Here is a 48,127-nt window from a genome sequence, read left to right on the forward strand (position 1 = left end):
TGATGCCTGGTTTGTCGAGCATCGCTGCCAATACTAACGCCATCGAACCTAAGCGAGCAGCCATCGCCGACTTCCTCGGCCGCCTGAAAAAGGCCAGGGCCTGGGTACAGGCGAACAAGGAAACCTACGCAGATCTTTGGGCCAAAAAAGCCAATCTGGACCAAACCGTGTCACGCCACTGGATCGGCCAAGCCGACATGAGCGTAGGCCCGGTGGATTCAGAAGCAGCGGCGGACTACCAGGACACAGCTGATTTCCTCGTACAAACCGGGGCTCTGCCCAAGCCGTTCGACACCAAAACCGTCATCGATACCTCGTTCAAGGACGCGTTCAACTGAAGGTTGGCAGGTCGATTGTTTTAACTCATGCCGCTCATAGCAAAAACTGGTCATTAAACGATCACCATCTGAAGACCCGCTTGGTGAATGGCCCTCAGCCAGTTATCCACAGACATATTCACGTTTTCCGTGGACAACTTTTGTAACGGCAAGCGTTGACATTTATTGCAAGGGGCAAAACAAGAAATGACGCACAACAAACAGAAATGGTTACTGACGGCGGCCTTACTCGGCCTCGTCAGCCTCAACAATGCCTTCGCCCAAAACGATCCTGCGTACCCGGAGCAACTGCGCATCGGCTACCAAAAAGGCAACAGCCTGGTGGTGTTGAAAAACCGCGGAACGCTGGAAAAGACCCTATCCCCTCGTGGGGTAAAAGTCATTTGGCGTGAGTTCGCGTTCGGACCGCCGCTGGTCGAGGGCATCAACAGCGGTGACATCGACATTGGGTTCGTTGGTGCAACACCGCCGGTCATCGCACAAGCCGGCGCAGCGCCAGATGTCACCTATGTCGGTTACAGCGAACCCTATCAGGACAACTACGCGATCCTCGTGCCGAAAACCTCAACCGCCAAGAGCGTGGTCGATTTGAAAGGGCAACGCATCGCCGTGGCCAAAGGATCAGCTGGACAGTACCTGCTCATCGCAGCGCTAGAACAGGCCAACCTCAAGCTGACGGATGTCGATGAAGCCTATCTGGGCTACAGCGAAGGCCGCGCCGCCTTTGAACGTGGCGATGTCCAAGCCTGGGTGGTGCCCGATCCGCGGCTGGCTGACACCGAACTGTCCAGCGGCGCACGCCCTTTGGTCACCGCGCGCACGCTCCCAGCGCAGTACAGCTTCTACATCGCGCCGCGTCCATTTGCCAAACGCTACCCCGAGACACTCGCTGTGGTGCTTCGAGAGCTGGTTGCCACCGAGACTTACGCGAAGGGCCACATCGATGAAATCGCCCAGTTGCTCAGTGACGACACCAAAGTCCCGATAACTGTCTGGCAACGCGCCCTCGCCCGCCAACCCTGGGGCGTACATTTTCCGTTAAGCGAAAAAGTCATTGCCGGCCAGCAACAGGTTGCCGATGCATTTTTCCGCAATCAGCTGATTCCCAAACCCGTGCATGTAGCCGACGCTGTGGTCAATCTGGAGAACGCTCAATGAGCCGACAATTGCATTTGGGCGCTTTCCTCATGGGCGTCGGCCATCACGCCTCCGCCTGGCGCCTGCCTGAGGCGGACCCCTCGCAACTGACGCGTCCGGGCTGGTACAAAGCATTGGCGCAAACGGCTGAGCGAGGCAAATTCGACTACGTGTTTTTCGCTGACCGCCTGGCCTTGTCCGATCGTTACGGCAACGACCTGCAAACCAGCGTGCGCTATCTCGCCAGCCCGCGCCTGGACCCGGTGGCGTTGCTCGGTCTGCTGGCCGGGGCTACCTCGCACATCGGCCTGGCGGCTACGGCCTCTACCACCTTCAATGACCCTTACGCACTGGCTCGTACTTTCGCAACGCTGGACCACCTCAGCGAAGGCCGGATCGGCTGGAACATCGTCACGTCCACCAACGACGGCGAAGCCCTGAACTTCAGTCGCGAACCGATCCTTGATCACGAAGTGCGCTATCGCCGTGCCCGAGAATTCGTCGAACTGGCCGTTGGCCTGTGGGACAGCTGGGAAGATGGTGCGTTGATCCACGACAAAGCCAACGGCGAGTTCGCCAACCCGGACCGCGTTCACTACCTCAATCACAGTGGCGAGTTCTTCGACGTACGTGGGCCACTCAACGTGCCACGCTCGCCCCAGGGTCGCCCGGTACTGATTCAGGCGGGCTCCTCCGATACCGGACAGGACTTCGCCGCCAGCGTCGCCGATGTCATTTTCACCGCTCAACCAAATCTTGAAAAAGCCCAGGACTTTTACCGCACAGTTAATCAACGCCTGTTGGCGCAGGGTCGCGCTGCCGGTTCCTTGAGGATCATGCCCGGAGTGATGCCATTCGTCGGTCGCAGTCGCGATGAGGCGCAGGCACGCTTTGCCGAACTTGAGGAGAACGTGCATCCGCTGGCAGGTCTGGCATTGCTGTCTGACAGCATGAACCATGACCTGTCGGCCTATCCCCTCGACGAACCGCTGCCTGATGTGCAGAACATTCGTGGCAATCAAAGCCGCTTCAAGCTGGTTCAGGAACTCTCACAACGCGAAGGCCTGACCTTGCGCCAACTGGGCAAGCGCTTTGGTGGCAGCCGTTCGCACCGGGTACTGGCCGGCACTGCCATCCAGATTACCGACGATTTGCAGCAATGGTTCGAAAGCCAGGCCTGCGACGGTTTCAACGTCATGCCGCCGTACTTGCCCGACGGGCTGAATGATTTCGTCGATCAGGTGGTACCGCAGTTGCAGCGGCGCGGGCTGTTCAGAACCGAGTATCAGGGCACGACATTGCGCGAGCATCTGGGACTGGCGCGGCCGGTGAGTCAGTTTACCGAGGTGCAATGATGTCGAGCGCGGTGAGCAGCACAGCATCGAAACGTTGACGGGTCACGCTCGATCATCAGCGTGACGTGGGGTTGATCAGTGACGTGAGCACATGATCAGCCCACACACCGTTGATCTTCAGGTACGCACGCGCCAGGCCTTCGCGCTCAAAGCCCAGCGCTGTGAGGACACGCGCACTGCGCTCATTCTCGGGCAGGTAATTGGCCATGATCCGATGCAGTCCAAGGTCCTTGAACACGTAACCGATACCTGCACGTAACGCCTCGGTCATCATGCCCTGGCCCTGAACGTGGGCAGCGAGCGAATAACCAAGGTGACCGGCTTGAAAGACACCGAGCACGATGTTGCTGAAATTGCATTCACCAACCAGTTGACCAGGGCTGCCATCGGCTTCGTGCGCCAACACCAGCAGGTGCAAGGCTCGACCCGCGAGCCGCTCCTGCTCAATGTAGTGAACCCTTTGCTCGATAGCCGACAACGCGAAAAAACCAGCGGAGCGCAACGGCTGCCAAGGCTGCAGATGATGCCGATTCACGATGTAGTAATGCTGAATCGCCATTGCATCCGATGGCTGAGGAGGACGCAGAGTCAGGCGTTCGGTCGTAAGTTGGATCAGCATCGGGTCAGCCATGATGTCCATCGGCGGCGCTCCAGCACAGAATGATTGAAGAGGTCGGCACCGGCATCATGCTTCACAAAAGGCCCACTGCAAACGCAACGCTGAGTTTGAGGATAATCATCACGCCCATCAATATCGTTAATAGCCACCATGAATCCGTGTTTCTTTTGGTTCCTCGTCAGGTGAGTAAGATAGCCAGCACCCCCCCACCTCACCGGATTGCTCGCTATGCTCATTCATGCCCTCAACGTCGTTGCTCTCACCGCTGTCACTCTGTATGCCGTCAATCGTTACTTCTTCTTCGCTGACCTGGTAAAAGCTGCAACCATTGAAACGGAATTCTAAGCGCTTTATCTTTCACGCCTTCGACCTGCGCAATTTCGATCACTGCCGCACGTTCGAGAGAGTTATGCGCAATCGCATAACTTATGGAGAATGTTATTGCATTTATAGTAAAGCGAATCGTTCTTACTTGAAGGCTTCATTGGCGGGCATTCGTCGAATAGCTCTTGCGCAGTCTTTCCATTTTGTCACTCGCCGTTCACCATACGCGCCTCGCCGTTAAGGGAACGTTGACTGTGCGGTCTGTCAGTACAGCAATCAAACGGTCATCTCAACGTTTGCGTTATCCAAATACCCTTTGCCGTGGCGAACGTTGCAACTGGCTTCTACAGTCAGGTCTCCTAAATAGTTTCAGGATGAAATTGATGCGCTTTTTATTGATGACAAGTTCGCTTTCTTTGTTATTGGCAGGTTGTGGTTCTACCCCGAACAACCCCTCAGTCGATCTGGATACCCAAAAAACGCCGGCCAACTATGTTGCCTGTGTTTTTCCGAAATGGCAGAAAGCCAAGCCCGATGCAACGCTCACCGAGAGCAAGGGGCACTACAAGATTCTGGTCGCCAGCAAAGTTGCCGCCGATGAAATTCTTGAGGTCTACAAAGGCAATCCCAATACACGCGTGTTTCTGTACCAACGCGCCCCCCTCTCAGCGCTGGTACACAGCCCCCTGGAGAGCGCCGCGCGGGACTGTCTGTAAAGCGCGACTCTGTATCGACCCCCTCTGAAACGCCTTGCCTGCGCGAGGCCAACGATTGCCCCCCAATGCGCTATAACACGTGAGCGCGACGCGTTTATTCCATCATGTTTTGTCATTAAATAATGGCTTGTTGGTGTTGGACGAGAGCTCACTTCTTTCCTATTCTCAGCAGCGTTTTACGCAGGCTGACTGCGATTGCATCGGGCTTCATCCCGGATGCCGTCGTCAGCAGCTAATTGAATAATCCCGACACTATTCTCGAGACAATTATGAAACCCCATCTCTGGCTCGGCCTTCTCGGCACCCTGTCATTAGGCGCACATGCCGCGTCTCTTGAAGTTCCTGTCAATCTGGTCAGTGCCGACGGCGCGCCCAAGGCCGTTGGTCAAGTGACCATCAGCGAAACAACCTACGGCTTGCTGTTCACGCCGGATCTGAAATCTCTACCGGCGGGCGTACACGGTTTTCATGTCCACGAAAATGGCAGTTGCGAGGCTGGCACCAAAGACGGTGTGAAAGTCGCCGCACTCGCCGCAGGCGGCCACTTCGACCCCGCCAAGACCGGCAAGCATCTGGGCCCGTATGCTGACGGCCATTTAGGTGACCTGCCAGCGATCTACGTGACTGCCGATGGTGTGGCCAATTATCCGGTGCTTGCCCCGCGCCTGAAAACAATTGCGCAAATCAAAGGCCATGCGCTGATGATTCATGCTGGCGCCGACAACCACTCCGACATGCCCAAGCCTCTGGGTGGTGGCGGTGATCGAATGGCCTGCGGCGTGATCTGATCTGCAGCCAGTTCGGGCAAACAACGATCAGTGAGGGTGCCAGTTGGGCCCTCGCTGCGTTTGCACGCTTTGCTGGTCGCCCTGCAAAGCTTGCACTGCAACAACTTCAAGCTTTTACATCACAGCGTTTGCTTTCCCTACCATACGCCGTAGAAAATGCCTGTCATGCGTGAGCGTCACGAGCGTTCACAGTTCTAATGCCACCCGCCTTTACCGGCCAGGTGACATCGCTTTCAGGGAATTCAGAATGGCTTCAAGACACGTAATCAACGCTTCGGTCAGCCCCAAAGGCAGCCTGGAAACACTGTCACAACGAGAAGTACAGCAACTGAGCGAAGCAGGTTCGGGCAGCATCTATAACCTGTTCCGCCAATGCGCACTGGCGATTCTCAATACCGGCGCCCACGTCGATAACGCCAAGACCATCCTTGAGGCCTACAAAGACTTCGAAGTCCGCATTCACCAGCAAGACCGTGGCGTGCGCCTCGAACTGCTCAATGCGCCAGCCGATGCATTCGTCGACGGCGAGATGATCGCCAGCACCCGGGAAATGCTGTTCAGCGCGCTGCGCGACATCGTCTACACCGAAAGCGAGCTGGACAGCCAGCGTATCGACCTGAGCAGCTCTCAAGGCATCACCGACTACGTTTTCCACCTGTTGCGCAACGCCCGCACCTTGCGTGCCGGTGTCGAGCCGAAAATGGTGGTCTGCTGGGGTGGTCACTCGATCAACACCGAAGAATACAAATACACCAAAAAGGTCGGCCACGAGCTGGGCCTGCGCAAGCTGGACATCTGCACCGGGTGCGGCCCGGGCGTGATGAAGGGCCCGATGAAAGGCGCAACCATCGCGCACGCCAAGCAACGGATCAACGGCGGTCGTTATCTGGGGCTGACCGAACCTGGCATCATCGCCGCCGAAGCACCGAACCCGATCGTCAATGAGTTGGTGATCCTGCCGGATATCGAGAAGCGCCTGGAAGCCTTCGTCCGGGTCGGCCACGGCATTATCATTTTCCCTGGCGGTGCTGGCACGGCGGAAGAGTTTCTGTACCTGCTGGGCATTCTGATGCACCCGGACAACGAGGGGCTGCCGTTCCCGGTCATTCTCACCGGCCCCAAAAGCACGGCGCCTTACCTGCAACAGTTACACGCGTTTGTCGGCGCGACCCTTGGCGAACAAGCGCAGCGTCACTATGAAATCATCATCGACGACCCCGCCCAAGTGGCGCGGCAAATGACCGAAGGCCTGAAGACCGTCCGCCAGTTCCGCCGCGAGCGCAACGACGCATTCCACTTCAACTGGATGCTAAAGATCGAAGAAGGCTTCCAGCGCCCCTTCGATCCGACCCACGCCAATATGGCGAGCCTGCAACTGCACCGTGGCCTGCCGCCCCATGAATTGGCGGCTAATCTGCGCCGCGCATTCTCAGGCATCGTGGCCGGTAACGTGAAGGACAAGGGCATCCGCCTGATCGAAGAGCACGGCCCGTACGAAATCCATGGTGACGCTGCGGTGATGCAACCGCTGGACAAATTACTGCAAGCCTTCGTCGAACAGCACCGCATGAAACTGCCGGGCGGTGCGGCGTATGAGCCGTGCTATCGGGTGGTTTCCTGATCGCTGGCTGACTCAAAGTCAGTTGGCGAGGCTTACCCACGAAAAGGATCGCCCACCGGTGATGCACCTGCCGCAAACTTCAAGGAGTTCCATGATCCAGATCCGCCCGATGACCGTTGACGATTTCGAGACTTTCTGGCCGACGTTTCAGGCAGTGATCGTCGCTCAGCAAACCTACGCCTACGATCCGGCCCTGACTCAGGAGCAGGCTCGGCATTTGTGGCTGGACGTGCCGCTGCACACGCTGATCGCCGAAGAAGACGGCCTGTTGCTCGGCAGTTATTACCTAAAGGCCAACGCATCGGGCCCCGGTAAGCATGTGAGCAACTGCGGCTACATGGTCACCGAAGCGGCGCGCGGACGCGGCGTTGCTCGCTTGATGTGCGAACACTCGCAACAGCTGGCGCGCGAACAAGGCTTTGAGGCCATGCAATTCAATTCAGTGGTTGCAACCAACGAAGTGGCGGTCGCGCTGTGGCAAAAGCTTGGTTTCGAAGTAGTCGGTCGACTGCCCCGCGCGTATCGCCACGGACAACTGGGCCTGGTGGATTGCCTGGTGATGTACAAATGGCTGACTCAAGTACCGCCGTCACGCAAAGCCAAGACGCCGTTATTGATCGGCCGCAAGAACATCGAATCGGTAATTTCACGTCCGCGCCGCGAAGGCCGTAAGCCCATCTGAGGCTGCATACATTCGGCTGCGGGCGCACCTTGGCGCTTTTCATTCGCGTGAACGGCGCTTTCCCACTTGCCGGATTGCCATCTCTCTACGATCCTGTATGCACGGCCCCATCAGCGCATGGGGCCGCCCTGACCAATAAGCGCCGGAGAGGCCAGCATGAAGACCGTAGCCGAACTACTGAAGCTCAAAGCCCATCACCACGGGGAAGTACATACCGTTGCGCCCGAGCACATGGTCATCGACGCCCTCAAACTCATGGCCGAGAAAAATATTGGTGCGGTGCCTGTGATCAGCAATGGTCGTGTGGTTGGCATCCTCAGTGAACGGGACTATGCCCGCAAACTGGTGCTCAAGGGCCTGTCGTCCATCGGTACACCGGTCAGCGAGATCATGACCCGCGAAGTCAGAACCGTGGATCGCCACCACACGCTGGATAAATGCATGGGCATCATGACCGACATGCGCCTGCGTCACCTGCCCGTGGTCGACGAAGGCAAACTGATCGGCCTGCTGTCCATTGGCGACCTGGTCAAAGAAGCCATCGCCGAACAAGCCGAACTGATCAAAACCATGGAACAGTACATACGCGGTGAGATTTCCTGATCGCATGGCATCAACAGCACGAAGGCCGATAGCGTTCGTCGAGCACGTCGCCAGCAAAACGCTTAACAACACATCCAAATGACCAGGGGAATTGCCGTGGGAGGGAACTTAAGCCCACCAGTTCCCCAGCCACTTTCATAAAAATGATCTGCCCACGACTCTGTATTGGGCGCTCGCCGATTTGACGTCGCTCGTCACTTTCACCAAGCTACCGAGTTCGATTTACCTTTCAGGAAATGTCCTGCGTGATGAAGCCAAGCCTGCACTGGCGCCGTTTTTTGTTTTGCGTCGCTCCCTTGATCGCCCTCCTTGCTGCCTGCGATGGCGGCGGGCCCAAGCCAAAGCCATCTGAAGTAACAACGTATGTGAGCGTCGAGTGGGACAAGCTGCCCGCTGTCAGCGATCAGGATCTACTTGCCGGTTACCGTAGCTGGTTTTCCGCCTGTAAACGCCTGTCCAAGGACCCCGTCTGGGGCGGCACGTGCGCGGCAGCGGCGCAGGTCCCGCTTGACCCTGTCGCGATTCGTGACTTCCTCAAAAACCAACTTCAGGTCTACAGCTTGCGCTCCTCCGAGCATGGCGCCACCGGCCTGATTACCGGCTATTACGAGCCCATCTATGCCGGCAGCGAACAGCGCGACGACGCGCACACCGTGCCGATTTACGGCGTGCCGGATGACCTGATCATCGTCAATCTCGACAGCATCTACCCAGAACTCAAAGGCAAACGCCTGCGTGGTCGTCTGGAAGGGCGGGTCCTGCGTCCTTATGACGATGCCGCCACCATCGGACAAAAAGGCGCCAATGCCCCGGTATTGGCGTGGCTGGGCTATCCGATGGACCTGCAATTTTTGCAGATTCAGGGCTCCGGACGTGTTCAGTTGGAAAACGGCCGCCAAATGCGTATCGCTTACGCCGATCAGAACGGCTACCCGTACAAACCCATTGGTCGCTGGCTGGTTGAGCAAGGTCAATTGAAGAAAGACGAAGTGTCCATGGGCAAGATCCGCGCCTGGGCCGTCGCCAATCCCGACAAAGTGCCGGAACTGCTGGGCAGCAACCCAAGCTATGTGTTCTTCACCCTGCGTCCGGACAGCGACGAAGGCCCGCGCGGCTCACTCAACGTTCCGCTGACCGCCGGCTACAGCGTGGCCATCGACCGCAAAGTGATTCCCCTCGGCAGCCTATTGTGGCTGTCGTCGACACGTCCCGATGGCAGCCCACTCACACGGCCGGTCGCCGCACAAGACACCGGCGGAGCGATTGCTGGCGAAGTCCGCGCGGATATGTTCTGGGGCACCGGTGATGCGGCAGGCGAACTGGCGGGCAACATGAAACAGCAAGGACAGATCTGGATGTTGTGGCCCAAAGGCGCTGCCCTGCCCAACACCAACAGCCACTCTAATCCCTAACCAAGAGCAGTGAGTGCTACCCCGTGAAAATCGAACAGGTTTTACTCAAGGGAAACACCGTCGAACTGCACCCATTGCAAGCCGAACATGCCGTGCAGTTGGTGCAAGCTGCTGAAGACGGCGAATTATGGAACATGAAGGTCACGGTTATTCCCGGCCATGACACTGCCGATGCATACATCGCCAAAGCATTGGAAGGCAGACAGGCTGGCACGGTCATGCCGTTTGTCATCGTTCAGCGCGAAACCGGCCAGATCGTCGGCAGCACGCGTTTCTGGAAGATCGATCGCAGCAATCGCAAACTGGAAATCGGCCACACCTGGCTGAGCCAATCAGTGCAGCGCTCGGGCCTGAATACCGAGATGAAATACCTGCTGCTGAGCTACGCCTTCGAGGTGATGAACTGTGTGCGCGTGCAATTGACCACTGACGAGCTCAATGAGAAATCCCGCGCCGCCATCCTGCGCATCGGTGCTAAACAGGAAGGTATCGTGCGCCACGAACGGATCATGCCTGACGGGCGCAAGCGAAACTCCGTACGCTTCAGCATCATCGACACCGAATGGCCCGAAGTGAAGGCGATGCTATTGGGCAAGATGAGGCAACGCTGAGTCGCTGTGGACTATGCTGATCAGTGTCGTCCCGACTTACATCCAGAGAACAGCCATGAACTACTTCCTCGCCCAGGCGTTTAACAATCTCTGGGCCAACCACCGGCTGTTGACCGCCTGTGAAGCCTTGAGCGAAGCCGAGTACAAAGCGCCGAGGACCGGCTTTTTCCCTTCGATACAACACACGCTGTGCCACATTCTCGATGTCGACGATTACTACTTGGCCGTCCTGTCAGGCGATCTGGCCGGGCAGGATCTATCCTCTTGTTCAACCAGAACCTTTCTTGAAGTAGCGGCACAACAGCGCACAACCGACCGCCTGTTGGTTAAATTCTGCAAAGGAGTCGTTTGCGAAGAGGCTGCCCGAGAGGTGAAGCTCAATCGTGCCGAAGGCATGTTTGAAGAGCGCATTGACCGCATCCTGCTGCACTTATTCGAGCACCAGATCCATCACCGTGGTCAGGTTCACACGATGCTCGCGGGGACCAGCGTCCCGCCGCCGCAACTGGACGAGTTTTTTCTGAAGGCAGATGGACGATTTCGGGAAGAGGAAATGCGCGTGCTGGGGCTGAGCGAGCACGACGTGTGGCAGTAACGGGCGCAACATCAATCTCGCTGCGCCCGCACTCACACATCAGTGAGCCGATTGATCAAGCCATCAGATGCTCGTACAGAATGGTCGTCCCAACCAGCATCAGCACTACACCGCCGACGATTTCCGCCCGCTTGCCCACGACCGTTCCCAATACCCGGCCGAGCATCACGCCGAGGGTCACCATGGTCATCGTCGCCGCGCCAATGGCCGCAGCTGCGACGAAGATGTCTACGTCAACAAAGGCGAGGCCGACACCCACCGCCAGCGCGTCAATGCTGGTGGCGAAGGCTGTGACAGCGAGAATCATGAAGGAATGCTGGGTGGGCTTTTGCTCCTCGCCTTCTTCGTGCTTCAACCCGTTGTAGATCATGTGCAGGCCCAGAATCAGCAGCAGCGTGAAGGCAATCCAATGATCCCAGTTTTCGACGAAGCGCGTTGCAGCCTGACCAATGGCCCAGCCGATAAGGGGCGTGATGGCTTCAATCACACCGAAAATCAAACCGGTACGCAGGGCTTCGATGAAACGAGGTTTGTGCAGGCTTGAGCCTTTGCCGATGGCCGCCGCGAAGGCGTCCGTAGACATAGCCAGGGCGAGGAAAATCAGGGAAATGGGATTCACGGTTACATCCAGTCGGGCTATGAGTCAACGACACATCCACACGCCCGACTTTAGGCATGGAAGTGTCGCTGGTCTCACCAACCGAAAACGGTGTTCGCACCACGGCATGCTGCCGAGAATGTTGATACGAACGCTTCCGAGATCACTCAGAAGCAGGCTACTCCCCAACGAAGGTGCGCAGTCTAGACACAGTTGTGTGAAAAAAACATTAATAACTGCGTGGGCCGGGTAATCGTCGCTAGCCCGGACGCGATTCTTTGTTGAGCCGACGCGCTCACGCGAGGGTTATGCGAACAAGCACAGTCCCTCAAAACAACCCCAACTGCCCACCCACCAGCTTCCCGAAATCGTCCTGCACGAACGGCAATATGGCATCCGCCACTGGCTGTAGTTGGCGGGTGATGTAATGGTCGTAATCAATCGGCGCGGTACGGATTTCCAGCGGCTCCGGGCCGGCCACAGTGATCACGTAGCTGATCCAGCCGCGATTCTGGTACTGCAGCGGGCGGCCCTGCTTGCGGTTGTATTCATCGGCCATGCGGGCCGCGCGGACATGCGGTGGGACGTTGCGTTCGTAGTCGTCCAGTGAACGGCGCAGGCGTTTACGGTAGATCAACTGGTGGTCGAGTTCGCCCGCCAGGGTACGGCGCACGGTGTCGCGAACGTAATCCTGATAATCACGGCGGTTGAAGATGCGCAGGTAGAGTTCCTGTTGAAATTCGCGCGCCAGGGGCGACCAGTCAGTGCGCACGGTTTCAAGGCCCTTGTAGACCATTTCATCCTCGCCATTGGCACGCGTAACCAGACCGGCGTAGCGTTTCTTGCTGCCCTCCTCCGCGCCTCGAATGGTCGGCATCAGAAAACGCTTGAAGTGAGTTTCAAACTGCAACTCCAGCGCGCTTTCCAGGCCGAACGTCTGGTGCAGATGCTCACACCACCAGCCGTTGACGTGCGTCACCAACGCCTTGCCGATTTGCGCCGCCTCCTCTTGCCCATGCGCGCGCTTGAGCCAGACAAACGTGGAGTCAGTGTCGCCGTAGATCACCTCATAGCCCTGGCCTTCGATCAACGTGCGCGTCTGGCGCATGATCTCGTGGCCGCGCAAGGTGATCGACGAGGCCAAACGTGTGTCGAAAAAGCGGCAACCGCTGGAACCCAATACGCCGTAGAAGGCGTTCATGATGATTTTCAGCGCTTGCGAGAGCGGCGCGTTGTGTTCGCGCTTGGCCGCTTCGCGTCCTTCGGCCACCCGCGCGACAATCGCCGGTAAGCAATGCCGGGTGCGAGAAAAACGTGCGCCGCGAAAGCCCGGCACCGTGTCCGCATCGTCTGTTTGCCGCAGGCCTTCCACCAAGCCCACCGGATCAATAAGAAAAGTGCGAATGATCGACGGGTACAGGCTCTTGTAGTCGAGCACCAGCACCGATTCATAGAGGCCGGGACGCGAATCCATGACGAAACCGCCAGGGCTGGCTTCGGGCATGCGCTCGCCGAGGTTCGGCGCCACAAAACCCTGGCGGTGCATCAGCGGCATGTACAGATGCTCGAAGGCTGCAACTGAGCCGCCGCTGCGGTCGGCGGGCAAACCGGTCACTGTGGCGCGCTCAAGCAAAAACGTCAGCAGCTCGGTCTTGTGGAAAATCCGCGTGACCAACTCGCAATCCTTGAGGTTGTAAGTGGCCAGCGCTGGCTTGTCCTCGGCGAACATGCGGTTGATCTCGTCCATGCGCTGATACGGATTGTCGATAGCCTTGCCTTCGCCCAATAGGGTTTGCGCGACGTTCTCCAGGCTGAACGACGGGAAGCTCCAGGTCGCCGAACGCAGCCCTTCGATGCCATCGATGATCAGGCGCCCTGCAACCGATGCGAAAAAGTGGCTGTTTTTCGCGCCATGTTCACGCCAGCCCATGACTTCCCCGCCGCGCCCCAGATGCAACGGCACCTGCAAACGTTGCGAATGCTCGTGCAAAATCCGTAGGTCGAACTGCACCAGATTCCAGCCGATGATCGCGTCCGGGTCGTGCAATGCCATCCATTGGTTCAGACGCTCCAGCAGCACTGTGCGGCTGTCGCAGTATTCAAGCTTGAAATCTACCCGCGCATCATCGCCATTGGCCGGCCCGAGCATGTACACCTGACGTTCACCGCAGCCTTGCAGTGCAATGGAGTACAGCTCGCCACGCTCGGTGGTCTCGATGTCCAGGGAGCACAGTTTCAAGGTGGGACGGTAGTCAGGCGCGGGCTTGAGTTGCGCGTCAAGTAACAGGCCATCTGCATCGGGCGTACCGCTGAACTGCACGGGTGCGGTGATGAAGCGCTCCATCAGGTAGCGCTCGGGAGGGCGCACATCAGCCTCGTAAATGTCGACCCCGGCTTTGCGTAAATCCTTCTCCAGGTTCATCAATTGACGATGCTGACGGGTATACAACCCCAACACCGGACGGTGGCGAAAATCGCACAGCTGCAGCGGCTTGAGTTCGACGTCACGCTCTTTACGCAGCACCGCTTCGGCACGCTCGCGGTGGATCTCGGGGATGAACGCCACAGAGGTCTGATAAGGCAGGCGAACACGCCTGGGACCGTTGTCGGTCGCCAGCCAGAATTCGACTTGCGTACCTGCGCCGGTGTCACGCCAATGCCGGGTCAGGACGAAGCCCTGCTGTAAGTCCACCGCTGCAACCTCACAAAGCTGATTTCAAGGGGGTAATTCTACGGTTATCCCCCTCGGAAAGCGCGCAGGCATATCGATAAGAACAGATCCGAACAACAGGTGGATCTACCGAGCATCGCCCCAAGGCTTTACCACACGGCAGTGCAGATGATGACGGCGTCTAACACTGCCGCGGCGGCGTAAACATGCGTGTTTATTGGGCTGTTTACCGTCCTGCACAGGCACCCGGCTATTTGATACTGGACAGCGTCGCCGCGCTCGGTGAACCTTAGCGCCGGACGGTCGGTCGATAGTTGCAACTTTTACCGAGCCGACCCACTGCGGTCGCATCGCCGGTCTGCCGATTTCATTCCCAGGAGACATCCCATTTGATATCCGAACAACGCAAAGCCAGGCTCAAAGCGTGGGGCGCGCACGGTTTTACCGCCACTGGTGTGGTCATCGCGTTCCTGGCGACCATCGCTTTGTTCGAAGGCTCGCCCAAGGGCTGCATGCTATGGCTGGGCCTTGCGCTGGTGGTCGATGGCGTCGACGGTTCGCTGGCGCGCAAGGTCAATGTTCATTCGGTCTTACCCAACTTCGACGGCTCGGTACTTTACCTTGTGATTGATTACCTGACCTACGTGTTCATTCCGGCGTTGTTCATGTATCGCTACCTGCCACTGCCTGAGAACACCTTGCTGCTGTCCACCGCGATCATTCTGGTGTCATCGCTGTTCTGCTTCTGTAACGTCGAAATGAAGAGCAAGGACAATTACTTTCAAGGCTTCCCCGCGGCGTGGAACGTCGTTGCCCTGTGCGTCTATATCATTTCGCCGACGCCTTGGGTCACCTTCCTGACGATCATTGGCCTTGCGCTGCTGACCCTGACCCGCATGAAGTTTCTGCACCCGTTTCGCGTGCGTCGCTTCATGCCGATCAATATCGCGGTAACCACGGTCTGGTTGCTCTGCAGCCTGGGACTGGTCATCAACCACCCCGACAACAGCGGTTTTTTGATGGGCCTGTGGTACCTGGCTTCGGCGTATTTTCTCGGTGTGTGCTTCTGGCGCACGTCGCTTGAGTGGTTCGACAAAGCACGTGAGCGACCTTCGTCATGAGAACCAAGCCCTACATCCGGTGCAGTGTGCGAAATACAGCCTGCCGCTTCATGTGCCCATCGACCTGAGTGAATCCATCGATAAAGGGTTCAAATCGACGGGTGAAAACAGCTGGATTTGTGTACACATGCCACCAGCACCATTCGCGCACGATCAGCCGCGCGTAATCAGCCCCTGTCGAGCAATACGTATGAGGTGATGAATCACTTCATCACGCTGCTCGGCCGTGGGCGCCTGCACCACGGCCAGGTCGAACTGGTCATTGCTGAAATGTTCGAGGGATTGGTGCTGATCGATGAACTGGATCAGGAAAGCGTATGGACCGTTCTGCCGCCGTGGCCAGCCGTCGAGATAACGCAACAGCGTCGGCTGATGGGCGCCACCAAGCAGGATTTTTGGGTTGCGACGATTGAATTGACTGGCGATGGGAGCCAGACGAACGAGAGGGCGCGGGTTACTCATAGTGTCATTGTCTCAGCCTCGAAGTTCCGCTGGGCAGCGGTGAGAGGCAACACCGAACCAGCGCTTTAGCGGTATTTCGAAGCCGTATCTACGACTTCAGGCGCCCCGCAAGTAGCTGTTTAAATCGGCGCAATGAGCGGCATCCTAGAGAAGCGGCCGTGGGGTTGTCAAATATGGTTACAAACCGAAAGGCCCGCAATGCGGGCCTTTTGCTGACGCGGATTCACTCAGCCCGCAATTGAGCGGTCCAGCGACAGACGCCCAGCACCTTCGAACAGCACGGCAATCGCGCCACCCAGCAGCGCCAAGGCAAACTCATAACCGTTGTTGGTCATGAACAGGCCGTTGTGGATGTGTACCGAAAGAATCGCCACCACCAGCATCACGACCAACACCAAGGCCGCCGGACGCGCCAACAGACCGATCACCAGCGCCAGACCACCGAAGAACTCAGCGCTGCCAGAGAGCAAAGCCATCAAGTAACCGGGATTCAGGCCCAGGCTGGCCATGTATTGACCGGTACCTTCCAGGCCGTAGCCGCCAAACATGCCGAACAGCTTCTGGCTGCCGTGCGCCACGAAGATAACGCCGACGAGGATGCGCAACACAGTGATGCCATAGCCAGCGCGGGTTTTGAGCAGCGAGTTGATGTGAGCGTTCATGCGATTCATTCCATTTGAGAAGAGAGAGTGGCGCCATCCTAATCAAATTAATGAATATTAAAATCACAAAAAACGCGTCATATAAATCGATATATTCGATCAGTACCGGATGGCGACCTTTCGTTGTGAAGGGCTCTCAAGCGAATCCCTCTCTTGGTCGTACGCCAGATAGTATTTATTCACACTATTAACGTAGCTGACGACGCCCATTCCGACCTGCTCCATGGCCACGCGCTCGACCTGAAAGAACCATTGATTAGGGTTCAGGCCTTGACGCGATGCCTCGGTGCGCATGCTTTGCACGCGTTCCGGGCCCAGGTTGTAGGCGGCCAGGGCGAATGCCATGCGCTCGCGCTCGTTGATTTTGGGGCTTGAAAAGAACTTGCGGCGAATCATCGCCAGGTATTTGGAAGCAGCCTGCACGTTGCCATCGACATCATGAATATTGTCGACGCCGACCCGACGCGCCGCGGAAGGCGTGATCTGCAGCAAACCCGTTGCGCCACTGCCGCCCTTCGCGCTGGGGTTGAGCGCCGACTCTTTAAAGGCCATCGCCGCCAGATCCAGCCAATCCATCTTCTGCGCCTCGGCGTGACGCTGCAGCACCGGCCTCAGGCTTTCCAGACGTTGACGATCTTCACGCGCCAGCGGGTTGTGGACCTGGTAAAGGCCCTTGTAAGCCTTCTGAAACGCTACCTCCTGGCTGGCGGGTGCCTGGTAGGTTTCGAGGAATCGATTGATCGTGGCATGCAACAGACTGGCGTCCTGGCGCACGAACCAACTCATGTCGCTGTGCGTACTCAGGGTCAGCGAACGATCAACGCGCAATTTAGGCATGATCCGCGCCCAACGCTCGGCAATCGGTTGTTCGACCACGGTCAAGTGATAGATCCCGGCCTGCACCATTTCGAGCACGTCTTCGACCGCCAGACTGGGATCGACCCATTCAATTTTCACTGGCGCCAATTTGCGCAACGCAAGCTTCTGGTTCAACTGCTGGACAGCCTCATCGGCGGCGCTGCCGTTGGTCAGCATCAAGGTTTTGCCTGAAAGTTGCTCGACATGCTTGAAGCCGCGCTCGCCCTTGACGCCCACCAATACCAAGGGCACCTGACTGGCCACGGGGTCAGTTGCTTCAACGTGGCTCGCTACGCTGCTGTCGAGCAACTCGCCCGGCGCGACCAGATCACCCTCGCCGCGTTGCAGTGCCGCGAGCAATTGGTCCTTGGCTTTGGGAATAAGCTTCAGGGAGACTTTCTGGCCATCCCGGGAATGGCTGTTGAGGTAGCTTTCGAAGGCTTGGAGCCTGTGGTATTCAATACCCGTTGCTTCGCCCTTCATTTCCCCTGAACTGTTGCGACTCTGGTTGACCAGCACGCGCAATACTTTGCTGCTGCGAATCGCTGGAAGGTCCCTGACTTGAGTCTTTTTCATGACCACCGGGGGCCCGGCGGGACGTGCAGACGCATGGGCTGGAACGAGCAAAAGGCACAGCAACGAGATTAACGACGCTCGGATCATTGAGTCTCCCGGAAAATGCCGAAAAAAACGGCATGAGTCTGTGAACCACCGTCTTCGGCCTGTCGATACGCGGAGCGTGGCCAGAGACATCACATCAATCTATGGGTGCAAGCAGTTGAGTCTGCTCATTTTTTTATAACAATGGAGGGTCTGCTATCCTCGTCGACCGTCAGCTGGAGTTCGAAACATGCAACTAATCGACATTGGCGTCAACCTCACCAACGCCAGCTTTGCCTCCAGGGAGCGGGATGTTCTGGACCGAGCCTATGCAGCGGGTGTCGGTCAACTGATCCTCACTGGCACCAGTATTGAGACCAGCGAACAGGCGTTGCAGCTATGCCACACGCTCGATGAAAACGCGTCGCGGCTGTTCAGCACCGTCGGCATCCACCCCCACTCGGCGAGCGATTTGACCCACGAATCCGAGAAACAGTTGCAGACCCTGCTAAAAGAAAATCGCGTGCGCGCCGTGGGCGAATGCGGACTGGACTTTAACCGCGATTTCTCCCCCCGCACGCAGCAGGAAAAGGTCCTTGAAATGCACCTGGCGCTGGCGGTGGAACTGCAAATGCCAGTATTTCTGCACGAGCGCGACGCCAATGAACGCCTGCTGCAGATTCTGCGCGATTACCGTGATCGCCTGCCTGGCGCGGTGGTGCATTGTTTCACTGGCGAAAAGCGCGCGCTGTTCAGTTACCTTGATCTGGATTTGCACATCGGCATCACCGGCTGGATCTGCGATGAACGCCGTGGCACGCATTTACACCCACTGGTTCGGGAAATCCCTCGTGGTCGGCTGATGCTGGAAAGCGATGCCCCCTACTTGTTGCCCCGCAGCCTGCGACCCAAGCCGAAAAACGGGCGTAACGAGCCTGCCTATCTACCGGAGGTCTTGCGCGAAGTGGCGCTGCATCGCGGCGAGAGCGTGGCTGACGTCGCCGCCCACACAACGGCCAGCGCCCAAGCATTTTTCGGGTTGCCCAAACTGGACGATGCTGCACAGGGCTGACGGCATGGCGTTGACTCAGGTCAGTATCTTTTGCGACCCACATCGGCAAAAATAGTGGCACCTTGCCGTATCACCGCAATTCCCAAAAGAAGACCTGAGCATGGGCAGTTGGCTTAGCAATATCTCGTTGAAATACAAATTCTGGGCAGTCAATGCGGTCGCCTTCATGACCACGCTGCTGTTGGTGCTGTACGCCCTGCAGATAGAGCAGCAGTCACGCATCACCGATGCCAAGGTGTCGGCTCAGGCTCAAGGCCAATTGCTGCAAGCGTGGAGCCCGACGCAGCCCTTCCCCGCAGGCGCCCAATGGGTAGCGTTCAAGCAGGGTGACGTCCCGGCCTTCAACGGCCAGCCGGTCCCATCGCTGGCGAGCGCAACCGGCTGGGTGGCCTTGAACGGTTTGTCGACACCCGATCAACAACCAGTGATCGGTGCGCAGGTCATCGCCCGTAACGACGGCCAGCGTGTTGCCGTGCTGGCCTTCGCGCCGACGTTAGTGCAATTGTTGCGCGAGCATCTGGCACAGTACGCCGTCGCCGTGCTCGCCTTGACGCTGGCAATGCTGGCCGCCTCCCAGTTGTTGATCCGTTTCCTGCTCAGCCACCTCAACACGCTAAAAGCGGTGATGTTGCATGTCGAACAAAGCGGCGACCTGTCCGCACGTGTGCCGCTGCAAAGCGAAGATGAAGTCGGGCAAATGGCCAAGGCATTCAATGCCATGCAAGCGGGCTATCAGCGCGTGGTCAGCACCGTTGTACAGTCCGCCGCGCAGTTGGATCAAGGCGCCGTACAACTGGCGCAGGGTATGAATGCCGTGCGTCAGGGCATGCTTGGACAACAAAGCGAAACAGATCAAGTGGCGACCGCGATTAACCAGATGACCACCACCGTGCATCACATCGCCCAACATGCCAGCGCCACCCGCGATCAGTCGCAGGCCGCGGATTCGCTCGCGGGCAATGGCAAGGATGTCGTAGACCGTGTTCGGGTGTCCATCGCCGGTCTGTCCAGCGGCGTGCAGCAGACCGCCGAAATGATTCAGCAACTGGCCCAGGACAGCCAGAAGATCAATGGCGTGGTGAATGTGATCCACAGCATCGCCGAGCAGACCAACCTGCTGGCGCTCAACGCCGCCATCGAAGCGGCACGCGCCGGGGACATGGGCCGAGGTTTTGCGGTAGTCGCCGACGAAGTGCGCAACCTCGCCAAGCGCGTACAGACGTCAACCGACGAGATCACCGCCATGGTCTCGGCCCTGCAAGCAGGCACCCGCGACGCCGTGGATTTCATGCAGGAAAGCGCGTTCAAGGCTGACGACTGTGTGAAAAGTGCCCATGAAGCCAGCGAAGCCCTTGAGGCAATTACCGGCGCAGTGGCGCAAATGCGCGAAAGCAACACGCAAATCGCCGTCGCCGCGCAGCAGCAAAGTCAGGTGGCGGAAGAGATGAATCGCGCCGTGGTGAGCATTCGCGACGTCACCGAGCGCACCGTGCGCCAGACGGTGGACAGCGCCACCACCAGCGAAGAGTTGGCCAGCCTGGCCGGGGCGTTGAATACCGCGATTGGGCAATTGAAGTTATAAAACGCCAACGGATTGCGCTCTGGCCCCTCCCTAAAGCATTTACGATGACGGCTCGTAGGGGCGTGGCTTGTCCCGCGACCGGCTGCGCAGCAGTCGCGAATTCAAAGCCCTCGGCGTATCCAGGAAAACCACCTCGCGCACAACTACATCACACACCGAAATCCCATGTGGCCCGTGCTGCTGTGCGGGGTGTTGTGGCTGCGGGCAGAAAGGCGATAGCGGTTGCAGTACGAGGCATGGCACAAATAAGAGCCGCCTCGGATCACGCGTGCCGTGCCCTGCGACGGGCCGGTCGGGTTATGCCGATTTGGCTCGGATGCGTTTGAATGCCCGCTATTGCTCCAGTAGTCCGCACACCACTCCCACACATTCCCGAGCATGTTGTACAACCCATAACCGTTTGGCTCAAAACTCATGGCCGGGGCGCTGCCGATAAAGCCATCGTCACCGCTGTTATGGTCCGGGAAACTGCCCTGCCAAACGTTGCAGTGATGAATCCCGTCTTGCTCCAGGTCATCACCCCACGCAAACACGCTGCCCACTCGCCCACCACGCGCTGCCACTTCCCACTCGGCTTCGGTGGGCAAGCGCTTGCCGCTCCAGTCGGCGTACGCACAGGCATCGCGCCAGGACACATGCACCACCGGGTGATCGGCGCGTCCTTGCACCGTTGAACCCTGGCCTTCCGGGGCTTGCCAGTTGGCCCCTTGGACGATTTTCCACCACGGCACCTGCGTCACCGAAGGTGCTTGCGTGTCACCCAACAGACCTGCAAACACGAACGACTCGCCAAACTGCTCGGCGTCGGTGCGATAACCTGTCGCCGTGACGAAATGCGCAAACTGCGCATTGGTCACGGCAGTAACGTCCATCAGAAAACCATCGACCCAGACATCCCGTACCGGGCCTTCGCCGTCAGCGACATTGCACTGCGGCCCCTCGCCCCCCAGTTGATACCTCCCACCGGGAATCGCCAGCATCTGCCCGTCGCTGCCTGCCCTCGTCATGAGCGACTTGGCTTGAGTCAACGGATTCGCGTTGCCGTCTCTGGAGGGCGTACAGCAGCAGTGCTTCATGGGTACTCCACAGACGCAACATGGGCCGTCGCCAGATACCCTTCCAGCTCAGTGATGATCTGCGGGTGCAAATCGGCGATATTTCGGGTTTCCGAGGGGTCCTGTTTCAGGTCGTACAATTCCAGCGGCGTCCCGACACTCAAGCGCACCGCTTTCCAATTGTCTCGTCGAACCGCCTGGCGAAACTCCGGCTCGTAGGTTTCCCAATAAAAATAACGCGGCTTCAGGTGCGCCTTGTCATCGTGCAGCAGGGGGCTGAAATCCACCCCATCGGTCTTGCTTGCAGAACCGCCGGCCAGCGCCAGCGCGGTGGGTAGAAAGTCCGGGAAATAGACCGGCTCGTCCGTGGTACTGCCGGCCTTGATTGTGCCGGGCCAGCGCACGATGAACGGCTCGTGAATGCCGCCTTCGTAAAGATCGCGCTTGTAACCGCGATAGCGTCCGCTGGACGAAAAGAACTCCACCACCGCTGTCTGCTCCGGCGTGGCCTCGGAACGAGCACCGTTGTCGGAGGCAAAAAACACCACGGTGTCCTCATCGGCGCCCTGTTCCTTGAGTGTGCGCAGCACACTGCCGATGCCCTGATCCATGAGCTCGATCATCGCCGCGTAGGACTTCTGGTCCTGGGACCACGGCTCACCGGCAAAGGAGCCAAAGCTGGGCGAAATGTAAGGGCTGTGCGGCGCCGAATAGCCAAGAAACAGAAAGAACGGTGAAGCCTGAGCAGCGTTTCTGCGGATGAAATCACAGGCATCGTCGGTACACAGATCGGTTTCGTAATGCGCGGCGGTATGCCCGAGCTTCTGCGGGATATCGATCAGCTCGCGCTGTCGATAACGCTGAGTCGGAAAGTAGCCTTGGGTTGATGCGGTCTGGATGAGCCAGCCTCGGAACTCGTCAAATCCATGATCCATAGGGGTCGCGTTTGGGTCGTAGCCATCCAGATGCCACTTGCCCATCAATCCGGTGTGATAGCCCAGCGCACGCAACTGCTGGGCGACGGTCACGTCCTGTGGCGTCAGATTGGCGCGTCGCACGCTCTGGCCTTCCTTGGTCCCCACAATCCCGCCGGCCAGCGCAAAGTTACCCCGGATACGGCTGTGGCCGGTGTTCAGGCCCGTCATCAGCGTGCAGCGTGACGGTGAACAAATCGGCGCCCCGGCGTAGGCCTGGGTGAACAGCTTTCCTTCCTTGGCCAGGCGGTCGATGTTTGGTGTGCGCAGGCGCGTCTGCCCGTAGCAGCCCACATCGCCGATGCCAAGATCATCGGCCAGAATGAAGATGATATTAGGGGCTTTGCGCCGCTCCCTGGCCAGGGTCGGCAGCGCGGTCATCGCAAGCGTGGTGCCGGCAAGTTCAAGAAAGTGGCGACGACTGAGGTCGAAAATTGAATCCCTCATAACGGTCGGCTCCAGGCTCAGAAATCGTAACGGGCAGTGACGCCCAGGGTTCGCGGGTCACCCATGAACGAGACAAAACCGCCGTTGTTCTTGTTGGAAAGACCGGTGTAGTAGGTGCGGTCAAAGACGTTTTTCGCCCACAGCGAGATGTCCCACTGTCCCTCTTGCAGGTTGCCGCGCAGCCCCGTACTCAGGTTGACCAACTCATAGGCCGGTAACTGGGCATAACTGGAATCGTCCAGCGTCCCGGGTGCCTTGCCGCGATACGAGTAACTGCCGGTCACGTACGGCACCAACCCATCTTCGAGATTCCAGTGGTACTCGGCATTGATGTTGCCGATCCACTTGGGTGCGTTGGCGACGGTGTGACCGGTCAGGTCACAGGTCTTGGGCGCATTGGGCTGAAAACTGACCTCAGTGGGGCACGGCCCATCCTTGTAGTCCAGGTAAGTCACATCGTTATAGGAGCCATTGAGGTTGACGGTCAGATTCTCAAGCGGCAAAACCGAGGCATCGAACTCGACACCGCGTGAGCGCACGCTGCCCGCGTTGGTCAGGTAAAACGAAGTGCTTGCCACATCGTAGGCGTTGGTTTGGTATCCATCGACCTGGGTCCAAAACACGTCGGTATTGAAGATCAGGCGGTTATTCCACCCACTGGTCTTGATACCCAACTCAGCGTCATTGGCCCGCTCGCTCCCCACCAGAAGACTGTCTGCGCCTGCCGTGGGTGCGCTGGCAACCGTCAGGTTGATGCCGCCGGATTTTTCGCCGTGCGACAGCGACGCGTATCCCATCACCTGATCGGTAAAGTGATAGTTCAGGCTCAAAAGCCCGGATGGACTGAAGGCGTGCAAGCCGATGTCGCCTGAATCGTAGGCACCGATCTGCGATTGGCGTGCATTGGCCGCCGCCCCACTGACAGCTGCGCCGCCGATAGGCGTATCGCGGTCTACCCAGCCGCTTTTCTCTTCGTAGGTCCCGCGAATACCTGCAGTGAAATCCAGCTTGTCGGTCAAATGCCAGGTGCCCTGCGCGAACAGCGCGAAGCTGTCGACGTCGATGTGGCCATTGCCATAGGAAGAGACATTCTTGAGTGCGCCGTCCGGGGTCCCGGTCCAGATGTCAGCTTTCGGCCCATAGTTGGTGAACGACTGATTGTTCAGGCTTTGACCGAAGTAATAGGCGCCCACCACGTAATCGAACGTCTCGCCTTTGGGTGATGCCAGGCGTATCTCCTGGGACCATTCGCGGTCATGCACATCGACGCCGGTGCCGTAATAGGCAGCCACATCAAGGCCGTCGTCGTTACTGGGTTTGAAGTTCCAGGTGCGATAAGACGTGATGCTGGTCAGGGTGAAATCGTTCTGCAGTTTCCAGTTAGCCTCGGCGGACAGCCCGCTCTGATGCACGCTGATGCTCTGCCCCGAGTCGATATTGACCTTGCGTCCATACACCAGATGCGCTCCGGCAGCAGCCGCTCGCTGCTCATAACGGTTGACGCCGTTAATGGTCGGGCCGGTGCTGTACAGCGGAAACGTCCCGCTGCTGGAATCCTCATCGTTGTAGCTGGCAATCAAGCGCAGGCTGAAGTCTTCACTGGGCTTGTACAGCAGCTGCCCGCGTACACCGTCTCGCTCGCCGCCGTTGAGTTCGTGGCCGTCATATTCGTTCTTGATGTAGCCATCGTCACGGGTTCGGGTGGCGGAAATCCTGCCGGCCAGGGTGTCGCTCAAAGGTCCGGAAATGGTGCCCCGCGTCTGAAAGTAGCCACGTTGTCCGGCCGACATCTCAAGGGTGCGCTCGGGCGTGAAGGTCGGCGCTCGGGTGCTGACATTGAGCACGCCAGCTGTGGTGTTTTTGCCGAACAACGTGCCTTGCGGCCCGCGTAGAACATCGATCTGCTCGATGTCCAGCAGGTCAAACGCGGCCATGCCGGGGCGACTCAGGTAAACGTTATCCAGATACACGCCGACACTGCCTTCCAGCCCATCACTGGCAGCGTTGTTGCCCAGCCCGCGAATCGCCACGCTGGACTGCCGTGGATGGACATAGGCGACGGTGGTGCTGGGCACCAGTTGCTGGATGTCCTGGATGCGGTAGTTTCGCTGGGTTTCCAGCGTATTACCGCCCAGCACACTCATGGCCGTGGGCACATCCTGAGAGCGCTCTTCGCGGCGGCGTGCGGTGACCGTCACGGTTTTCAGTGCCGGGGTTGCAACGGCAACCGGAGGCTGCTCAGTAGGGGCTGAGCCTGCGCGAATGCTCACCGCGCCGCTGTCGTCGCGGCTGTAATGCAAGGGCGTGCCTTGCAGCGCGGTGTCCAGTGCTTCGTCGAAACTCAAGTCACCATTGATCGCCGGGGCCGAAAGATTATCGACGTTGCGCTGATCGAAGGCGATCAGCCGGCCGCTTTGCTGCGAGATCGCCAACAGCACCGAGCCGAGTGAACCCGCCGGGATCGAAAAATGTTGGCGCTGCTCGGCGGCCTGGACCGCGCTCGCCAGGCTCGGAAGTACAGTGCCGCAAGCCAGCGCCATGGACAGCACCAGGCTATTGAGCGGCATGCGTGCAGGGGTGCAAACAGCGGAAGTATGAAGGTGACTCATTGCGTGATCCTGATGGGTGAAGTCGCGCCGTTGACGAATCAACAGCGAGAATTTCCAGTGCGCATCAAGATCGTTTTCATCTAACGTTATGCCGGTTCCAGAGTGATCCAGAAATCCGTGAGGCGGCTCAGGCGAACAGGCAGGATGCCGGTCAACATTCGCAGGGCGTGCTGACTGTCATCCAGTGGAAAAATACCGCTGACTCGCAAGTCCGCCACCTGCGGCGCGACCGTCAGCACTCCACGGTGGTATGGCTTGAGCGACTCGACGACCTGCGCCAGGGTGTAGTTGTTGACGCTGAGCAAGCCCCGAGTCCAATCGGCCTCCCCACCCCCGGCTTGACCACTGTCGTAAATACCCTGCCCATTGAAGCGGGCCCACTCACCTGTCTTCAGATGGCGGACCGCGCCCTTGATGTCGGTTAGTCGCAACGGTGACTGTTGCGCGAACACCCACCAACCCGCCAACTCCCGGCGTACCAGCAGACGTTGCTGCTGGGCGACAATCGTGCCTGCGTCCGTACGCACCTCGAACGGATACGATTGCGCCTGTACATCCAGCCGCAGCTCACCGCGCTGCAACGTCAGGCCCCGCTGCCCTCGTTCAAACTCAGGTGTTATGCGGCTTGCAGCATTGAGCAACGCCGTGCTGCCGTCCGGCAAATCAAAACTGCGTCGCTCGCCGATGGCCGTGTAGAGGTCGCCCGGCCAGGCAAAGCCACTGCTGCCCGTGCGCGAAAGAATGCCCGCACTCAGTGCCAGCCCTGCCAAGGCGAGGCTGCGGCCCAGAAAGCGACGTCGGCTGGAGGGCGCGTTAAGCGTCTTGAGCAACTGATGCTGCGGTAAATCCTTGAGTGGCGACTGTCGCAGGCTGCGCAGGTGTTCCTGAAATTGGGCAATGGCCTGGGCGTGCAGTGGATCCTGGGCTTGCCATTCCAGAAACGCATGCTCACGCGCGGGGTCTCGCTCACCGGACTGAAGGAAGGCCAGCCACTGCGCGGCCTCACAAATCAGTTGTTGCTGACGGTCTGTACTCATGACGCCATCGCCGTCATGCAGCGCACAATGGCTTGCTCCATGTGTTGCTGCACCCGGCTTTTGGAGATGCCCAGTTCGCGGCCTATTTGCTCATAGGTCAGCCCACCGAGATAACTGTGTACAAACACCGCTTTGCCCACACTCGGCAGCCCGTCGAGCAGGCGGTCCAGGGAAAGCAGCGTCTCTATCAGAACCGCCTGTTCTTCGGGCGAGGGCAAGGTGTTTTCCGGTGAAGCATTAAGCGTGTCCAAATAGGCCCGTTCCAGATCGCCGCGCCGCCAGTTATCGAGCATCAGACGCTTTGCGATGGTGGTCAGCAGTGCCCGGGGCTCACGGATGGCTTGGGGATCGCTCAACCCCAACACCCGAACGAAGGTTTCGGAGGCGATATCCTCGCCGTTAAACGAGCAGCCCATGGCCCGACTTACCCTGCCCCGCAGCCAGGTGTAGTGCTGGGCGAACAGTGTCGATACGAAGGAGTGATGCGGATGCCTGGACATCAATGACAGCCTGAGCGCGTTATAAGGCGGCGAATATGGCAGAGCCACCGGGGGTTCTCGAAAGAATAAAAATTCATCTGATTCAATGGTTATGGAATAAAAGACTCATCAGCGGTCTGTCTCGACAGCGCGTTGCTGCCCCAGGCACACCCCATGCTGCTCCAGCAGCAGGGCTCCCGCACAGCTGCTGATCAATCAGCAACCCCTTCAACGAAAACGCTCTAAAGCCCCGGAAACACTGGGCAAAAGGCAGTGGCATATCGCTTGCAATCGTCCCCCCATACGCTATTAACCGGGGAACAGACGCATGCAGTATATAAGTGGGCTAAAACACCGTGGCCTGGCCATTTCGATGTCCGGAACGTTGTTGATATCAGGTTATGTCGCGGCGCAAACCAGTGACTCGGTGCTCGACACCGTGGTGGTCCAGGGGCAAAACCAGGACAGCGAAACCTTCGTCGGCGATGCGAAAAAAGAGAAAGCCGCCGAATCCAGGGCCACCTTGAGCAAGGGCCAACTGGACAAATTCGTGGGTCTGGACAGCGCAGTGACCGGCGCGCTGAAGTACCTGCCCGGCGTGCATTCAAGTGGCGGGGATTCCAGTGGTATCACCGAAGGCTCACTGAACATTCGCGGCTTTTCCCAAGATCAATTGGGCTTTACCCGCGACGGTATTCCACTCAACGATCCGCAGTTTCTGACGCCGCACGCCGACTTCATGGGCGATCCGGAAAACTATGAATCGGTGGCGGTGCGCTACGGCTCAGCCTCGATCAATGCACCGACGCTCACGGCCAGTGGCGGCAGCGTCGAGATCAAATCGGTCGCGCCGACCAAAGAAAGCGGCGTGTTCTACAAACAGAGCATCGGCAGCAACAACCTCTTTCGCTCCTTCGTTCGGGTCAATACCGGTGAGGTCAATGGCTTTTCCGCGTGGCTCTCCGGGTCGCGCACCACGGGCGATTTATGGGACGACTCGGACGGTGAGCTCTCGTCCAATCGCTACGAAGGCAACCTTCAATACAAGTGGGGCGACGGCAACCAGATCAACGCGCTGTTTTCCAGCTTCCTGATGCGCAGCAACAGCTACCTGTCTCCAACGCTTGCGCAATATCGGGGGAATGACTACGACCACGGTTACCCGACCGCCGCCTACCCCACCGCAGGGGGCACCGCCGGCGTCTCCGACATTACCGTGCCGGGCAGCAGCGCAGCCAACTCAAGGGCCGACTTCAAAATTCAGACTTACGGCCTCAACGGGTTATTCAACCTGTCGGACGGCGTGCAACTGAAGGTCAATCCGTACTTTGTCCGCGTCACCGATGGCACCGCGTCTATCGCTACCGCAGCCGTGAATGAGCGCACCCTGGGCACCGACGTCAATCACGATGGCGATGCACTGGACCCCGTGGTGCCTGCGTCGCTGCAACTGCTCCCGACCCAGTACCGTATCGGCTCAAGCAACACCCTGGACCTGACGCTGGCCGACAACAATGTGCTGCAACTGGGGCTGTGGTCCGACTACACCCACGCACGCAATCAGTTCGTGTTCACGCCGATCAAGGGCAACGGCAAACCGGCAACCATCGATGGCAGCGATCCGATCAGAGACGGTCGCGGCAACGTTGCCTACAACACCAATCAGGCTAACCAGATCACCACCCAGAAACTCTGGATTCAGGACACCTGGAACATCAACAGTGCCCTGGCCCTGACCACCGGCCTTGCCTGGCAACACACAGAACTCAAGGGCGCTGATCGCCTGACGGACTACAACAACAGCGAAGACTACAACCGCTTCCTGCCCAGCCTGAGCCTCAACTACCAGCTCGATCAACAAAACCAGCTGTACTACAACACCACGTCCAACATCCGCGTACCGGCGATTGCCTCGGTGTATGGCCGCATCGACGGTGGCGACAAGCAAAAACCCGAACTGACCTGGAACCAGGAATTGGGCTGGCGCTACAGCACCGATAACACGCTGATCAGCGCCGCAGTGTTCTACGACAGATTCAAGAACCGTCAGGCCTCGTATGAGGAACTGACCGGCGTGACCTCGTACTTCAACGCCGGCAAGGTCACCACCAAAGGCCTCGAACTGGCGGTCAACGGCAAGCTGCCAGCCAACTTCAATTACTTCACTTCCTGGACCTTGCTCAAGTCGACCCAAGAGTCCGATTACACCGCTGGCGGCTTCACTGCCGACACCCAGGGCAATCAACTCTACGACACACCACGTCAGTTGCTCAGCGCAGGCATCGGCTACGACAACCAAGCGTTCTACACCAATTTCCTGGGACGCCACACCGGCAGTTACTACGGCGACCTGGCGAACAACGAGAAAATCGGCGGCTACACGATTTTCGACCTGAACCTGGGTTATCGCTTCAAGGACCTGGTCAGCGGGCTCAAGGAAACCACCATCAGCCTAAACGCCAACAACATATTCGACAGGCAATACCTGTCCGGTGTGAAGTCCGGAACCATCAATGCAGACCCAAGCGACACCAACTTCTATGGCGCCCCCACGTACTACAAGGGCCAGCCTCGCTCGTTGGTCGCCTCGTTGAGCGTCGGCTTTTAACCCTGTCTTTGATCGTTGAAAGGGACAGCCTGCGGGCCGTCCCGAGGAGTAAGCATGAGCATTGAGCACTACGACTACATCATTGTTGGCGGCGGCAGCGCCGGCAGTGTGCTGGCCAATCGGTTATCGGCGCGCGCGGACAAACGTGTGCTGCTGATCGAAGCCGGTGCCGACACCCCCGACAGCAATACCCCGGCCGACATTCTCGATGGCTTGCAGCCGTGGCTCCCACGCCAGGCAGGCGAACGGTATTTCTGGCCAGACCTGACGATTTTGCGCGCGGCAGAACATCCCGGGATACCACGCGATGCCCAGCGATATGAGCAAGGACGCATTTTGGGCGGCGGTTCGAGCGTCAATATGATGGTGGCCAATCGTGGCCTGCCACGGGACTACGACGAGTGGGCCGAACACGGTGCGCACGGCTGGGACTGGCAAGGCGTACTGCCGTATTTTCGCAAGCTGGAGCGTGATCTTGATTTTGGCCTGAGTGATCCAGAGCAACACGGCCACGACGGCCCGCTGCCAATTGCCAGGGTTGATTCACGGCACTGGGGCCGCTTCACCCAGGCTTCGGCGCAAGCCCTACAGAGCCTTGGCCTGAACGATATCGTCGATCAGAACGGGCGTTTCGAAGATGGCTATTTTGCACCCACCGTCACCATCGAAAACGATCAACGAGTATCGAGCGCCCGCGCTTACCTCAGCGCCGAAGTGCGCTCGCGGCCTAATCTGACGCTGTGGACCGATACCCATGCGCGGCAGCTTACAGTGCGCGGCAACACGATCACCGGAGTGCAGGTGCAGCGCGACGGCAAACTGCTGAGCGTGACGGCGGGCGAGGTCATCCTCGCCGCTGGCGCCCTGCAATCGCCCGCGTTGCTGTTGCGCGCAGGCATCGGCCCGGCAGATCAACTGCACGACCTCGGCATTGAGGTGGTCGCCGACCGCCCAGGTGTCGGGCGCAACTTGTGGGATCACAGCTCCATCGGCCTGACCGCCACCCTGCACGAAAACCTTGCCCCGAGCGACGAACCCAACTCTGTACACCTGCTCGCAGCGCGGGTGTCGTCCGGCATCGAACCGGGCGTGCCAGCGGATTTGTACCTGGGCATCTCGCGCAATTCGGCGCTCGGCACCGCAGGTGCGGTGCTCTGGGTCAACAAACCCAGCTCCACTGGCCACCTGCGTTTACGCAGCCGCGACCCGGCCGACTACCCAGCGGTGGAGTTCAACTTGCTGTCCGACCGCCGCGATCTTGAGCGGCTGCGCGAAGGTCTGCGCCTGCTCGCAGCCGTTTTCGCCGACCCTGCCGTGGCAGCGTTCAGCGGCCCGCCGCGCTTGACCCGCTTTGCCGATGCGTCGATAGAAGGTCCGCTGTTGTCCGAGCTTTTGGCCAACGATGCCGCCCTGGAACGCTACCTGCGCACCCATGTCGGCGGCGTCTGGCATGCCAGCGGTACTTGCCGTATCGGTCGCACCGAGGACCCGCTTACGGTCGTCGATTACACCGGGCGGGTGTTGGGTGTACAGGGGCTGCGCGTTGCCGATGCCTCGGTGATGCCGACCATTCCCACCGCCAATACCAACCTACCGACCGTGATGATCGCCGAGAAGCTCGCCGACGCCATCCTTGCCAGCGCCTGAGGACTTTGACCATGACCCGCTATGCCTTGTTGATCGATGGGCAACTGCAACCCGGCGAACAAGCCGATGCAGTGCTCGACCCCGCAACCGAACAGACCGTCGGTTACGCCGCCCGGGCCAGCCATGCGCAAGTCGATGAGGCTGTTGCCGCTGCGCACAAAGCCTTCGCTGGCTGGGCCGCCGACCCGCAAGCCCGACGTAGCGCGCTGGCACAGGCGGCCGCAGTGCTGCGGGAGAACACCCAACAGATCGCCGAACTGATCAGCCGCGAGCAAGGCCGCCCCTTGCGCTTTGCCCTCGGCGAAGTCGCCGGGGCGGCGGCGACGTTCGATCACTACGCAGCCTTCCAAGCGCCGCCCGCCGAAGTATTGCGTGACGATGAGCAGCGTTTGGTACGCATTGAGCGTCGCCCGTTCGGTGTGGTGGCGGCGATTACGCCCTGGAACGTGCCGATCATTTTGCTGGTACTCAAACTCGCCCCGGCGCTGCACGCCGGCAACACCCTGGTGGCCAAGCCCTCTGAGCACACGCCACTGTCGACGCTGCTGCTCGGACAGCTGTTGAAGGACGTATTCCCTGCGGGCGTGTTGAACATTATTGCGGGGGACGGGAGCGTGGGTGAGCAGTTAAGCAAGCATCCTGAGGTTCGCCACATCACCTTCACCGGCAGTGTCGCCACTGGCAAGCGCCTGTACGCCGGGGCCGCTGACGATCTGAAACGTCTGACCCTGGAATTGGGCGGCAACGACGCCGCACTGGTCCTTGAGGATGCGGATATCCCGGCCATCGCCGAAGCGTTGTTCTGGGGCGCGTTCTGGAACAGCGGCCAGGTGTGCTTTGCGATCAAGCGTCTGTATGTGCATGAAGACCTGTTCGCATCGCTGATTGCAGCACTGGTAGCACGCGCCGAAAAAACCCGATTGGGCAACGGCCTCGATCCCCTCACCGAACTCGGTCCATTGACCAACCGCCAGCAACTGGAGCGGGTCAAGGCGCTGGTGGCCGATGCCCGTACCCACGGTGCCATCATCCATACCGGCGGCCACCAGCCCGAAGGCCCAGGTTATTTCTTTGAGCCAACCATCGTCAGCGGCATCGGTGCAGGCGTCGCGCTGGTCGATGAAGAGCAATTTGGCCCAGTGCTGCCGGTGATCGCTTTCCGTGACGTCGAAGACGCGATCCGCCAGGCCAATGCCAGCCCTTTCGGCCTGGGCGCCTCGGTGTGGACTCGCGATATCGCGCGCGGCGAAGCCATTGCCAGGCGCCTGGACGCTGGGCTGGCATGGGTCAACCAGCATTTGGAGGTCCAGCCGGGCGCACCCAAAGGCGGGCATAAATCCAGCGGGCTGGGCTACGAAGGTGGGCTGCGCGGCTATGAAGCGTTCAGCGAACTGCAAGTCATCAATATCGCCCGGCCCTGAGCCCGGTATCTGCCCTCTTCTCCATTGACCAAGGATTTCCTATGCGTGCCGGTAGCTGGCCCTCGATTATTCTGACCCTTGCCTTTGCCGTGATCATCGCGGCGTGCCACGGCAAAACCATTCTGCTGATCGCCGACATCGCCAAGGCGTATTCGGTAAGCCCTTCCCAAGCCAGTTGGGTCGTCTCGGCGGTGGCCATCGTTGCCGCCCTCGCCTCACCGATCGTCAACTGGGGGGTGGCGCGCGTGGGCGAGCGCCGGGCGATCATCTTCGGGCTGATTGTCGCTGCGGTGTGCAGCTTCCTGGCCAGTCGGACCGAACACTTCGGTACGCTGCTAATCCTGCGGGTGATCGAAGGCGCAGGTTATATCAGCGTGGTGCTGGCGGCATTAGCGTTGCTGATCCATACCACTGAAGGTAAACGTCGCACCAGCGCGCTGGCGCTCTGGTCGGTGGCCTCACCACTGGGCGGAGCGATTGCGATATTTGCCGTGTCACCCTACATCGGTGGCGCTCATGAGCAGTGGCGCATCGCGTTCAGCGGGCATGCGCTGATCCTCTTGCTGCTGTTGCTGGCAACGCCTTTATTACCGTCGATCAATCTTGCCAACCGGGCCGAACGCAAACCGTTTTCGCGGGTATTCAGCCTCTACGCCGACCCTTCTGCGCTGCGCCTGGCGGCTGCGGTCGGCGCGCCACTGACCGTGGCCTTGGGATTGATCACCATCACGCCGGACTACCTCATCCATGCACTGAACGTCGCGCCAGCAACCATCGGGGTGATTTCTACTGTGGGTATTCTTTCCAGCGTACTGGCAGGTTTGTTCGCCGGTTTCATTCTCAACCTGCGGCTGGTCGGCCCGTTGAGCGTCGTCGCCGGCGCCTTGATCGGCGTGACATTGGAAGTGCTGGTTTTCATCCCTGGCGTGAGCACCGAACTGGCCATTACGGCAAAACTTGTGCAGGGCTTTTTCAGCAGTTTTGTGATTGCCTGGGTATTCACCAGCATCCCGAAGATGACCCGCAACGGCGATGTGATGGGCGCTGGCGGTATCGCCGAACAAGCCCTTTACATCTCGATGTTCCTGGGCCCGGTGCTGCTGTACCCACTGTTCGCCTTGCCCTCGCGGGTGCCGTTTTTCGCAGCGCTGATCATCGCCAATCTGCTGCCGCTGTTTCTCCTGCCTCTGGGCTTCAAACGTTCTGACGCCAGCCCTCTGGTTGCAACCTGACCTTGCATTCATCGGCAGGGTGCTGCCTGTGCAGCACCCTGCCAGCAGGTGCTTGTGTACCAGCACCCCCGCGTCTCGTATGTTGCCGAATTGTCACGATCATTTAAGTTTTTATCCTTTATTTTCAATTAGTTAAGTTTATACATTAATTTTTTTTCATTTCGGTACGGTTGTTGCGATACCCCACCAGACGGGTTTGATCACCTGCCTGATGTTGAGCACTTCGAGAGCAACTGAACTCTCGTTTCAGCAATAACGGGGAGCACTATGTTTAACCGGACCACCTTATCCATCGCTATCGCCTTGAGCTTGGGCAACGCTTACGTGGGTGCCAGCCAAGCCGATGACAGTATCGAATCAACGACTCAGCCCTCCAGCACCTCGACCCTTGAAAAAGTCACGGTGACCGCGCAAAAACGTGAAGAAACGGTTCAAGCCGTTCCCGCGCCGATCTCGGTGCTGAGCGGCGACAAGATCCGCCAGGCGTCATTGAACTCCGCCAATGAAATCACCCGCTACATTCCCAATACGTCAGCGGGCACCACCGACGGTCATGGTCGCCCGCGCTGGTGGATTCGCGGCCTGGGCACCGGTGACCAAGGCGCCAACACGGTAAGCCCGGTCGGCATTTACATGGACGACGTCTACATCTCAAACATCAGTGCCACCGGTTTCCCGCTGTTCGACCTGGACCGGGTCGAAGTGCTGCGTGGGCCACAAGGCACTTTGTGGGGCAAGAACACCACAGGCGGCGCGATCAACTTCATTTCGAAAAAACCGTCCTTCAAGGAAGACGGCTACTTCAAGATCGACATGGGCAACTACGCCAGCCGCGCAGTAGAAGGCGCGTTTGGCGATTCGCTGATCGATGACAAACTCGCAGCGCGGGTTGCAATCCGTCATCAAGGCAACGACGGCTACAACGAAAACAAGGCCAATGGCAACGACCGTGGCGCATTGGAAGACGACGCGATACGCCTACAGTTTCTGGCGGTGTTGTCGGACGATCTGGACGCCAATATCAACTTCCACAGCCGTCGCTATCACGACACGGGCAGCTCAAGCACGGTCAATTACGGCCTGGGGGCAAACGGCAATAACCAGTTCGGTTATCACGTTGATCCCAAGCAAGGCGAGGTTTACTACAACGCCAAGAACACCGCGAACATCCAACAGGACGGAGGCAACCTCAACCTGACCTGGCAACTGGGCGATCTGCAACTGACCTCAATCACGGCGCTGGAATCATTCAAGCGCGATGCCCTGAGCGACAGCGATAACACCCCACTTGAACTGCAGCGCGGCTACGCCTATGCCGACAGTCGGCAGTTCTCGCAGGAGTTTCGCCTGGCCTCGCCACGTACCGATCGATTGAACTGGGTCGCGGGCCTGCACTACTTCAACGAAGACCTGGACTCGAAAAACGCCAGTGGCACGCTGCAAAACACCTATGTATCGCGAAGCTATAACCGGGTCGCCTACAACCAGACCACTGAAAGCTATGCGCTGTTTGGCAGTGTGACCTACAACTTCACCGACGACTTCAGCCTGACGGGCGGTTTGCGCTGGACCCAGGAACGCAAGTCAATCGACCTCAACCGCGTAGCCAACGTGGGCCAAGCCAGTTTTGCCGGCGGTGACTGGTGGAAACCCGGCAATGTCACCTCGCCGCTGGCGGTGACAGCCGTCCAGGATGAGAGCACCACCTGGAGCGACTGGACCTATGACCTGACCCCGGAATACAAGCTGTCGGACAACGCGCGAGTGTATTTTCGCTACTCCAAGGGCTTCCGTTCCGGGGGCTACAACGCCGGTGTCACGACCCAGTCGACGGTGGCCACCGTGGACCCGGAATTCCTGACTGCTTATGAACTGGGGCTTAAGTCCGAGTGGCTCGATGGCCGCCTGAACGCCAACGCCAGTCTGTTCTATTACGACTACAAAGACATTCAGCTCAACATCGTGAGCGCCATCGACAACCAGACCGTTTCACGCCTGGCCAACGGGGCTCAGGGCGAGGCATACGGCGCCGAGTTTGAACTTGAGGCGATCCCGTTGGAGAACCTGCATGTCAATTTCGGTCTCGGTTTGCTGCACACCGAATTCACCGATTACACCTCCGGCAGCAACGACTATTCGGGGAACAAATTCGTCCGGGCCCCCAGCATTTCGGCAGTCCTGGGCGCCGATTACCGGATCCCGTTGAACGTTGGGGGCGCCATCATCGTGGGCACCGACTGGGACACCCGCAGCCGTCAGTATTTTTTCACCAACGATCAGAGCGAAAGCATGCGCAGCGGCGGCTACACCCTGGGCAACGCCCGGGTTACCTATGAATTGCCCGGCGCAAAAACCGAGATCACCGGCTACATCCACAACCTCACTGACAAGGAATATCGCAGCCATACCTTGCCCGGCGGCTACCAGAGCGCTGGCGTCATGTTTGGCGATCCACGGACATTTGGCGTCTCGCTGACCAGCCGATTCTGATCAACCCCGGTGGCCGGTCATCGTCCGGCCACCGCTCAACAAGGCAGTTGCTTATGAAACTCTCAGGGCTTTTCCTTTCCCGCCCAGTGCTTGCAGCCTCACTCATCCTGGGGCTGTTCGCCGGCCAGACCAGCTTCGCCGCGCAAGCACTGAAAACCGTACGAATCGCCACCGTGGCGTTTTCCAATGCTGACAAAATCACCTTCAATGGCCCGACCTATTTGATGGACAAGGACCCCTGGCTCAAAGAGCAACTGGCCCAACGCGGGGTCGAGTTGCAATGGGTTCCCGCGGCCGTCGCTTCGGTAGGGACTTTCGTTAACGAAGAGTTCGCCAACAAACGCATCGACTTTGCGTTCTATGGCGACCTGCCGAGCATCATCCTCAACGCCTCGGGCGTCTCAACCAAACTGATCGCCGCCGGTGGCATCGGCAACAACGTGTACCTGGTGGTTCCGCCAGACTCCACTGCTAAATCGATCGACGATCTCAAGGGCAAACGCATCGCCCTGCACCGTGGTCGGCCGTGGGAACTGTCATTTGCCAAGCTGCTGAGTTCCCGGCAGTTGGCGTTCGATGACTTTCGTATCTTCAACCTCAACCCCCAGGCCGGTGCCGCTGCGCTTAGTGCCGGTCGTATCGACGGGTTTTTCACGCTGAGCGATGCGTATCTGCTGGAGGACAAAAAAGTCGGCAAGATAATCTGGTCCAGTAAACAGGCTCCGCTGGATTGGAAAATGCGTGCAGAACTGTTTGGCGCCAGCGACTTCGTTGCGCAAAACCCAGAGGTGACGCAACTGGTGGTCGATGCCTATTTGAAAGCGCTGAAATGGGCCTCGCAAGAACAGCACAAAGCCGAGTACATCGAACTGCTGTCGCAGTCGGGTCAACCGCAAAGCGTGTTGCTACGAGAAGTTGAAGGCGAACCCTGGAAAGACCACTTCAACCCACTGATCAACGACACCTTGCGTCAACACTACAAGGACGGCATTGCCTACAGCCTGGAGGCAAAACTGATCCGCAAGGACGTCAAGGTCGACGACTTGCTTGATAGCCGTTTCGTCGAACAAGGGCTCAAGGATTTGAACCTGGTTGATGAGTGGCGGTAACGCTTTGTTCTTGCAGGAGCGCGGTGATGCGCTCCTGCAAGGCAATCAAAAAAGGCCTCAGGCCGCGTTCTCCAACAGTTTTTTACCCTCGGCCCACAGGCCGGTCATGTTCCATTGCTGTTCGAGCACGCCGGGGCCGAACTCTTTCGACCCGCCCAGACCTTCAGCCAGGCCCTGGAACCACGCGCCCTCTTCGACCAGCAGAATCAGTTTGGCCACCTGAGTGATTCCGGTCCCCCAGAAGGTCGCCCCACCATTGGCTTCAAGAATGGCGGGCAGGTGTGGATTGGCCTGTAGGCTCTGGACGATGAACTCGGGTTCCGGCTGGCGGCGATCAATGTAGATCGGCAGTTCACGGGCCAGCGTCACGCGCTGCGACGCTGCATAGCGGATCGGCAAGACCCGATGGGCACTCGCCCAGCCGCCTAGCCACGGCGTATGGACGTGGCTGACCACGTTGACCTCAGGACGCTGGGCAAAAACCGTGGCATAGCGCTTGCCGTTGCCACCGGCTTTGCGGCCACTCAGCGGCGACGAGCCTTCGATGGATTCGTCCAGATAAACAGCGCCGTCATAGTCGGCGACCACCGCGCGAATTTCTTCGTCGTCCGCCCATGGGCTCGGTGCATGCAGGGCAATCACCAAGCGGCTGTCCGGCACCCGCAGATACACTTGAAACGTACGGGTGGCGGTCAAGGTACGGGTGTCTTTCAGCACCCGATAAGCCTTGGAAAAATCGTGTTTGGCCTGATCAAGGTAGGTCAGTTGTTCGGCAGTCAGGGGATGAGTCATGGCAAATACTCCAGCTAATCAATGGATATGCCGGACAGCAGTCCCGGCACTCCACGCTACACAGCACTTCCTGTGCCAGTGCTCATAACAATCACAATCCATTGTTTTTAAACCAATTTTATTTAAACACCCGCTACCCCGCCGCTGTGACCGGACGTTCTTGCTGCATCACCAGCACGACTTGCTGATCAATTGCTGCTGCGCCAGCAGTCCACCCGCGTTCACGCCCACTGCAAGTACTCAACGCCGCGTCTTACGCCGCCTCTGGCGCTTGGCACAGCCGTTGCAATCACCCTGTCCAGGCGGCTCTCGTTCCGATGGGCCCAACCACTGTCACTCTGGAGTTATTCATGAGTACCGAGTTTTTCTGGCGCCTGCCTTTGGGCAGCGATGGGCATTATTTGGCGAGTGATAAAAACACTCGGGGCAGCGCTGTTTATCGCCCCGGCAATATCGCCCCCGGAAGGCTGCCCAATGGCGAGCCCGACGGTTTTACCTACATCGATTACATCGCCCAGGTGGCCAAAGCGGCTGAACTGGCAGGTTTTGAAGGGGCGCTGCTACCGACAGGTCCCGAGCCCTGGATCGCAGCAGCGGCGCTGGCACGGGAAACCCGACGGATCAAGTTTCTGATCGCGTTCCAGGCCACCTGGACCCTACCTGCGTATGTGGCGCAACAAGCCGCGATTTTGCAGAACCTGAGCCGGGGACGAATCGACTGGAACATCATCACTGGCGGCAATCCGGCTGCCCAGCGCGCCAATGGTGATTTTCTCGAACACGACCTGCGCTACAAGCGTACCGGTGAATTCCTCGACATCATCAAGGGCCTCTGGGAAAACGAAACGTTCTCCTATAAGGGCGATATCTATCAGTTGGAAAACGGCGCACTGCCACCGGGGCTGACCCATGAGCGCAAGCCAAGTGTGTACTTCTCGGGCTTCTCGGACCCGGCGCTGGACGTCGCCGCCCGCCACGCCGATGTGTATCTGAACTGGGCGGAACCGGTGGACAAACTCAAGCCGCACATTGAGCGCGTGCGCGAACTGGCCGACAAGCAGGGCCGCGAAGTGCGCTTTGGCATTCGTATCGACCTGTTCGCCCGCGAGACCGAAGAGGCCGCGTGGTCCGAGCTGCGCCGCCAGTACGAGCGCATCGACGCCAGGACCAGCGAGTTCATCAAGAAATTTGCCACCGGATCAGACTCGGTCGGAGCCGCCCGACAAACCGCCTACCATAAGAATTCCGAGCGTTTCGAAGACTTGATTATCGGCCCCAACCTCTGGGCGGGCTTCGGCAAGGCCAAGCCGGGGCCGACCATTGGCCTGGTGGGCAGTCACGAGAATGTTGCCGAGCGCTTGGCCGAATACCGCGACGCCGGCTTCTCGACGTTCATTCTGGCTGGCAACCCGCACCTGGAAGAAGCCCTGCGTATCGGCCAGGAAGTCCTGCCGCTGGTGCATCAGCGAACGCAGGCCGAGCGCGCACAGGCAGCCGCCAACCTTAAGGTCGCCGGCTGATCCCGCGCCACCGTTCCAGGGTCTCGCCTTACCCCGCAAACACGGAGTGTCTGCGGGGTGTTGGCTGCCCCGTCGTCGCCAGGTCCACACCGCAACATGCCAGGCGCCTTTTGTTGCTGAGCACCCACAGCCCTTGCTGATCGATTGCTGCTACAGCAGCAATCAACGATGACCTAGCAACAGACCGACGCCCCCTAACCCCCGCAAATACGCTACTTCAGGCCTGATCCAAAGCGTGGCATGGCCGTTGCAATCAGTGATTACCGGCAATCCAGGGTGATCACCTGTAGTTGCTCATTTGCCTGTTTATCCTCGAATTATCTGGAGAAAGTGCAATGTCTCATCCCCTCGAAACACTTTGGTATACCCGCTGCCCGGTCCCTACCGGGCTCGGCATCGCGGTACAAAAGGGTTGGCTGGAGGAAGTCCTGGAACAACAAGGCACACGCATTCAATCGCTGCGTGAATCCAGTGAACAATCGGTGCGTGAATCGCACTTTGACCACAGCCTGAAAAACTCGGTACGTCACGGTGGCAATATCCCGGCCATTTGGGCCAAGGCCAGTGGCCGCGATACACGGGTGATTGGTCTGTCGTGGGCCGATGAAATCCAGCTAATCCTGACCTTACCCACCAGCGGCATTAAAACCGTCAAGGACCTCAAGGGACGTAAATTCGGCCTGCCCCATTGGGTCAATGCGCAGATCGACTTCACCCGTGCCCAGGCACTGCGTGGCCTGGAAAACGCCCTCAAACTCGAAGGCCTTGAGGTCAAGGACGTCGAGCTGGTGGATTATCTGCATGGCGGCACATTCAGCGATGAAGCCACCCAAGTGGTCAATGGCGTGGCCAACTTCGGTGGGCGCCGCAACGGCGGGCAGAACGCCGAGCTTGTCGGGCTGCTGCGCGGGGAAGTCGATGCGATTTTCCTCAAGGGCGCGCACGCCGCGCAACTGGCCCATCAATTTGGCCTGCACACGGTGATCGACACCGGCTCGCACCCTGAGCCGCTCATCCGTTCGAACAACGGCACTCCGCGCACACTCAGCGTCGACAGCCACCTGCTCGACCAGCATTACGACACGGCCGTGGCGATTCTGTCGTCGGTGGTGCGCGCCGAAGAGTGGGCCTGGACCCACCCACAAGACACTCGTCGGTTTCTTGCCCATGAAACCAACAGCAGCGAGTTCTGGGTCACGGCGGCCTATGGCGAGGATGCGCACCAGCGCCTGCGCACCAACCTCGACGAACGTTCGATCAATGCCGTTCAAGACTTCACCGACTTCCTGCACCGCTGGAACTTCACACCGGCCAGCTTCTCGGTCAGTGACTGGATTGACCCACGGCCACTGGAAACGCTGCGTACCGCAGTCGCCACGCGCACGGGTTGATGGATCTACCCTGGGCAGGGGGACAACAAACCCTGCCCGCTTCATTTTTTCGCGCCATGACATGTCTGGATTGCCTGCATGAGTAAACCTCTCGATACCCTTTGGTACACCCATAGCCCAGTGCCCACCGGCCTGGGCATCGCTGTTGAATCAGGGCGCCTCGCCGAGGCATTTCGTCCCTATGGCACCAATATTCAAGGGTTGCGCGAATCTTCCGACCGGGAGGTTCGCGAGGCCCATTTCGATCATCACCTGGACAACTCAGTCCGCCACGGCGGCAACACCCCTGCGATCTGGGCCAAGGCCAATGGCAAAAATACGCGCGTGCTGGGGCTTTCCTGGAGTGACGAGGTCCAGTTGATTCTGACCACGCCAGAAAGCGGGGTAAAAACCGTACGTGATTTACGTGACCGGCGCTTTGGCATTCCGAAATGGGCCAACGTGCAAATCGACTTCGGTCGTGCCCAGGCCCTGCGCGCTCTGGAGAATGCCTTGCAGCTTGAGGGCCTGAACACCCGCGACGTCGAGTTAGTGGACTACCCGTATGGCGGCACTCATAGCGACGAACCGATCCGCCATGTGTTTGGCGCACAAATAGCCCTCAAGAGCCATCATGGAAGGCGGCGTAACAATGAGCTGATAGGCTTGTTGCGTGGCGACATCGACGCGATTTTCGCCAAGGGCGCACACGGCGTGCAGATGGCCGACGAATTCGGTCTGCATGTGGTAATCGATACCGGCTCGCACCCCGACCCCATGGTGCGCAGCAACATCGGCACGCCGCGCACTCTCACCGTCGACCAGCACATGCTCGATGAGCATTTCGACGCTGCGGCACTGATCGTCGAAACCGTGTTGCGCGCCGAACAATGGGCCTGGAGTCACGCCGATGAAACCCGGCGTTTTCTTGCCCGCGAACTGAACACCAGTGAGTACTTCGTCGCCGCCGCGTATGGCGAAGACGCCCACCGGCGGTTGGTGACACGCCTGGAAGAAAAGTCGCTGCTGGCGTTACAGGACCTTACGCACTTCCTGCATCGCCATCGTTTTATCGACCATGCCTTTAACGTTCGCGACTGGGTCGACCCACGCCCGCTGGAGTCGGTGCTGGACAAAACCAGGCTGGCGATCTGATGAGCGTCCTGACCCGCCTTGCGCCCCAACCGCAGAGGCTTATCCAGCGCAACCTGCTACGACTGACCTGGTTACTCTCGCCGCTGTTGGTGTTCCTGGCCTGGATGCTGGTGGCCGACTCCGGTCGCTACTCCGAGCAACTGTTGGTGCCTCCGGCCTTTGTCTGGGACGCCTTCAAGGATGTGCTGCACAGCGGTGAGTTGCTCGAACACATCCGCTTCAGTCTCAGTCGCCTGGGCATGGGCTTCGCGCTCGGTGCCAGCGCCGGTCTGTTGTTCGGCGTTGCGCTGGCCCTTTCAAAAACCGTCGAGGTGTACTGCTCGCCGCTGTTTCACACGCTACGACAGATCCCTTCGATTGCCCTGATCCCGATGTTCATCCTGGCGTTCGGGGTCGAGGAAACCTTCAAGGTGCTGATCGTGACCAAAGCGGTGTTCTTCCCCGTGGCGCTTGCAACGTGCGAAGGCATCAAAGCGATTGCCCGCAGCCACTTTGAGGTGGCCCGGCTCTACCGCCTGCCGCTGCGCGACGTGATCGTCGACGTGGCCTTTCCGGCCGCCGCGCCCTCGATTGTCACCGGTTTGCGCATCGGCCTGAGCCGGGGCTGGATGGTCTTGGTGGCGGCCGAGTTGCTGGCGGCCGACAGTGGTTTGGGACAAATGATCGAGATGAGCCGACAGATGATGCGCATCGATATCGTCATGGTCGGCGTGGTGGTGATCGGCTTGTTCGGCTTTGTCCTCGACTATGGTTTTCGCCTGTTGGAAAAGCATCTGTTTCGCTGGAAGGCCCGATAGGAGAATCCCATGAACTCACTGATTGGCCTGTTACGGGGTGCTCGCGGATTACTGTTGCCCGCGCTGTTGATCGGCGCGTGGGAGATCGCCTCACGCCAGGGCGCCGCCCAGGCGTATGCCCTGGTGCCGCTGGCAACGATCGGCCATGGCCTGGTCGACCTGATCGACAGCGGCGCATTGCTGATCAGCACCCTGGCCAGCCTGCAACGGACCTGCATCGGCCTGTTGATCGGCGTCACTCTGGGAACTGTCGTTGGCGCGTCGATGGCGTTGTCGCGGGTGATCGAGCGTGTGCTCGGGCCGCTTTACCACATCCTGCGCCAAGTGCCGATCCTGGGGCTGATCCCCCTGATTGCGCTGTGGTTCGGCAGTGGCGAAGGCGCGAAAATTTTAATTGTCAGCCTGGCGGCGTTCTATCCGATGACACTCAATACCTATGAGGGCTTCAGCCATATCGAGCGGCGCTACCGCGAAGTCGGGCAGCTCTTCGGATTCGGCCCGCTTCAACAGTTGACGCAAGTCTTGCTGCCAAGCGCCCTGCCCGCCATCGCCAACGGCGTACTGCATGCGCTGGCATTTGCCTGGGTCAGCTCCGTGGGTGCTGAGTTATTTCTTTCGACCGGCGCGGGCCTGGGCAACCTGATGATGAACGCACAGGCGGGCTCGCGCATGGAAGTGGTGGTCATCGGTGTGTTGTGCATCGGCCTGCTCGGCTACGCCATGAACCAATTGTTTTCGCGCCTGAGCCGGTACTTGCTGCGCTGGCGCGACCTTCATTGAAGGCGGGATCAATCATGAACGCATCACTCAAGCCGTATTGGCTGGATCAAAGCGCACACGAACCAGGCTCGCTGCAAATTCGTGGGCTGGGCAAACAGTACGCCATCGATGGCAAGCAACTGACGGTGCTGGAGAACGTCAACCTGTCGGTGAAGGCTGGCGAATTTGTCAGCATCGTCGGCACCAGTGGCTGCGGAAAGTCCTCATTGCTGCGGCTGATCGTCGGCCTGGAAACCGAGTACAGCGGCGACATTCTGCTCGATGGAAAACGCATCCATGCCACAAGCCTGGAACGCGGCCTGGTGTTTCAGGACCATCGACTGTTCCCGTGGAAAACCGTTGAGCAAAACATTGCCATCGCGCTAAAAAACCACCCTTTGACGAAAAATGAAAAAGCCCAGCGGGTGGCCGAGCACATTCAACTGGTCAACTTGCAAGGGTTCGAAAACGCTTACCCCCATCAACTCTCGGGCGGCATGGCACAGCGCGCGGCAATTGCTCGTGCCCTGATCAACAAACCCAAGCTTTTGTTGCTTGACGAGCCTTTTGGCGCGCTTGACGCCCTCACGCGGGTCCACCTGCAACGAGAACTGCAACGGATATGGGTGCAACAGCGCAGCACCATGATCATGGTGACCCATGATGTCGAGGAAGCGCTTTACCTGAGTGATCGAGTGGTGGTCATGGATGCGCGCCCTGGGCGGATCAAACATGAAATCCAGGTCGACCTGCCCCACCCACGGGAACGCAATTCGCTGTACTTGCAAAGGCTCAAAGATGAACTGCTGACTGAACTGGTTGGCAGTGATCATGAGGAGCCAAAACCTTTGTAGCCAAGTCACTGGCAAGGTTTTAGTGACCCTGCAGCAACGGGCTAGCAGGGACGTTTCATGGTTGAATTTCAACCGTGCAAGCGCCCTGCTGCCAGCATTTAAGCGGCAACGAACAACGCCGCCGCTATATTCAAATAGTGAATATTCAAATACTAATTAAGACTTTTTTTATCTATAGCAAACTCGTGCATGCTTATTCAGCGCTCTTAGCTTCAGGAATAGCACCATGTCACTGATTACTCATCCCCATGCCCGTGAGTTGACCAAGTCTGTCCGTGCGACGGTTCTGGTGTTCAAGGACCCACGTTCACTGGAATTGCTCAACCGCATCGAGCGCCTTGCCCCCAGCGACGCCAACGCGTTGATCATGGGTGAAACCGGTACCGGCAAGGAATTGGTGGCGCGGCACATCCACAGCCTCAGTCATCGACGTGACGAACCCTTCGTCGCGGTCAACTGTGGCGCATTCGCTGAGTCGCTGGTTGAAAGCGAATTGTTCGGTCATGAGAAAGGCGCCTTCACCGGCGCCACCAGCAGTAAAGCCGGATGGTTTGAAGCGGCAAAGGGCGGCACGCTGTTCCTTGACGAAATCGGCGACTTGCCATTGAACATGCAGGTCAAGTTGCTGCGTGTCTTGCAGGAGCGTGAGGTCGTGCGCCTGGGCTCGCGCACGCCAATCCCGATTAACGTGCGGCTGGTAGCCGCCACCAACGTCAACCTTGCCGACGCCGTGGTTGCCGGTAACTTTCGCGAGGACCTGTTCTACCGTCTGCACGTCGCGACAATTCGCCTGCCTGCGTTGCGCGAACGGCCAGGTGACATCTTGCCGCTGGCGGAGTTTTTCCTGGAGGAGCATTGCCAGCGCCTGGGCTATACCCGCGCCACCTTGAGCCCCGAGTGCGAACGTAAACTGCTCGACCACAGTTGGCCAGGCAACATTCGCGAGCTGGAAAATTCGATTCATCACGCCCTGCTGGTGTGCCGCAACCAGCGCGTGCACCCCGAAGACCTGCACTTGGTGGACATGCGCAATCATGGCTTACGGACCAACAATACGCCGGCGTTCGTGACCACAGGTCAAGCGCCGGCCAGCCTTGAAGAGGCGCTGGCAAAATTGTTCGAGCAGAACTTGCCGAACCTTTACGAGCACATCGAAGAAACCGTGTTCCGTGCAGCCTATCGGTTCTGCCATGGCAACCAGTTGCAGACCGGCAGAATTCTGGGCATCAGTCGAAACATCGTACGTGCCCGGCTGGAAAAAATCGGCGAGCTGGCTCAGTCCCCGCGCAGCGCCAGCCAGGAAGCCGCCAAACATTGAGCCCGACTGCTGCCACAGCAGCACACCGGCAGCAACATTGCTGCGTGAATGGCAACACGTGCAGATATTTTTACGGAGTCCTTGCGAGTGCGGCGCAGCCAAATCAGGCGCGACCTCTACCGCACAGGGCGGGACCGGTTTTATCAAGAGGCTGGGCATAGTTATTGCTCATGTGCTGTCACAGTTTTTTACCAATGGAGTCAATCAATGGGCAATGTCCAAACCGCTGGCGCGCATGAGGCGCTATGGCGCCAGGCACCCGGCGGCGAGTTGCTGGACCTGGGGCGCACTTATCGCGAGCCCTTGTCGTTGTCGCAACTGCAGAGTACGCCCAAGCGCATTCTGAGCCAGCGCGAAGCCTTACTGCTCGGGGTCTTTGCGTTGGTGTTGCACGGCGCCGTGATCTATTGGATCAATCAATCGCCCACCCCGGCGCTGCCCATCGTGCCGCCGGAAATCCCACCGATGACCATCGAGTTTTCCCAACCCGCACCGCCCGTGGTGCAGACCCCGCCACCGCCGCCCGAGCCCATCGTGCAGCCCGTGGTCGAGCCGCCACCACCGGTGGAGGATGAACTGGCCGTAAAACCCCCACCGCCCAAGCCGATTCCCAAACCAAAACCTGTGGTCAAGCCGGTTCCAAAACCTGTCGCCAAACCGGTAGAACAACCCCCGGCGCCACCTGCACCACCACAACCGGTCGCCGCTCCCGCACCACCCGCACCACCTGCGCCCGCACCGGTGACCCCGGCCTCGGCCAATGCCGGTTACCTGAAAAATCCAGCGCCGGAATACCCGCCATTGGCGATGCGTCGCAACTGGGAAGGCACGGTACTGCTGCGCGTGCATGTGTTGGCCAGCGGCAAGCCCGGTGAAATCCAGATCCAGAAAAGCAGCGGCCACGAACAGCTCGACGATGCAGCGCAAGCGGCCGTCAAACGCTGGAGCTTCGTCCCCGCTAAACAGGGCAACGACCCCATCGACGGCTGGGTCAGCGTACCGATTGATTTCAAAATCAAGTAACTGATCTCAGGATTCGATTTCCAGATCAAGCAACCCTTAACCCTATTCGCGACACTGCGGGCCACCTGACAAAAGGCGCATCGCTCTGAATATTTTTGATGCCCTGTTGGAGAGCCTTAACCATGAACCTCATTGCTTCCCCCTTTGATTCCATCGAACACGCGGTCATCTGGCTGCTGATCGTTTTCTCCGTCGCCACCTGGGGCCTGGCCCTGGTCAAGGGCGTGCAGTTCACCCGCCTGAAGGGCCAGGATCGGCGCTTTCATAAAAAATTCTGGGCCGCTTCCAGCCTTGACTCCGCTGCCGAACTGGCCCACAGCCAACCGGGCGCCGCCGCGCGCGTGGCGCTGTCGGGTTACAACGCGATCCAGGTCCCGGACGGCACCCACGCCAACGATCTGAGCCAGGCCATCAACCATCAGGACCGTCTCGAACGCGCCTTGCGCCAGCAGATCGTGCGTGAACGCCGTTCGCTGGAAACCGGGCTGGCGATCCTTGCCAGTATCGGCAGCACCTCGCCCTTCATCGGCCTGTTCGGCACGGTGTGGGGGATCATGTCGGCGCTCAAGGGGATCAGCGCCGCCGGTTCCGCGAGCCTGGAAACCGTGGCCGGCCCGATTGGTGCGGCGTTGGTGGCCACCGGCGTGGGTATCGCGGTCGCCGTGCCCGCGGTGCTGGTATACAACTACTTCCTGCGGCGCCTGAAACTGACCGCCGCCGACCTCGATGATTTTGCCCACGACTTCTACAGCCTGGCGCAGAAGAGTGCGTTCCGCGTGCTGCCGCATCCGGTGCTGAATAAATCCACTGTCGCCGGGCAGAAAGTGAAGGAGGCCTCCTGAAATGGCTTTTTCGACCCAAGACAGCGATGAAGTGCTGAGCGAGATCAACGTCACCCCATTGGTGGACGTGATGCTGGTGCTGCTGGTGGTGTTCATCGTGACCGCGCCGCTGCTAACCAACTCGATCCCGATCAACCTGCCCAAGACCGAAGCGGTTGCGCC

The 48,127-nt window shown here is 59.0% G+C and carries 41 protein-coding genes, 1 pseudogene and 1 riboswitch; of the genes and pseudogenes, 30 read left to right on the forward strand and 12 right to left on the reverse strand.

Going from position 1 to position 48,127, the window contains the following annotated elements; genetic code table 11:
* From VGC62_RS00660 to VGC62_RS00670, 3 genes and pseudogenes are all read left to right on the forward strand, one after another.
* Positions 1 to 338: pseudogene (locus VGC62_RS00660) on the forward strand (ABC transporter substrate-binding protein); the annotation flags it as partial.
* A 186-nt stretch (positions 339 to 524) separates the two neighbouring features.
* Complete coding sequence (locus VGC62_RS00665) at positions 525 to 1,496, forward strand: aliphatic sulfonate ABC transporter substrate-binding protein (RefSeq protein ID WP_331185177.1); 972 nt, start codon at positions 525 to 527, stop codon at positions 1,494 to 1,496.
* Positions 1,493 to 2,830: an LLM class flavin-dependent oxidoreductase gene (locus VGC62_RS00670; protein ID WP_331185178.1), complete on the forward strand. Its 1,338-nt coding sequence runs from the start codon at positions 1,493 to 1,495 to the stop codon at positions 2,828 to 2,830. Before VGC62_RS00665 ends, VGC62_RS00670 begins: the two co-directional genes overlap by 4 nt.
* A 55-nt stretch (positions 2,831 to 2,885) precedes the next feature.
* On the opposite strand, the gene VGC62_RS00675 is transcribed toward VGC62_RS00670, so the two are convergent.
* Positions 2,886 to 3,470, reverse strand: coding sequence for a GNAT family N-acetyltransferase (locus VGC62_RS00675; protein WP_331185179.1), 585 nt, complete (start codon positions 3,468 to 3,470; stop codon positions 2,886 to 2,888).
* A 677-nt stretch (positions 3,471 to 4,147) separates the two neighbouring features.
* Here VGC62_RS00675 and VGC62_RS00680 point away from each other — a divergent pair.
* The 8 genes from VGC62_RS00680 (at position 4,148) to VGC62_RS00715 (ending at position 10,801) form a co-directional block, all read left to right on the forward strand.
* Entirely contained in the window at positions 4,148 to 4,489 is a 342-nt protein-coding gene (locus tag VGC62_RS00680; RefSeq protein WP_331185180.1) for a hypothetical protein, read from the forward strand.
* A 269-nt stretch (positions 4,490 to 4,758) separates the two neighbouring features.
* Complete coding sequence (sodC, locus tag VGC62_RS00685; RefSeq protein WP_331185181.1) at positions 4,759 to 5,277, forward strand: superoxide dismutase [Cu-Zn] SodC; 519 nt, start codon at positions 4,759 to 4,761, stop codon at positions 5,275 to 5,277.
* Positions 5,278 to 5,524: 247 nt separating this feature from the next.
* Positions 5,525 to 6,898, forward strand: coding sequence for a nucleotide 5'-monophosphate nucleosidase PpnN (ppnN, locus tag VGC62_RS00690; RefSeq protein ID WP_331185182.1), 1,374 nt, complete (start codon positions 5,525 to 5,527; stop codon positions 6,896 to 6,898).
* Between the two features lie 91 nt (positions 6,899 to 6,989).
* On the forward strand, positions 6,990 to 7,580 hold the full coding sequence (locus VGC62_RS00695) for an N-acetyltransferase (protein ID WP_331185213.1): 591 nt from the start codon (positions 6,990 to 6,992) through the stop codon (positions 7,578 to 7,580).
* A gap of 156 nt (positions 7,581 to 7,736) precedes the next feature.
* Positions 7,737 to 8,183, forward strand: a complete 447-nt coding sequence (locus VGC62_RS00700; RefSeq protein WP_331185183.1) for a CBS domain-containing protein — start codon at positions 7,737 to 7,739, stop codon at positions 8,181 to 8,183.
* A 248-nt stretch (positions 8,184 to 8,431) separates the two neighbouring features.
* A complete protein-coding gene (locus VGC62_RS00705; protein ID WP_331185214.1) occupies positions 8,432 to 9,595 on the forward strand; it encodes a murein transglycosylase A in 1,164 nt (387 codons plus the stop codon).
* 29 nt (positions 9,596 to 9,624) lie between these two features.
* A complete protein-coding gene (locus VGC62_RS00710; protein ID WP_331185215.1) occupies positions 9,625 to 10,206 on the forward strand; it encodes a GNAT family protein in 582 nt (193 codons plus the stop codon).
* Positions 10,207 to 10,261: 55 nt separating this feature from the next.
* Positions 10,262 to 10,801 carry a DinB family protein gene (locus VGC62_RS00715; protein WP_331185184.1) on the forward strand — a complete coding sequence of 180 codons (540 nt, stop codon included), beginning with the start codon at positions 10,262 to 10,264 and terminating at the stop codon, positions 10,799 to 10,801.
* Between the two features lie 55 nt (positions 10,802 to 10,856).
* Here VGC62_RS00715 and mntP read toward each other — a convergent pair whose 3' ends face one another.
* Both mntP and VGC62_RS00725 read right to left on the reverse strand, forming a co-directional pair.
* Positions 10,857 to 11,420, reverse strand: a complete 564-nt coding sequence (gene mntP, locus VGC62_RS00720) for a manganese efflux pump MntP (protein ID WP_331185185.1) — start codon at positions 11,418 to 11,420, stop codon at positions 10,857 to 10,859.
* Positions 11,419 to 11,598, reverse strand: a riboswitch (yybP-ykoY riboswitch). (Overlaps the previous gene by 2 nt.)
* A 129-nt stretch (positions 11,599 to 11,727) precedes the next feature.
* On the reverse strand, positions 11,728 to 14,091 hold the full coding sequence (locus VGC62_RS00725) for a DNA polymerase II (protein WP_331185186.1): 2,364 nt from the start codon (positions 14,089 to 14,091) through the stop codon (positions 11,728 to 11,730).
* Positions 14,092 to 14,459: 368 nt separating this feature from the next.
* Here VGC62_RS00725 and pcsA point away from each other — a divergent pair, with 368 nt between their 5' ends.
* On the forward strand, positions 14,460 to 15,191 hold the full coding sequence (pcsA, locus tag VGC62_RS00730; RefSeq protein WP_331185187.1) for a phosphatidylcholine synthase: 732 nt from the start codon (positions 14,460 to 14,462) through the stop codon (positions 15,189 to 15,191).
* A gap of 153 nt (positions 15,192 to 15,344) precedes the next feature.
* Here the strand turns inward: pcsA and VGC62_RS00735 are convergent, their stop codons facing one another.
* The 3 genes from VGC62_RS00735 to VGC62_RS00745 all read right to left on the reverse strand — a co-directional run bounded on the left by VGC62_RS00735 (position 15,345) and on the right by VGC62_RS00745 (position 17,836).
* Positions 15,345 to 15,653 carry a class I SAM-dependent methyltransferase gene (locus tag VGC62_RS00735; protein ID WP_331185188.1) on the reverse strand — a complete coding sequence of 103 codons (309 nt, stop codon included), beginning with the start codon at positions 15,651 to 15,653 and terminating at the stop codon, positions 15,345 to 15,347.
* A gap of 227 nt (positions 15,654 to 15,880) precedes the next feature.
* On the reverse strand, positions 15,881 to 16,315 hold the full coding sequence (locus tag VGC62_RS00740; protein WP_331185189.1) for a DoxX family protein: 435 nt from the start codon (positions 16,313 to 16,315) through the stop codon (positions 15,881 to 15,883).
* A gap of 99 nt (positions 16,316 to 16,414) precedes the next feature.
* The gene (locus VGC62_RS00745; RefSeq protein WP_331185190.1) at positions 16,415 to 17,836 is read right to left on the reverse strand and encodes a transglycosylase SLT domain-containing protein; all 1,422 of its coding nucleotides are present in this window, start codon (positions 17,834 to 17,836) and stop codon (positions 16,415 to 16,417) included.
* Between the two features lie 187 nt (positions 17,837 to 18,023).
* On the opposite strand from VGC62_RS00745, the gene VGC62_RS00750 reads away from it, so the two are divergent.
* Positions 18,024 to 18,845: a TatD family hydrolase gene (locus tag VGC62_RS00750; RefSeq protein ID WP_331185191.1), complete on the forward strand. Its 822-nt coding sequence runs from the start codon at positions 18,024 to 18,026 to the stop codon at positions 18,843 to 18,845.
* Positions 18,846 to 18,945: 100 nt separating this feature from the next.
* Positions 18,946 to 20,427, forward strand: a complete 1,482-nt coding sequence (locus tag VGC62_RS00755) for a methyl-accepting chemotaxis protein (protein ID WP_331185192.1) — start codon at positions 18,946 to 18,948, stop codon at positions 20,425 to 20,427.
* Between the two features lie 143 nt (positions 20,428 to 20,570).
* Here the strand turns inward: VGC62_RS00755 and VGC62_RS00760 are convergent, their stop codons facing one another.
* The 5 genes from VGC62_RS00760 to VGC62_RS00780 all read right to left on the reverse strand — a co-directional run bounded on the left by VGC62_RS00760 (position 20,571) and on the right by VGC62_RS00780 (position 27,049).
* Entirely contained in the window at positions 20,571 to 21,503 is a 933-nt protein-coding gene (locus VGC62_RS00760) for a formylglycine-generating enzyme family protein (protein ID WP_331185193.1), read from the reverse strand.
* Entirely contained in the window at positions 21,500 to 22,903 is a 1,404-nt protein-coding gene (locus VGC62_RS00765; RefSeq protein ID WP_331185194.1) for an arylsulfatase, read from the reverse strand. The genes VGC62_RS00760 and VGC62_RS00765 overlap by 4 nt, the downstream gene beginning before the upstream one ends.
* 17 nt (positions 22,904 to 22,920) lie before the next feature.
* On the reverse strand, positions 22,921 to 25,512 hold the full coding sequence (locus VGC62_RS00770) for a TonB-dependent receptor domain-containing protein (protein ID WP_331185195.1): 2,592 nt from the start codon (positions 25,510 to 25,512) through the stop codon (positions 22,921 to 22,923).
* A gap of 86 nt (positions 25,513 to 25,598) precedes the next feature.
* Entirely contained in the window at positions 25,599 to 26,549 is a 951-nt protein-coding gene (locus tag VGC62_RS00775) for a FecR domain-containing protein (protein ID WP_331185196.1), read from the reverse strand.
* Entirely contained in the window at positions 26,546 to 27,049 is a 504-nt protein-coding gene (locus tag VGC62_RS00780; RefSeq protein ID WP_331185197.1) for a sigma-70 family RNA polymerase sigma factor, read from the reverse strand. The genes VGC62_RS00775 and VGC62_RS00780 overlap by 4 nt, the downstream gene beginning before the upstream one ends.
* A 307-nt stretch (positions 27,050 to 27,356) precedes the next feature.
* On the opposite strand from VGC62_RS00780, the gene VGC62_RS00785 reads away from it, so the two are divergent.
* From VGC62_RS00785 to VGC62_RS00810, 6 genes are all read left to right on the forward strand, one after another.
* Positions 27,357 to 29,636, forward strand: a complete 2,280-nt coding sequence (locus VGC62_RS00785; protein WP_331185198.1) for a TonB-dependent receptor family protein — start codon at positions 27,357 to 27,359, stop codon at positions 29,634 to 29,636.
* Between the two features lie 54 nt (positions 29,637 to 29,690).
* Positions 29,691 to 31,283 (forward strand): GMC family oxidoreductase, encoded by a 1,593-nt coding sequence (locus VGC62_RS00790; protein WP_331185199.1) that lies wholly within the window; start codon positions 29,691 to 29,693, stop codon positions 31,281 to 31,283.
* A gap of 11 nt (positions 31,284 to 31,294) precedes the next feature.
* The gene (locus VGC62_RS00795; RefSeq protein WP_331185200.1) at positions 31,295 to 32,704 is read left to right on the forward strand and encodes an aldehyde dehydrogenase family protein; all 1,410 of its coding nucleotides are present in this window, start codon (positions 31,295 to 31,297) and stop codon (positions 32,702 to 32,704) included.
* 41 nt (positions 32,705 to 32,745) lie between these two features.
* A complete protein-coding gene (locus VGC62_RS00800; RefSeq protein WP_331185201.1) occupies positions 32,746 to 33,936 on the forward strand; it encodes an MFS transporter in 1,191 nt (396 codons plus the stop codon).
* A 267-nt stretch (positions 33,937 to 34,203) separates the two neighbouring features.
* Positions 34,204 to 36,426, forward strand: a complete 2,223-nt coding sequence (locus tag VGC62_RS00805; RefSeq protein ID WP_331185202.1) for a TonB-dependent receptor — start codon at positions 34,204 to 34,206, stop codon at positions 36,424 to 36,426.
* 53 nt (positions 36,427 to 36,479) lie between these two features.
* A complete protein-coding gene (locus VGC62_RS00810) occupies positions 36,480 to 37,535 on the forward strand; it encodes an ABC transporter substrate-binding protein (protein ID WP_331185203.1) in 1,056 nt (351 codons plus the stop codon).
* A gap of 57 nt (positions 37,536 to 37,592) precedes the next feature.
* On the opposite strand, the gene VGC62_RS00815 is transcribed toward VGC62_RS00810, so the two are convergent.
* On the reverse strand, positions 37,593 to 38,327 hold the full coding sequence (locus tag VGC62_RS00815; protein ID WP_331185204.1) for a class II aldolase/adducin family protein: 735 nt from the start codon (positions 38,325 to 38,327) through the stop codon (positions 37,593 to 37,595).
* A 350-nt stretch (positions 38,328 to 38,677) separates the two neighbouring features.
* Here VGC62_RS00815 and VGC62_RS00820 point away from each other — a divergent pair, with 350 nt between their 5' ends.
* From VGC62_RS00820 to VGC62_RS00865, 10 genes are all read left to right on the forward strand, one after another.
* The gene (locus VGC62_RS00820) at positions 38,678 to 39,847 is read left to right on the forward strand and encodes an LLM class flavin-dependent oxidoreductase (RefSeq protein WP_331185205.1); all 1,170 of its coding nucleotides are present in this window, start codon (positions 38,678 to 38,680) and stop codon (positions 39,845 to 39,847) included.
* 335 nt (positions 39,848 to 40,182) lie between these two features.
* Positions 40,183 to 41,238 carry an ABC transporter substrate-binding protein gene (locus VGC62_RS00825; RefSeq protein ID WP_331185206.1) on the forward strand — a complete coding sequence of 352 codons (1,056 nt, stop codon included), beginning with the start codon at positions 40,183 to 40,185 and terminating at the stop codon, positions 41,236 to 41,238.
* Positions 41,239 to 41,316: 78 nt separating this feature from the next.
* Positions 41,317 to 42,372 carry an ABC transporter substrate-binding protein gene (locus VGC62_RS00830; RefSeq protein WP_331185207.1) on the forward strand — a complete coding sequence of 352 codons (1,056 nt, stop codon included), beginning with the start codon at positions 41,317 to 41,319 and terminating at the stop codon, positions 42,370 to 42,372.
* Complete coding sequence (locus tag VGC62_RS00835) at positions 42,372 to 43,169, forward strand: ABC transporter permease (RefSeq protein WP_414705723.1); 798 nt, start codon at positions 42,372 to 42,374, stop codon at positions 43,167 to 43,169. The genes VGC62_RS00830 and VGC62_RS00835 overlap by 1 nt, the downstream gene beginning before the upstream one ends.
* Before the next feature lie 9 nt (positions 43,170 to 43,178).
* Positions 43,179 to 43,949 (forward strand): ABC transporter permease, encoded by a 771-nt coding sequence (locus VGC62_RS00840; RefSeq protein WP_331185208.1) that lies wholly within the window; start codon positions 43,179 to 43,181, stop codon positions 43,947 to 43,949.
* A gap of 14 nt (positions 43,950 to 43,963) precedes the next feature.
* Positions 43,964 to 44,782 (forward strand): ABC transporter ATP-binding protein, encoded by an 819-nt coding sequence (locus VGC62_RS00845; RefSeq protein WP_331185209.1) that lies wholly within the window; start codon positions 43,964 to 43,966, stop codon positions 44,780 to 44,782.
* Between the two features lie 226 nt (positions 44,783 to 45,008).
* Positions 45,009 to 46,100 (forward strand): sigma-54 dependent transcriptional regulator, encoded by a 1,092-nt coding sequence (locus tag VGC62_RS00850; protein WP_331185210.1) that lies wholly within the window; start codon positions 45,009 to 45,011, stop codon positions 46,098 to 46,100.
* A 207-nt stretch (positions 46,101 to 46,307) separates the two neighbouring features.
* A complete protein-coding gene (locus tag VGC62_RS00855; RefSeq protein WP_331185211.1) occupies positions 46,308 to 47,123 on the forward strand; it encodes an energy transducer TonB in 816 nt (271 codons plus the stop codon).
* A gap of 122 nt (positions 47,124 to 47,245) precedes the next feature.
* Positions 47,246 to 47,965, forward strand: coding sequence for a MotA/TolQ/ExbB proton channel family protein (locus VGC62_RS00860; protein ID WP_331185212.1), 720 nt, complete (start codon positions 47,246 to 47,248; stop codon positions 47,963 to 47,965).
* Position 47,966: 1 nt separating this feature from the next.
* Positions 47,967 to 48,127 (forward strand): biopolymer transporter ExbD (locus tag VGC62_RS00865; protein WP_331185217.1); only part of this gene is annotated, 161 nt, incomplete at its 3' end.

This window comes from Pseudomonas sp., from assembly GCF_036404235.1.
Lineage (GTDB): Bacteria > Pseudomonadota > Gammaproteobacteria > Pseudomonadales > Pseudomonadaceae > Aquipseudomonas.

What these genes read in the sequence shown, in the direction of transcription:
- VGC62_RS00755 (WP_331185192.1), top strand. Translation starts at nt 18,946, where the DNA reads ATGGGCAGTTGGCTTAGCAATATCTCGTTGAAATACAAATTCTGGGCA.
- VGC62_RS00800 (WP_331185201.1), top strand. Translation starts at nt 32,746, where the DNA reads ATGCGTGCCGGTAGCTGGCCCTCGATTATTCTGACCCTTGCCTTTGCC.
- VGC62_RS00835 (WP_414705723.1), top strand. Translation starts at nt 42,372, where the DNA reads ATGAGCGTCCTGACCCGCCTTGCGCCCCAACCGCAGAGGCTTATCCAG.
- VGC62_RS00860 (WP_331185212.1), top strand. Translation starts at nt 47,246, where the DNA reads ATGAACCTCATTGCTTCCCCCTTTGATTCCATCGAACACGCGGTCATC.
- VGC62_RS00740 (WP_331185189.1), bottom strand. Translation starts at nt 16,315, where the DNA reads ATGAACGCTCACATCAACTCGCTGCTCAAAACCCGCGCTGGCTATGGC.
- VGC62_RS00780 (WP_331185197.1), bottom strand. Translation starts at nt 27,049, where the DNA reads ATGTCCAGGCATCCGCATCACTCCTTCGTATCGACACTGTTCGCCCAG.
- VGC62_RS00735 (WP_331185188.1), bottom strand. Translation starts at nt 15,653, where the DNA reads ATGAGTAACCCGCGCCCTCTCGTTCGTCTGGCTCCCATCGCCAGTCAA.
- VGC62_RS00820 (WP_331185205.1), top strand. Translation starts at nt 38,678, where the DNA reads ATGAGTACCGAGTTTTTCTGGCGCCTGCCTTTGGGCAGCGATGGGCAT.
- VGC62_RS00785 (WP_331185198.1), top strand. Translation starts at nt 27,357, where the DNA reads ATGCAGTATATAAGTGGGCTAAAACACCGTGGCCTGGCCATTTCGATG.
- VGC62_RS00775 (WP_331185196.1), bottom strand. Translation starts at nt 26,549, where the DNA reads ATGAGTACAGACCGTCAGCAACAACTGATTTGTGAGGCCGCGCAGTGG.
- VGC62_RS00765 (WP_331185194.1), bottom strand. Translation starts at nt 22,903, where the DNA reads ATGAGGGATTCAATTTTCGACCTCAGTCGTCGCCACTTTCTTGAACTT.
- VGC62_RS00790 (WP_331185199.1), top strand. Translation starts at nt 29,691, where the DNA reads ATGAGCATTGAGCACTACGACTACATCATTGTTGGCGGCGGCAGCGCC.
- VGC62_RS00795 (WP_331185200.1), top strand. Translation starts at nt 31,295, where the DNA reads ATGACCCGCTATGCCTTGTTGATCGATGGGCAACTGCAACCCGGCGAA.
- VGC62_RS00815 (WP_331185204.1), bottom strand. Translation starts at nt 38,327, where the DNA reads ATGACTCATCCCCTGACTGCCGAACAACTGACCTACCTTGATCAGGCC.
- VGC62_RS00805 (WP_331185202.1), top strand. Translation starts at nt 34,204, where the DNA reads ATGTTTAACCGGACCACCTTATCCATCGCTATCGCCTTGAGCTTGGGC.
- VGC62_RS00840 (WP_331185208.1), top strand. Translation starts at nt 43,179, where the DNA reads ATGAACTCACTGATTGGCCTGTTACGGGGTGCTCGCGGATTACTGTTG.
- VGC62_RS00845 (WP_331185209.1), top strand. Translation starts at nt 43,964, where the DNA reads ATGAACGCATCACTCAAGCCGTATTGGCTGGATCAAAGCGCACACGAA.
- VGC62_RS00825 (WP_331185206.1), top strand. Translation starts at nt 40,183, where the DNA reads ATGTCTCATCCCCTCGAAACACTTTGGTATACCCGCTGCCCGGTCCCT.
- VGC62_RS00850 (WP_331185210.1), top strand. Translation starts at nt 45,009, where the DNA reads ATGTCACTGATTACTCATCCCCATGCCCGTGAGTTGACCAAGTCTGTC.
- sodC (WP_331185181.1), top strand. Translation starts at nt 4,759, where the DNA reads ATGAAACCCCATCTCTGGCTCGGCCTTCTCGGCACCCTGTCATTAGGC.
- VGC62_RS00705 (WP_331185214.1), top strand. Translation starts at nt 8,432, where the DNA reads ATGAAGCCAAGCCTGCACTGGCGCCGTTTTTTGTTTTGCGTCGCTCCC.
- VGC62_RS00810 (WP_331185203.1), top strand. Translation starts at nt 36,480, where the DNA reads ATGAAACTCTCAGGGCTTTTCCTTTCCCGCCCAGTGCTTGCAGCCTCA.
- VGC62_RS00770 (WP_331185195.1), bottom strand. Translation starts at nt 25,512, where the DNA reads ATGAGTCACCTTCATACTTCCGCTGTTTGCACCCCTGCACGCATGCCG.
- VGC62_RS00695 (WP_331185213.1), top strand. Translation starts at nt 6,990, where the DNA reads ATGATCCAGATCCGCCCGATGACCGTTGACGATTTCGAGACTTTCTGG.
- VGC62_RS00670 (WP_331185178.1), top strand. Translation starts at nt 1,493, where the DNA reads ATGAGCCGACAATTGCATTTGGGCGCTTTCCTCATGGGCGTCGGCCAT.
- VGC62_RS00715 (WP_331185184.1), top strand. Translation starts at nt 10,262, where the DNA reads ATGAACTACTTCCTCGCCCAGGCGTTTAACAATCTCTGGGCCAACCAC.
- ppnN (WP_331185182.1), top strand. Translation starts at nt 5,525, where the DNA reads ATGGCTTCAAGACACGTAATCAACGCTTCGGTCAGCCCCAAAGGCAGC.
- VGC62_RS00745 (WP_331185190.1), bottom strand. Translation starts at nt 17,836, where the DNA reads ATGATCCGAGCGTCGTTAATCTCGTTGCTGTGCCTTTTGCTCGTTCCA.
- VGC62_RS00700 (WP_331185183.1), top strand. Translation starts at nt 7,737, where the DNA reads ATGAAGACCGTAGCCGAACTACTGAAGCTCAAAGCCCATCACCACGGG.
- VGC62_RS00760 (WP_331185193.1), bottom strand. Translation starts at nt 21,503, where the DNA reads ATGAAGCACTGCTGCTGTACGCCCTCCAGAGACGGCAACGCGAATCCG.
- VGC62_RS00750 (WP_331185191.1), top strand. Translation starts at nt 18,024, where the DNA reads ATGCAACTAATCGACATTGGCGTCAACCTCACCAACGCCAGCTTTGCC.
- VGC62_RS00665 (WP_331185177.1), top strand. Translation starts at nt 525, where the DNA reads ATGACGCACAACAAACAGAAATGGTTACTGACGGCGGCCTTACTCGGC.
- VGC62_RS00680 (WP_331185180.1), top strand. Translation starts at nt 4,148, where the DNA reads ATGAAATTGATGCGCTTTTTATTGATGACAAGTTCGCTTTCTTTGTTA.
- VGC62_RS00675 (WP_331185179.1), bottom strand. Translation starts at nt 3,470, where the DNA reads ATGGACATCATGGCTGACCCGATGCTGATCCAACTTACGACCGAACGC.
- VGC62_RS00830 (WP_331185207.1), top strand. Translation starts at nt 41,317, where the DNA reads ATGAGTAAACCTCTCGATACCCTTTGGTACACCCATAGCCCAGTGCCC.
- VGC62_RS00855 (WP_331185211.1), top strand. Translation starts at nt 46,308, where the DNA reads ATGGGCAATGTCCAAACCGCTGGCGCGCATGAGGCGCTATGGCGCCAG.